The sequence below is a fragment of the Massilia sp. S19_KUP03_FR1 genome (assembly GCF_036688685.1).
Lineage (GTDB): Bacteria > Pseudomonadota > Gammaproteobacteria > Burkholderiales > Burkholderiaceae_D > JALYUM01.
This window is the reverse complement of record NZ_JAQQPS010000010.1, coordinates 57672-113875: the sequence shown is the minus strand read 5'-3', so window position 1 is coordinate 113875 and position 56204 is coordinate 57672. Positions and strand designations below refer to the sequence as shown.

Here is a 56204-nt window from a genome sequence, read left to right as displayed (position 1 = left end):
TTCATAGTCCTCCCGAAAATGGTGATGACGGAATGAATGGGCCAGTTTAACAAAATCGCGCGAAACATTCCGCGCGCATGCGTCACGCGTGCGCGCATACGCCGATGACCAGGCAGGCCACACAGGTTGACACCAGCGCCACAGTCGCCTATTCTCGCAAGTCTTGATCGGGAGAGGGTCGCCACGCGCGCACCGCCGAAGGGGCATCACCCAAAAACTCTCAGGCAAAAGGACCGTTCAAGGGACTGACGAAAATATCGGTTCAACTCTGGAGAGCGGCCGCGGCATCAGCCAGCGGCCCACCGAAGGGGCAGGCGCACGCCGGTAGTCACATACTGCGCGCGCTATCTCTCAGGTACCATGGACAGAGGGGCGTTCAGCTTCAGCAAAGCTTCGGCACGCTGCCGCCCCTATATATTGGCATATTATTCTGCCGCCCTGCCCAAGGATTGCCCTCATGACCGCATCGTCCACCCTCCAGACCACCCCGCTCAATGCAGCCCACCGCGCCCTTGGCGCCAAGATGGTCGATTTCGGCGGCTGGGACATGCCCGTCAACTACGGCTCGCAAATCGCCGAACACGACGCGGTCCGTACCGATGCCGGCATGTTCGACGTTTCGCACATGTGCGTCGTTGACCTGAAGGGCGATCAGGTCCGCAATTTTCTGCGCGGCCTGCTGGCCAATGACGTCAACAAGCTGCAAGTACCGGGCAAGGCACTGTACTCGTGCATGCTCAATCCCGACGGCTTCGTCATCGACGACCTGATCGTCTACTACTTCACCGAGACCTGGTTCCGCCTGGTCGTCAATGCCGGCACCGCCGTCAAGGACGTGGCCTGGATCGAGGCCCAAAACGCCGCCACCAACAGCGGCGTCACCATCACCGCCCGTCGCGACGGCAATGATCCGATCGCGCTGATCGCCGTGCAGGGCCCGAACGCCCGCGCCAAGGTGTGGGAAGTGCTGCCGACCGCGAAAGCCGCCTCCGAGCCGATGAAGCCGTTCAACGTCGTCATCGTTCCCGGCACCGCATTCGGCGAAGCGATGATCGCACGCACCGGCTACACCGGCGAAGACGGCTTTGAAATCGGCGTACCGGCCGGCCAGGCCGAAGCCCTGTGGAATGCCCTGATCGGCGCCGGCGTGAAACCGGCCGGCCTCGGTGCGCGCGACACGCTGCGCCTGGAAGCCGGCATGAACCTGTACGGCCAGGACATGGACGAAACGGTCAACCCGCTCGACGCCGGCCTGGCCTGGACCATCGTCATCGACGGCGAGCGCGATTTTATCGGCAAGGCGGCCCTGCAACGCATGGGCCAGAACGCCAACTTCGTCGGCCTGATCCTGCGCGAAAAAGGCGGTATCCTGCGTGCCCACCAGAGCGTGGTGGCCGCATCCGGCGCGCTCGGCGAAATCACCAGCGGCACCTTCAGCCCAAGCATGCAGCAAGCCATTGCGCTGGCCCGCGTGCCACTCGATGTGGCCATCGGCGACACCGTGCACGTGGCAATTCGCGACAAGAAGCTCGCCGCCACGGTCGTCAAGCTGCCGTTCGTCCGCAACGGCAAAGTGCTGGCTGTCTAATAATTTATACTCTCTATTCCAAAACCCAGGAGCTTTACATGAACATCCCAGCCGATCTGAAATACACCGAGTCCCACGAGTGGGTTCGCCTTGAAACCGACGGCACCCTGACCGTCGGCATCACCGAATACGCACAGGATGCCCTGGGCGACATCGTGTTCGTCGAATTGCCGAAGGTCGGCAAACAGTTCACCGCCGGCGACGACGCCGCCGTGGTGGAATCGGTAAAAGCGGCCAGCGATATCTACGCGCCCGTGTCGGGCGAAGTGGTCGAAGTGAACCCGGCCGTGGCCGATGCGCCGGACTCGATCAACAGCGACGCCTACAGCGCCTGGCTGTTCAAGCTGAAACCGTCCGATGCCAACGCGATCGCCGGCCTGCTCGACGCCGATGCTTACGGCAAAGCCACTGCCGAGTAATCTGGCAACGAAGTACCTGCAAAGCCAGCTCCGTCACCCCCATGAAAATCGGGGCCCATACTGAGGCCGCGTCAAGGCGGCTTATCCTGTTTCGGACATTCAGCATGGGTCCCGGCCTTCGCCGGGATGACGGTCTTGAGAGCGCAGGTGTTATCAGGTTCACCACTGCCCTGCCCCATTCAGTCTTCCTTGCTACCGGCTCGCCGGCTTCCCGCCCGGCACTGCCCTCTTTTTGGCCTCTACCATGACCCGCACCAGCCTGACCCAACTCGAAGCCCGCGACGCTTTCATCCCGCGCCACATCGGACCTACCGCCATTGAGCAAGCCGCCATGCTGGCCACGCTCGGCTACCCATCGCGCGCCGCGCTGATCGATGCGATCGTCCCGGCCAATATCCGCAAAAAGAGCCAGCTCGAGCTGGGCCAGTTCTACGAGCCGGTGTCCGAACAGGACGCACTGGCCAAGCTGCGCGCGCTGGCGAATAAAAACACCGTCATGAAGTCGATGATCGGCCAGGGCTATTACAACAGCCACACGCCGCCTGTCGTGCTGCGTAACATTTTTGAAAACCCCGCCTGGTACACCGCCTACACGCCGTACCAGCCCGAGATTTCGCAGGGCCGCCTGGAAGCCATCCTGAACTTCCAGCAGATGATCACCGACCTGACCGGCATGGGCATCGCCAACTCGTCGATGCTCGACGAAGGTACCGCCGCCGCCGAAGCGATGACGCTGCTCCAGCGCGTCGGCAAGTCCGCCTCGAAGGTGTTTTACGTGGCCGACGATGTACTGCCGCAAACCCTGGAAGTGGTGCGCACGCGCGCCGCCCCGATCGGCGTCGAAGTGCGCACCATCGCGCCAGCCGACATCGAGACGCTGGCCGAGCCATGCTTCGGCGTGCTGCTGCAATACCCGGGCGTGAACGGCGACGTGCGTGACTACGCCGCTGCGGTCGAACACCTTCATGCGGCCGGCGTGATGGTCGTCGCTGCCGCCGACTTGCTCGCTCTTACTTTACTGACGCCACCGGGCGAATGGGGCGCCGACGTCGTCGTCGGTAACAGCCAGCGCTTCGGCGTGCCGCTCGGTTTCGGCGGCCCGCACGCCGGCTTCCTGGCCACGCGCGACGAATTCAAGCGCAGCATGGCAGGCCGCCTGGTCGGCGTCACCGTCGATGCGCAAGGCAACCAGGCCTACCGCCTGGCGCTGCAAACCCGCGAACAGCACATCCGCCGCGAAAAAGCGACCTCGAACATTTGCACCGCGCAGGTGCTGCTGGCCGTGATGGCGTCGATGTACGCGGTCTACCACGGTCCTGCCGGCCTGGCGCAAATCGCCACCCGCGTGCACCGCTACACCGCCGTCCTGGCGAAACAACTGCAGGCGCTGGGCTATGCACTGGCCAACAGCACCTACTTCGACACGCTGACGGTCAACACCGACAAGGCCGAAGCGCTGCACGCCAAGGCGATCGAACACGGCGTCAACCTGCGCAAGATCGACGCCAACCACGTCGGCATTTCGCTCGACGAAACCACCTCGCGTGCCGACCTGATACTGCTCTCCACGATCTTCGGCGGCAGCGACGCCATCGACTTCGACGCCGATGAAGCGGATGCTTTCCCGTCCACCCTGGCACGCACCAGCACCTATCTGACGCACCCGACCTTCTCGCGCTACCACGCCGAGCACGACATGCTGCGCTACCTGCGCGCCCTGGCCGACAAGGACCTGGCACTCGACCGCACCATGATCCCGCTCGGTTCGTGCACGATGAAACTGAACGCCACCTCCGAAATGATTCCGGTGACCTGGCCCGAGTTCTCGAACATCCATCCGTTCGCACCCGATGCGCAGACCGTGGGCTACCGCGAAATGATCGGCCAACTGGAAGACATGCTGTGTGCGCTGACCGGCTACGCTGCCATCTCGCTGCAGCCGAACGCCGGCTCGCAAGGTGAATACGCGGGCCTGCTGGTCATCAAGGCGTATCACGAATCGCGCGGCGACGGCCATCGCAATATCTGCCTGATTCCATCCTCGGCGCACGGCACCAACCCGGCATCGGCGAATATGGTCGGCATGCGCGTGGTGGTCACGGCCTGCGACGAGAACGGCAACGTGGATCTGAACGATCTGCGCGCCAAGGCCGAACTGCACAGCGCCAACCTGGCGTGCGTGATGGTGACCTACCCGTCCACCCACGGCGTGTTCGAAGAAGGTATTCAAGAGCTGTGCGAAATCGTCCACAGCCACGGCGGCCAGGTCTACATCGACGGCGCCAACATGAATGCACTGGTCGGCGTAGCCGCACCGGGCAGTTTTGGCGGCGACGTGTCGCACCTGAACCTGCACAAAACCTTCTGCATCCCGCACGGCGGCGGCGGTCCTGGCGTCGGCCCGATCGGTGTCGGCGCACACCTGGCGAAATTCCTGCCGAACCAGCGTTCGACCGGCTACACCCGCGACGAAGCCGGCATTGGCGCGGTCAGCGCCGCGGCGTATGGCTCGGCCTCGATCCTGCCGATCTCGTGGATGTACATCGCGATGATGGGTGGTGAAGGATTAACAAGCGCGACCGAAGTGGCAATGTTAAATGCCAACTACATCGCACGTCGCCTGGCGCCGCATTACCCGGTGCTGTACGCGGGCCACGACGGCCTGGTCGCCCACGAGTGCATCATCGACCTGCGTCCGCTGCAGGACGCCACCGGCATCAGCAACGAAGACGTCGCCAAGCGTTTGATGGACTTCGGCTTCCACGCGCCGACCATGAGCTTCCCGGTGCCGGGCACCCTGATGATCGAGCCGACCGAGAGCGAATCGAAAGTCGAGATCGACCGCTTCATCGAGGCGATGATCACGATCCACGCCGAGATCGTCAAGGTCGAGCGCGGTGAGTACGACCGCATGGACAATCCACTCAAAGGCGCCCCGCACACGGCCGAAGTGGTGACCGCCGACGACTGGCAGCACAGCTACAGCCGCGAAGTGGCGGCCTTCCCGGTTGCTTCGCTGCGCAAGAAGAAGTACTGGCCGCCGGTGGGCCGTGCCGACAACGTCTACGGCGACCGTAACCTGTTCTGCGGCTGCGCGCCGATCGAAGACTACGAGTAATCTTTAGCGCCGGCTGACTGCCAGCCGTAGATAAGGACGCCCCCGCCGGAATGGCTCGGGCGTCCCTTTTTTTGTGCGTGGCCAGGGTGCCGCCATCGGCGTGACCACGCTGTCGTCCAGCTGGAACGCCATCACGCTGCGTGCCAGCGCCAGTGCGTCCTCGTGCAAGCGAGCGTTGTCGGCGCCAGAGGACGCCGCGACTGCGCGCGCGCCTTCGAGCACGTCCTGCAGCCGTGCGCTGAGCTTTTCCCTGGCCGCGGCCAGGGCCAGCGCCGCGCTGCAGATTTCATCGCGCCCGCGCAAAGGCGCGCGCGGGCGCAGGTCGCCGTCGCCAAGCGCATTCGCCGCAGCGACCAGCGCATCGAGTTCATCCTGCAACGCGCTGCGCAAAGCCAGCGCCACGATCAGCGCCAGCGCCAGCGCCGCCATCAGCGCGGCCGGCATCAACGTGGCAATGGTCCGGCTCTCGTCAGCCGCCTCGGCCGCGGCGCGCTCGCCGAGCAATTGTTCGAGGCGGGTCAGGGCGTCCAGGCGCAGCAGGACGGTATCGAAGGCGCGCTGCGAGCGCGTCATCGCGTTGGCGCTGATGGACTGGTCGTTGCGCGCCAGCGCGATCACGTCCAGCACACTGGCAAGGTAGCTGCGGTACGCGATTTCGGCCTGGTGCACCAGCGCCGCTTCCGGGCCAATCTCCGCGGTCAGGCGCGTCAACGCGGTAAAGCTGCGCGCGATGGCAGCGTGGCGGCGGTGGATGCCACGCACCAGCGTGTCGGTACGCGCCTGCGAAAAGCTGGCGCCGATCCAGGTGATCAGCTGGTAGACCTCGGCATGGGCCTGGCGCGCGGTGGCGGCAAGTTCAGCGGCGCTACGCGTCTGGGCCGCGCGCTGCTGCACCACGGCCGCGAGCGCCTCTGCCTCGCGCGCAATGGCGCGGTACGCCGCGCAGGAGACAAACAACATCACGACCAGCACCAGCAAGGGTGCCAGCAGCAGCTTGGAACCGAGGCGCAGGCGCGAGAGCATGTCAGCGCGCCTGGCAGTGAAAGGACGTCGTCATGGCAACTCCTCGTATGGTCGGATGGAAGACGCGGGCCGGGCAGCCGGCGTATCATGTGGCGTATTGCTGCGCAGCAGAAAGTTTCCTGTGCGCATTGAGCAAATCTACGCTGTCCGGCACAATGATGCTTGTGCGCGATCAAGCGCCTGGCGCTTGTATTTTCCAAGGAATGTATGTCCCGCTCCACGAACGCCCTACTCCTGTCGCTGCTGGTTTTTCCCGGCGCCGGCCATGTCTTCCTGAAGCGCCGTGGCCGCGCGCTGGCGTTTATCGTTCCGACGGTTGGCGCCGCCTTGTATATCGTCCGCACCGTCATCGGGCCCGCAACCGAGATGGCCAACCGGCTCGTGTCCGAGGGCGCAATCCCCGACCCGCTGGCAATCGCCGCGCAACTCGAACGCGCCGGCACCACCTCGGGCGTGGTCGAACTGGCGGTCTACGTGATGCTGGCTTGCTGGGTCGGCGCGGCGCTCGATGCCTGGCTGCTCGGACGGCAGCCGGCACGCCGATGAAGCACTACCAGCGCCTGCTGGTGCTTGGCGTACTGTCGGCGCTGCTGCACGTGCTCGCCATCAAGACCATCGGGCCCACGGCGCTCGCGCCACGGGAGGCGCCGGCCGCACCGATTGTCGTGCGCTTGCAGGCGCCGCCCACGCCGGTGCCATCGGTGCCGGTGCCATCCGTGCCGCCGCCATCCGTGCCGCCAGCCCCCGCCCCGGCGCAGCTGGCGCCGCTGGCAGCTGCCGTCGCCGTGCCCGCGCCATCGGCGCCAGCGGCACCCGAAACCGCTCCCGACACTGCGCCCGCCGCTGCGCTGCCCAAGGTCGAGATGATGTCTGCCAACATGCAGAACCGTTACCGCGTGCGTACCCCACCTTCCAGCACGCTCGACTATGTCGTCACCCGCCACGACGGCGCCCAGGCGCCAGCGCAGATCACGTGGACCACCGACGGAAAAACCTACACCGTAGCGGTCGACGGCGTGACCGGGCCGCTGCGCTCCACGGGGACGATCGGCGACAACGGCATCGCACCTGCAGAAGGCAGCATGGGCCTGGCCAATGGCGGCACGCTGACGGCCAGCTTTGGCCCCAACAGCATCACCGTGGGCGCACTGAGCTACGCGAACGGCGTCGGCATCCAGGACCCGGCGTCGCTGCTGCTCCAATTGGTGGGAATGGGGTTGGCGCAACCGGATCAGATCGTCGACGAGGTGGCGATCGAAGTCGCCAGCGCCGAGGGCCTGGTGGAAATGCGCTTTGCCGTGACCGTCGACGAAGACCTGCCCACGCCGCTGGGCGTGATCGGCACGCGCCACCTGCGCCAGCTGGCCGGCAACGGCCAGCCGGTGCTGGAAGTGTGGCTGGCGCCGGCGCTGCGCTGGCTGCCAGTGCAACTGCGCCTGACTGCGGCCGATGGCACGGTCACGACGCAAACGATCACCCGCATGGATGACCGGCCTGCAGTCAACTAGTTCAGCTTGATCGCGTGCTCGCGCGTGGCGTGGAAGGTCAGCTTCGGCCAACGTTCTTCGGTCAGGCGCAAATTGACGTTCGAGGTGGCCAGATACGCCATATTGCCGGCGGCATCGTAGGCGACGTTGTGACCCAGCTGCGATTCGAAGTCGCTCAGCGCTTTCCTGTCGTCGCTGGAAATCCAGCGCGCACTGCTGATGCTGGCGCCTTCGAAGACGGCGTCGACACCGTACTCGTTGAGCAGGCGGCTGGCCACCACTTCGAACTGCAGCACGCCAACCGCGCCCAGAATCAGTTCGCCGCCCAGCACCGGCTTGAACACCTGCACCGCGCCCTCTTCGCCCAGCTGCTGGAGACCCTTGTGCAGCTGCTTGATTTTCAGGGGATTCCGGATCCGCACCGCGCGGAACAGGTCCGGCGCAAAGTAAGGAATACCTGTGTACTGCAGCATCTCGCCTTCGGAGAAGCTGTCGCCGATCTGCATGTTGCCGTGGTTCGGCAAACCGATGATGTCGCCGGCGAACGCTTCTTCGACCTGCTCGCGCGACGACGCCATGAACGTCACCACCGACGACAGCTTGACCTCGCGGCCCAGGCGCAAATGCTTGACCTTCATGCCCTTGTCAAAGCGCCCCGAGCACACACGCAGGAATGCGATGCGGTCGCGGTGGGCCGGGTCCATATTGGCCTGGATTTTGAACACAAAACCCGAAAACTTCGCCTCGTCGGGTTTTACCACGCGCGTGGTCGCGTCGCGCTCGCGCGGGCCCGGGGCCCAGTCGATCAGCGCCGACAAAATCTCGCGCACGCCGAAGTTGTTGACCGCCGAACCGAAGAACACCGGCGTCTGCACGCCGGCCAGGAACTGCGCCAGGTCGAATGGATGCGAGGCGCCGTGCACCAGTTCCACTTCCATTTTGAGTTGTTCAATCTCGAGCGGGAACATCTGTTGCAGACGCGGATTGTCGATGCCCTTGATGACTTCGTAGGCGCCATCGGCCTTTTCTTCGCCGGCCTTGAACAGCATGATCTCGTCGCGCATCAGGTGGTACACGCCGCGGAAATTCTTGCCCATGCCGATCGGCCAGGTCACCGGCGCGCACTGGATCTTGAGCACCGATTCGAGTTCGTCGAGCAGTTCCAGCGGGTCGCGCGTTTCGCGGTCCATCTTGTTCATGAACGTGACGATGGGCGTGTTGCGCATGCGGCAGACGTTGAGCAGCTTGATCGTCTGCGTTTCCACGCCCTTGGCCGCGTCGATCACCATCAGCGCCGAGTCGACGGCGGTGAGCACGCGGTAGGTGTCTTCCGAGAAGTCCTGGTGGCCCGGGGTGTCGAGCAGGTTGATGACGTGGTCGCGGTACTCGAACTGCATCACCGAGGAGGCGACCGAAATGCCGCGCTGCTTCTCGATTTCCATCCAGTCGGAGGTGGCGTGGCGCCCGCTTTTGCGCGCCTTGACCGTGCCGGCCATTTGAATCGCGCCCGAAAACAGCAGCAGCTTTTCGGTCAGCGTGGTTTTACCGGCATCCGGGTGGGAAATGATGCCAAAGGTGCGGCGGCGCGCCACTTCGAGCGCGATGTTGCGCGCGGCGGCGTCCGGGGTGCGTGGGACGGCGCCATCGGCGGCGGCGTCGGAAATAGGGAGATCGGTATCGTTGGCCATGGTGAGCGCTTGCGGCCCTGGTAGAAAACCCACGATTTTACCGATTCCGGCGCAGCCCGTGTGAATTGATTGCTGCAATGAAAAAGGCCAGCCGGTTTGCTACGCCGGCTGGCCCTGCTTACTGCGGTTTGCGGGTTCCCGGATCAGTTCCGGATACGACGCCAACCAGTACGGCGTTTGATCGCATCTTTCTTGTCGCCGCTGTCGTCCCTCAGCTTGCCGCCATCGGCGAGACTGGTATAGATGACCTTGGTGCCGTTCGGCAATGTCACCACGATGAAGCCGACTGCTGCCGACGTGCTCGACAGCGATTTACCCACCACGCCATCGGCGTTGCCAGTGCCGTCGCAGACGTCGAAGTTGTAGAGATTACTCTTGCCGCCAACCGAGCACGAATTGGACGAGGCTGGAATGTTGGTCACCACATTCAGGTAGCCAGCATTGATGCGTGGGTCGAGGTTGACGCGCTCTCCTTTGTTCTGGTCGAAGTCGGCATACCAGCCCAACTGGGTGTTCAAGTCCACCGTGTCGCCACCGGATTTATACACATCGGCGCCACTCACGCTCGACCTGGTCAGCGTGCGCTTGGCCATGCTGGAACTGCGCCACAGCGGCGCCGAGATGCCGGTCGCGCTGTCACGCAGGACATACACACTCTGCTTGTCGATATTCGCAACATCGCCGATATCGAGCAGGCGCCCGGTGCCAAAGGCCACCATCAGCTTGTTGGTGTTGGTGACACTGCCGTCATCGGCTTCGGTGGTCACTTTGCAATACGTCACATCGGGACGCGCGGTAATTGGCTGCAGCGTGCCGGCGTCACCCATCTTGACGACCGTCGGGGCGCCCTTCTTGGTCAGGTCGAAACGCCACATCTGGCCCAGGATGTCGCCACCGTAGATGAAGGTGACCATCGGATCGGTGGACGGATCGGCGCTGATGGCGGTGATGCGTGCCAGCCCGGACGGGGTCGACTTGTCGCCCGATTCGGTCGAGGTCTTGGCCAGTACCTTGCCCGTCGCAATATCGAGGATCATCAAATAGCCCTTGCCGCTGCCAGCTCCGGCAACGCCGTCGGTGCCGGGAACGTTGTTGTAGCCGGACGTAACGAACACCACCCACTTGGTTGCACCATTCGCATCCTTCCAGGTACCGGTGACCGGATTGCCGAAGGTTTGCCCCATTTCCGCCTCAGTGTTATCGCCCGTACAAATGGTCGAATCGGCACAGGTTTCCCACAAGGCCACTGGTTTTTGCGGATCGGTAACGTCCAGCGCATAGTAGCCGCGCCCGCCTGCATTCAAGCCCGCCACCAGCACCGATTTCCAGACACCGTTGATTTGCACATCACCCACCTCCGGCGAGCCGTCGGTCGTGAAGTGGTGGTTGGCGCCGTACGTCAAACCGGCCTGCTTATACAGCTTCTGCATGGTGATGCGCGGGACATAGGCCCAATTTTCGGTGCCGGTGTTGGCATCGATGGCATGCAGCATGCCGTCATTGGCGGCAACGTACACGGTCGGGACGCGTGCCGCCTGGGCGGTGACAAACTCGCTGTAGCCGGCATTCGCATACGACTTGCGCGGCACCCGGACATAGACCGGCTTGGACGAGGCGATGTCGCCCAGGATGACCGGAGTCGTGGCGTCCGTCTTGCTCTTGCCATAGGCGCGCAGGATCACGTCATCGGCATACTGCTGCTGGCCACGCAGCCAATTGATGATGGTCGCCCCGCTGTTGACGGTGGTGGCGTTGGTGCTGGTCAGGTTCAAGCACTGCGAGAGCGCGCTGCACTTGTTGTCGAACCAGCTTTTTTCGAGCACCGTCATGACACCGTAGTCAAAGTTCTTGAGCGTGCCGCCGGCGGTATCGAGCATCTTGATGACGCGCGTATCGGTGCTGGCAGCGACCTTTTTGCCCAGCAGGTTGGAGGTGCTCCAGGTTGGGGTGACACCGATATCCCCGGTCACGACGTCGATCTTCTGCGCCGTCAGTTCGCCCGACCACTGCACCGTCGTAAAGGTACTGGAGAAAATGTCGTTATCCTCGACCGAAATATTCGGCGTCGAGGTGGCCGCGGACGAGGCGGCGCCAACGTGCGCAGCGATGTTCGACAGGGCCGCACTGAGCCCGGCGATGACCTGGGTCGGGTCGGACGCGCTGAAATACTTGCCGCGGCCATTGATGGCGGTATGCCACAGGTCGTCGACGCGCGACTGGTAGCCGGCGCCGCCGTCATTGTCGTCGGTCACCGCATCCGGCCACACATAGGCCTTGTTGTTGTTCCACGGGCAGCCAGTGGTCACACCATTGATGAGTTTGGAGAAGTCGCCGCCCGAAATCGGGGCGGTGTTGTAGTTCTCTTCGTAGTTCATGATGCCGTCCACACCCAGGCCCAGCGTGTAGGTATTCATGTGCAGGCGCTTGTTGTCGCCGTTCGGGCCACGTACCTTGCCTTCCTGCGTCATGTCTTCCAGCGTCGGACGGAGCGAACTGACGCCGGTCGCCGAACCGCCGTTGTACCAGTACAGCGCCACGTCGGCCAGCGACTTGCTGTTCTTGCCGCTGGCATCGACGCAGCCGCTGCCCTTCAGGCAGAAACGGGTCGGGTTTTCGGTCTTGTCGTTATCAGCCACGACGGCGTCGGCGGGGTCGCCATTCCAGTAGCCATCCGTGGTCATGAAGGTGAAATTCTGCTGGCACGGAAACTGAACCGCTTCCTCATTGACTGCAGCCTCGTACTTACCCTGATTCGCATACATCTTGCCAACGTTATGCAGCGCCTTGCGCAGTGGCGTCGAGCCGCTCACCGTCATGCCGTACAGCTGCGCGTACCAGTTGGTGCGCACATCGCCCGAAAACGGCAAGGGGCGCGTGATGCTGCCACCGGCGCCGGCGACCGACAAGGACACCAGACCCACGTTGTAGCTGTCGGTGAGAGGCTTGAAGGCCAGGCCGACCGCCGTTTTCATGGTCTGGTTGCGCGACTTGTAGTAGGTGTACCAGTTGGCGAAGTTGGTCATTTCCTCGTCGTAGGTGCAGGTACCGGCGACGCAATCGTTGCGTCCGGTGGCGCGTGGGTAACTGATGCGCTCGGGGACGATGTCGACGCGCACAAAAATTGCCGAGCCGGCGCCAATATTGGTGGTATCGGCAGGAATCACATCCGGCGTCGGCGCATTGCCGGCGACCGAATTGGTGCCGCTGATGTCCAACGTTCCATTGTTCCCAAAAATAGGATTCGGGAACACGAATTTCTGGCCAGCGGCATAGTCCAGGGTCGACGAGATGCATACTGTCTTGTCACCGGTGGCGGTGCAACCGGTCTGGCCGCCCCAGATGGCGCTCAAGCCGGCGACCTTTCTGTCATTGATGGCTTTCGCAATCGACTTGGCCGCGTCGGCACTGGTGGAACTCGCATTGAACGTCACCGAAGAAAACAGCAGTGTGCTGCCCAGCGAGGTGGCACCCAGGGTTGTCTTCGGGGAGTTTTTGCCGGTGCCGGTCAGGCTCAGGATCGCGGTTGCTGCCTTGCCGTCGTTGGCAACGCCAGCGCGCGCCTCCACGCTGACAGCCCAGTTATTGCGGGTGGCGTCTGCCAGCACCGAGCACTGCCCGATCGACTTGCTGTTTGCACCGGTGACACATTCGATCGGCACCACGGCCACGATGTTGTCGGCGCCCAGGTTGATGCCAAACGCGGTGCTGCAGTTGGGCACACTGCCGGTCGGCGTGCGCGTGCAGGCCGTGTACTGGTTCGTCAGGCCGGTTTTCGCGATGATCGAGGCGGCAATGGCGTTGGCGAGTGCGGCCTGCTTGGTCGGATCGTTGGTGCCGGCGCTGGCCAGGATCGCACCATTGGTGATGACCTTGGTGCCGCTGGACTCGGCCACCGACACGCTGTCGACATACAGTGCCGTGGCGGTCTTCGAGGCTTTGATGGTGATGGTGCCATACGCGGCCACGGTATCGGAGTTTGGCGTGGAAAAACGCGGGTACTTGTAGTTGCCGACAAACTTGGCCTGGCATTTGGTCAGGGCGGTTGTGTCGCACCAGCGTACTTTGGCCGGAACCGGAAAGCCGTCGGGGGCAACCCCACCGACGCTGGTCGTTTTGCAGCTTGTCAGTGTGGCGTCGCTACAGTACTCCGCCACATTGATATTGTAGTAGTACGCATTCGTATAAAACCGGCCGGCGTTGTAGCGCGTGTCGTTCGGGTAGCTGTAGGTGGCGGTGTTGTAGGCACAGTTTCCGTTATCTTTATCGCACCAGGTGATGTCGGGAAAGCCATTGACCAGGCTGATCGATTTGCTGGCGGTGCCGCCCGCCAGGTCGGCGGTGTCGACATCGAAGCCATCGTTGAGCACAGCGGTCCAGGCGGTCGTGTTGGCACGGTTCTGACTTTTGTAGCTGACACCGTCAGCCTTGACCGGCGGCAAGTAGCGCACCTTGGGATCGTAATATTGGCGATTGAAATCGGCGCTGTTGAATGGCGGCATACCGGCCAGGCAGCTGCGCGTGCCGCTCGCCATGAGCAGCTGGCTCCGGCACGTGGTACCGTCGTCGATGTAGTCCGGCGTGAAGTTGCGCGCCATCGAACCCGAGTTGTCGTACAGCAGCATCAAGTTCGGCTTGACTGCGCCGGTGTCGTCCATGCTCAGCAGCGGCAACTGGGCGATGTTGGTCACCCCCGCCACGGCTGCGCCCGGCGCCAGCACGAATGCCAGAACCAGGCTGCAGGCCCGGGTGATATTTATAAAGTTCATTTTCATGCGGTTTCCCCGTCAAAAAAAGCGTCAGGCATCGATCAACACAACCATCTGGTTGACCACGTTGCCGCCGCGCGGTCCGAAGATGCGCGCGGTAATGATGTAATGGATTTGTGGCGGCTTGACCGATGGTTCGGTCGTCATATCCATGCTGTTACCAGGCGAAACGGCGCTGCCGCCGGCAGCGAGATTCGACGCTGTCTGGATACAGGCGTTCTTGACACCAAACGGCCCGGTCGTCGAGCAGGCCCGGTGCACCACATACTGGATGGTGTCGGCGGTGGCCGATCCATTGGCGGTGTTCGTGATGGTTTTGGCATTGAGCCAGAACGCATCGGCCGTGACCGGCATCGTGGTGTCGTAGGACGCCACGTAGCCGTTGCCAGTGTCATCCTGCTGCAGCGCGACCTTGGACTGATTGTTAAGGTACTGAAAACCCTTGTGCAAGCCGAGGTCGGCCGCTTTCGACAGCGCCGCATCGTAGGCCATGTTCGCTGCGCTCAAGGTCGACGAATTGCTTGACTTGAGCAGGTAAACGCTGCTGATGAGCATGACGACGAGAATGATCAGCATGACTGGCAGGGCAATGCCCTGCTGGCCGGTTTTGTTTATTTGTCCCATGCGGTTGGTCTCCAGGCTGAGTTACGGACAGGTACAATCGTTTCAAACGTGCGGTAGCGGTAGCACTTCCAGCCGGTGGTATCACCCACGACAGCGACGTCGAGTTTGACCGAGGTATAGGTATCATCTGACTGCTTGGTTTTGAAGACCTCGATCTGGTTCGGCGTGGCGGCGCAGGCCTGTCCCGGCTCCGGGCGCTCGGGCGCTTTGCTGCGTGCCACCACCGCCACGCGCACGGCGGCAATGCGCTGGAAATCGACGGGACTGCCTGCCTCGCCGTTCCCGTCGGCATCGATCATCGTCGAGGACCAGACATTGACTTTGATCCCATCCTGCGGCAAGAACTTGGCTTCGGTGCGCGTGTCGAAGCCGTACTGGGCCTTGATCGAGACGATGTTGTCGGCCACGGTGCTGCCAGCTTTCTCGCTGCCGGCGAGATCGGTGGCGCTCAATTGCAGGAAGCCGTCTTTGACCGACCAGGTATGAAAGGTCAGGTTTTTTGCCGGTCCAATATTGAAGACACGCGACTGGAGCGGGAAGTTGTTCACCGCCGCGCCGGAATTGAAACGGCGTCCGCCGCCGGATTCGAAGCGCAGCACCGGATTGGGCGCGCCGGGCAGCGGCTTTTCCGACAGTTGCACCAGGCTGCACTTGGTCCCGGCCTGTTCCGGCGCAATCACGATGACGTCATTGTCGGCGAAGCCATACGGCTCGCCAGCGATGGCAACCGAGGTGCCGCCAGTAAATGGCATACGCAGGCGTACCGATGGCGTGCCGGTCACCGAAGCGCCCGAGTACAGCGAAATCACGTCCGGTTTCTCGCCGTTGCTTTCGATAATGACGGGCGACAGCGGCGTGATGGTGACCGTGCCGCGCTTGGACGGCGCCAGATGGTAGCCATCGCCGCCCTTGTCGGCCATCGTGGTATCGCATCCGGCCAGCAGTGGATCGTTCAGGCCGAAGCCGGACTGGGCCACGTCGCCCGTGATCGAAAACATGGCCAACATGCCATTCTGCATGGCATCGGAGCCACCCAAAGCGGCTTGCTTGGTCTTCTCGCCGCCGGTGATCATGCGGGTTGCAAACATCAGGGCCAACAAGCCGATGACGACGCTGACCATCAGCTCGACGACGGAAAAGCCGCCGGCGTGGCTGCGGACACGTCGCGGTACAGGAAAGTTGCGCTTCATGAGGAGGTCGCCAGGTAAGAAGTCATGGTGCTGGTGTTGGCGGGGTCGCGGGCCTTGCGCTGCCACTTGATGGTGACCGTTACCGCAGTACTGGTGGTGCCGTTGCTGGCGGGCTTGACGCTCACAGCGATCTTCGAGCCGGGGATGGCGGCATGGGTTTCGGTCACCCAGTCCGACATCTCCGTGCCCCCGCTGCCACCTTCCGCCAGCACGTAGTTGGACAGGTGTTCCATGTCGGTACTCATCATGCCAAACAGTTTTTCGGATGCCATGGTGGCTTCGGCGCGCGAACTGGCGTCGTTCATCGCGGAATACGCGCGCGCCTGCAGGCCGATCGTGCCGAGCAGGCCGATGGCCAGGATCACGGTGGCGATCATCGCTTCGACCAGCGCGATGCCGCGCTGGGTGGATTGACGCATGTTCATGGTGGGCATCCTCTGGAATCGTGGGCCGGGGCGTTAGGGTTGCATTTGCTGACGACACCCGCGAGGGTCACCGCCACTGCCGAGGTGGGAAACGCGCCGGCCTGGCTTGCTGCCGGTGCCAGCTCGATCTTGCTCAGGCTGGGCGCGACGCTGCCATCGACCCAGCCCAAGGGCGTGAAGTACACGGCCACGGCGCCGTCATTGCGCGTCATCGTCAACATATTGGTACCGGGCAAATTGGTGGCGACACGGGTAATCGAACGGAAATCGGCGACGCTGTCGCCGTCGGCAGCCGCGTCTTTGGTCGACCAGCTACCCTCATCGGCGTTGCATTTGACGGCCGAGGTTGGCACGCACATGTCGATGCGCCAGTCCATCTGGCCGCCGCTTGCGCTCTCGAGCAGGGTCAGGCGCGCAGTGGCATTGCGCTTGACCGCTTCGGCACGGGCAGTTTTCAGGCCTTCGGCGTAAAACTCGGCGGCCACCAGCGCGTTGCTCGCGTTCAGCCAGGTGCGCATGCTCGGCACGCCGATTGCCAGCATGAGGGACAGGATGGCCAGGCCTACCATGAGCTCGACCAGGGTGAAGCCCAAGCCCGCCTGGCGCTGGGCGCTTACTGGGTGCATAGGCCACCCTTGCGGTCGACCCAGCAGGCGTCGTTTTTGGTCCAGCCCGGTGGAACTCTGGTGGTGACGCGGGCGCCGCTCTGGTTCAGGGTATAGATGAAGTCCACCATCCGGTTTTTGCCGGTGGCCGTGACGGTGTAAGTCGAGTCGGTGTCGTCGCTGACCGAGTAGTCGAAGTTGGGGGTGGAGTCAGGCTTCGGGAGTTTGTTGTAGGTGCGGTTGTTGGCCCAGAACTGCTCTGCTGCCGGCTGCAAGCCGCCCAGCGTGGTGAACGCTTCGGAAGTGCGGGCGCGGATCACGTAGCTGGTGTATGCCGGCACTGCCACCGCGGTCAGGACGCCGATGATGGCCACAGTGACCATCATCTCGATCAGGGTAAAACCTCGTGCGATTCGCTTCATCGTATTCTCCAGTTTGCGGCTGCAAGTAATCTTGCCTTGGGAGAATAATAGCGAAGCAGCCTTGCATTACCCTGAGGAAATGCTGACAAAGTCCTGACAATTGCACGATTCCGTGCAGCAATCTACTTATTTTTCGTCAAACTTTGAATTTCACGGTGAACAGCGCGCCGGTGCCGCCTTCGGCGTCGCTCACCGCGGCACTCGCGCCATGCACCTTGGCAATATCGCGCACGATGGCCAGACCGAGGCCGCTGCCGCTGCTTTGCTGGTCGAGGCGGACGTGGCGCTGGAATACCCGGGCCCGCTTGGCGACCGGAATCCCGGGCCCGGAGTCTTCGACTTCCAGCACCGCGCCGTCGGCGCCCATGCGCGTGCGCACCGTGACGCTGCCCCCGTGGGGCGTGTAGCGCAAGGCGTTGTCGACCAGGTTGTCGACCAGGTCGCGCAGCATGAAACGCTCGCCGCGCAGCGGCGCGGCGGCCAGCTCGAAGCCGATGTCGATGCCGCGCCCCGCCGCCTGGGTGACGAACAGCTGCACCGACTCGGCCACCAGGGCGGCCAGGTCGAGCGGCTTGAAGCGCGCGCGGATCGAGCGGCTGGGCTCGGCGCGCGCCAGGGCCAGCAACTGGTTGGTCTGGCGGATCATGCGCTCATTGGCCTGTTTCATCAACGCCAGCGCACGGAGCGACTCCGGATCGGCCTGGTGGCGCGCGGCCAGCCATTCGAGCTGCAGTTTGGCCCCCGCCAGCGGGTTTCTGAGCTGGTGCGCCACGTCCGCCAGGAACGCGTCCTGCGCGCGGGCCGCAGCCGCCAGGCGCTCCAGCAAGCTGTTGAAGGCCACCACGACGGCAGCGAGTTCGCGCGGCGTGGCGGATGGATCGAGTGGCGCCAGGTCGGCCCGTTCGCGCCGGTTCAGGGCGCTGCGCAGTCGCGCCAGCGGGGCCAGGCCGTTGCTGATAGAAAACCATGCCAGCCCGGCAAGGGCCAGCGTAAACGCCACCTCCAGCAAGATCAGCGCGCGCACGATGGAGGCGCGCACCTGCTGGCGCTGGCGCACTGTGGTCGCCAGCGTCAGCGTCAGGGGGATGCCACCTTGCAGCACGACGCGACTGGTCAGGCGCACAGGCTGGCCGCCGAACACCGCGTCGCGCGCGCTGGCGCCGCTCGCCATGGGGAGACTGGGCACGCCAGCGAGGAACGTCAGGCCGGCCTCGCTGCGCACGGCAAACCAGCTCGTTTCGGGACTGTCGGGGTCGGCCGGCAACGCCAGGTTGGCCAGCTCCTTGCCGCTACGAATATCCTGCACCAGTCCGGCGGCGCGCGCATGCAGGCCGTCGTCAAAGGCGCGCTGGGCCGGCGTCCACGCCAGCAGGTAGGTCAGGGCCGCGACGGCAAAGTTGAACAACAGGATCGGGCCGACCAGCCACGCAAGCAGGCGCAGCCGGATACTATTCACGCGTTCGCTTCCAGCATATAGCCGAAGCCGCGAATGGTGCGGATCTCGATGCCGGCGTCCAACAGTTTCAGGCGCAGGCGCGAGACGTACACTTCCACCGCATTGGTGGTCAGGTCGTCGCCCCACGGCAGGATGGCTTCGATGATCTGTTGCTTCGACACGACGCGGCCCACTTGCTGCAGCAGGTATTCCAGCACCGCCCACTCGCGCACCGACAGGTCGAGCGCGCGCTGGCCGATGCGGGCGCGGCGCGCGTCCGGGTCAAGCGTCAATTGGCCAACGCTCAGGATCGATGAAGGGGCGGCATTGCGTCGCGCCAGCGCGCGGATGCGAGCCACAAGTTCGGCGGTAGCGAATGGTTTGACAAGATAATCGTCGGCCCCCAGTTCCAGGCCGCGCACGCGGTCTTCCACCGCGTCGCGCGCGGTCAACAGCAGCACCGGCAGCTGGCTGCCGCGCGCACGCAGGCGCCGCACCACTTCGAACCCGTCGATGCCGGGCAAGCCGATATCGAGCACGGCGACGCTGCAGCGCGGATTGAGGAGCAGTTTGTCGGCCACCAGGCCATCGGCGGCGAGATCGACCTGCATGCCGTGCGATTGCAGGACGCGGGTCAGGCCGTCGGACAGCACAGCGTCATCTTCGACCAGTAAAACATGCATGCCGGATCGCGTTCACGTGTAAAGAAGCGCTCATTATCGGCCAAATTCTTGCCGAGTCCCAATTAAATAGCGGTTTTGTGCGATTTCCCCCAGTAGGACTAGGATGACACAACACTATGCGTGGGGCCTACGCTTGTGCGACTGCTAATCTTATGTTCGCCAACAGACGGAAGCCTTAATCTGTACACATCGCGATGAGATAGCTGCTCCCCCAGAAGCAGCCTCGACAAATCGCTCCCGATGTCAAGCTGAAAGAACAAGGAAATAAGATGAACAACACTCAATATGTTGGTGCCGCCCAGAACAAGCAGTCGGTGAGCCCGCTCTCCAAAGTTGCCGGCAAGCCAGTCATCAGCATCAGTGGTACCCAGCAAAATGAGTTGCTTGCCGCGATGCCACGTCCTGACCTGGAAGCCCTGTTTGAACACCTTGAGCTGGTCGCCATGCCGTTTGGCAAAGAACTGTTCGAGTATGGCAGCAAACTGGAATATGTGTATTTTCCGACGACGTCTATCGTGTCGCTGCTGTACGTCATGGAAGACGGCGCCACCACCGAAATCGCCGTGATCGGCCATGAAGGTGTGGTCGGCGTGTCCCTGTTCATGGGCGAAAGTGCCACCTGCAGCGCTGTGGTGCAAAGCGCTGGCTACGGCTACCGCCTGAAAACCCAGTTCTTGCGTGAAACCTTCGCCAAGGGCGGCGCCCTGCCCCAGCTGTTGATGCGCTACACCAACTCGCTGTTTGCGCAGATGGCGCAGAACGCCGTCGGTGGTCGCCACAGCTCGATCGAGCAGAAACTGTGCCGCTGGTTGCTGGACCGCCTGGACCGTTCACCATCGAACGAGCTGAAAGTGACGCAAGAGCTGATCTCGATCATGCTGGGCGTGCGCCGCGAAAGCATCACCGCCGCTGCCGGCAAGTTGCAGGATGACGGTCTGATCCAGTACCGCCGCGGCAACATCACGGTTCTTGACCGTGCTGGCCTGGAAGAATACGCCGGTGAATGCTACAAGGTGGCCAAGACCGAATACAAGCGGCTGCTGGAAAACGTAGGTTGACACACCCGCCTCGCGATGGCGGGGCCCGTACCCCGCCATCGAAGTCTGCTCGCGCGCCATAAAGCCAACGAAAACGCAGACATAAAAAAACCGCGATTCCCCCGCGGTTTTTTTGCGCCTGCACCCACCGCTCAATCAAGCAAATTGTTCTTCATTGCATAGTAGGTAAGATCGCTGTTCGACTGCAGCCCCATCTTTTCCATGATGCGGGTGCGATAGGTCGACACCGTCTTGATCGACAGCGACAGCGCGGTACCGATGTCAGACACGGTCGCACCTTTGGCCAGGCGCAGGAACACCTGGAATTCGCGATCCGACAGTTCGGTGTGCAAGGCGGTATTCGGATCCCGGTCGAAACTCTGGGCCAGCAATTCGCCAACCGTGGAGCTGACGTAGCGTCGACCCTGGTGCACGGTCCGCACGGCTGTTTTCAGCTCATCCGCTTCGCAATCCTTGTTAAGGTAGCCATTGGCGCCCATCTTGAACAAATTCAGGGCGTATTGCTGCGCCGGGTAGCCGGACAAAATCAGTACCGGCAAATTCGGTTGCCCCTGGCGAATGGTGCGCAGGATGTCGATGCCGGACTGGTCGGGCATGGCTATGTCGAGCAGCAAGACGTCGCAGACTTCACGCCGCGCAATGTCGAGGGCTTCACGCCCGGTGGCGCCTTCGGCAACCACTTCGAAATCGGGTGACGACGAAAAAATCTGCTTGAATCCTGCTCGAACTATCTGGTGATCGTCACAAATGGCAACGCGTATCATTGTCTTCCTTAAATTTTTCTGAGCCAGGAAGGGTCGAGGCCGTGTCCCGTGCCCGTCGGTGCCGTGCGAGTAGTCAGCAACACCACAGGTGACATTCTAACACCGCGGCGCGGCGCTACAAGCGCAGCGCGACTGCTGAGCGGCACGGTAGATCAGGCCTGTTGCGTCCCGGTCCTGAGTAACTGCAGGATCGCCAATAACTCGTCGCGCAATGCCAATGGATCGATGGGTGCCGCTGGTGCCGCATCATCCAACGCCCTGCCCGGCAACGCCTCATCGCCGGCGAGCGCCCCGTGACGATGGTCGCCGCCCCGGTTGTCGAGCTTGTTGCGCGCGCCGCTGATCGTAAAACCTTGTTCGTACAGCAGTTCGCGGATACGGCGAATCAGGAGCACTTCGTGATGCTGATAATAACGCCGGTTACCTCGACGTTTGACCGGCTTCAGTTGGGTAAATTCCTGCTCCCAGTAGCGCAAGACGTGCGGCTTGACCCCGCACAATTCACTGACTTCACCGATGGTGAAATAGCGCTTCGCCGGGATCGGCGGCAGCACGGCCAGTTCAACTTTGTTGGCGCGGTCGTTCATGGCTCAATCAGGCGGCACGGGCCATGGCGGCGCTGGCACCAGCAGCGCTCGGGCCTGGCGGCGTTTCTTCAACCATGCCCTTGAGTTTCTGGCTGGCGTGGAAGGTGACGACACGGCGCGCCGTGATCGGGATTTCCTCGCCGGTTTTTGGATTGCGGCCGGGACGTTGTGGCTTGTCGCGCAACTGAAAGTTACCAAAACCAGACAGTTTCACCGCCTCACCACGTTCCAGCGCGTTGCGGATCTCGTCGAAAAACGTTTCGACCATATCTTTCGCTTCGCGCTTGTTCAGGCCGACCTGCTCGAACAGCAATTCGGCCAGTTCGGCCTTGGTCAGCGTCGGCAGCGCCTTTTCGGCTTCCTGGCGGCTGCGTGCGAGCAGCATCGCCCGATGCAGGTCGGCGGTGAGCGCCGACTGAAGTACCGCCGAATCTACGTCGATATTATTAATTTTGAGTCCTGCCTCTAAATCAGCTGATGGTGCTACCAAGGAATCAAGCACGCAAGCTTGCCGCATGTTTTTGCTTGGCAGCCGCAACCACGGCAGCCATCACTGCATCGACCGCGTCATCCTGTAACGTCGATTGAGTATCTTGCAAGCTAAAGCGGAAAGCAAGGCTTTTTTCGTCCGCCTCCAAACCCTTGCCGCGATATTCATCAAACAAAACAATGGCTTGCACGATCTTTCCTGCAGGATTTTTCGCTAACTCAGCAGCAAATGCGTCCAGGATATCCTGGGCGGCGACATCCTGTTTTACCACCAGCGCCAGGTCACGTGTTGCGCCAGGGAACTTCGAAATCTCGACATACGCAGGCAGCGGACGTTGCTGCAGCGCCGCGACATCGACCTCGAAAATGACCGGCGCTTGCGCCAGATCATATTTCTGCAGCCAGCGCGGATGCAGTTCACCGACCACGCCGACCACCACACCGTCGAGCTCAATCCGGGCGCTGCGGCCCGGATGCAAGGCAGGATGATCCGCCTTCAGGAAGCGCAAGGCGCGCGGCGCAAACATCGCTTCCACATCAGCCTTGACGTCGAAATAATCGACCACCCGCGCCGCTGCGCCCCATTGCTCATCGATGGCCTGGCCGTAGGCGATGGCGGCCAGTTTCTTCGGCTGATCGTAACCGGCCACCGTCAAGGCACCATCAGTCACTTTTTCGTCACGCAGGAACACGGCGCCAATCTCAAACGCGCGCACGCGGTTGGTTTTGCGGTTCAGGTTGTAGCGCACGTTGGCGACCAGGTTGCCGATCAGCGAAGAACGCATCACGGACAACTGGCTGGCGATCGGGTTCTGCAACTTGATCGGGTTCGTGTTGCCAGCGAAATCCGTTTCCCAGGCCGCTTCGACAAAGCTCATGTTGACCACTTCCTGGTAACCCAGGTCGGCCATCTGGTGGCGCAAGGTAAACAGCGAACGCGTGCTTTCCGGCTCGATCAGCATCGCGCTTGGCGCCACCGGCGGATTGGCGGGAATGTTCTCGAAGCCGTACACGCGAGCCACTTCTTCGATCAGATCTTCTTCGATTTCGATGTCGAACCGGTAGGAAGGCGACGTGACCTCAAAACGGCCTTCGCTTTGCGTGAACGGCAAGTGCAGGCGGGTAAAGATATCGGCTACCATGGCATCGGTTATCGGCACGCCGATGACTTTTTGCGCGCGCGCGGTGCGCAGCACGACGGGTTGACGCACGGGCAGGTTCACCGACTGGTCATCGACCGGACCGACTTTGGTGTCGGCAGTGCCGCAAATTTCCAGGATCAGGCCAGTGATGCGCTCGATGTGTTCCACCGTGGTCGCGTAATCGACACCGCGCTCGAACCGGTGCGCCGCATCGGTCGAGAAATTCAGGCGCCGCGCACGGCCCTGGATGGCGTTTGGCCACCAGAACGCCGCTTCCAGATAGATATCGGTGGTGTCGAGCGTCACGGCGGTCGAATCGCCGCCCATGATGCCGGCCAGCGATTCGATTTGCTGGTCGTCGGCTATCACGCCGAACCATTCATCGACGGCAATCGTGGTGCCATTCAACAGTTTCATCGACTCACCCGCGCGGCCCCAGCGAATGTCCAGGCCGCCATGAATCTTGTTCAAGTCAAACACGTGCGATGGACGGCCCAGTTCGAGCATGACGTAGTTCGAAATATCGACCAGGGCCGACACTGCGCGCTGGCCGCTGCGCTCGAGGCGCTGCACCATCCAGGACGGGGTCGTGGCCCGGGCGTTCAGGCCGCGGATGACGCGGCCGGTAAAACGGCCGCACAGATCCGGCGCGCTGATTTTCGCAGGCAGGATTTCGTCAGACGTTGGCGTGATGACGCGCGCGGTCGGGACGTGCAACGGCGTGCCAGTCAGGGCCGACACTTCACGCGCCACACCCAGCACCGACAGGCAGTCCGCCTTGTTCGGCGTCAGCTTGATGGTGAATTTGAGGTCGTTCAGGCCGAGATAGTCGCGGATATCCTGTCCGACCGGTGCGTCGGCCGGCAGTTCCATCAAGCCGTTGCTGTCTTCCGCAATTTTCAGTTCTTTGGCCGAACACATCATGCCCTGCGACTGCACACCGCGCAGTTCGCCGACCTTGATCTCGAACGGCTTGCCGTCCGCGCCCGGCGGCAGTACTGCGCCAGCCTTGGCGCAGATGGCTTTCATGCCCGCGCGCACGTTCGGCGCGCCGCAGACGATGTTCAGCAAGGTGCCGGTGCCGACATCGACCTGGCAGACATTCAGACGGTCCGCATTCGGATGGCGCACCACTTCGACGACTTCGGCGACCACCACATTGGTAAACGGCGGCGCGACCGGCTCGACTTCTTCGACTTCGAGGCCGGACATGGTCAGCAGGTGGGACAGCTCGCTTGAGGTCAGCGTCGGGTCGACCATGGTACGCAGCCAGTATTCGGAAAATTGCATAGGGTTTACTCTCGAGCTTTCGAATTAGTTGAACTGCTTCAGGAAACGCAGGTCGCCTTCGTAGAACAGGCGCAAGTCGCTGATTCCGTAACGCAGCATCGTCAGGCGCTCGAGGCCGGAGCCGAACGCGAAGCCGATGAATTTCTCTGGATCCAGGCCAAAATTCTTGACCACGGTCGGGTGCACCTGCCCCGCGCCCGACACTTCCAGCCAGCGCCCTTTCAAGGGACCGCTGCCGAAGGCGATGTCGATCTCGGCCGACGGTTCCGTGAACGGGAAGTAGGACGGACGGAAGCGTACTTCCAGGTCGTCGGTCTCGAAAAAGGCCTTGACGAAGTTCAGGTACACGCCCTTCAGGTCGGCAAAGCTGATGCCCTCGCCGATCCACAGGCCTTCAACCTGGTGGAACATCGGCGAGTGGGTCGCGTCGCTGTCGACGCGGTAGGTGCGGCCCGGCGCGATCACCTTGATCGGTGGCGTGTGCGTGCGCGCATAACGCACCTGCATCGGGCTGGTATGGGTGCGCAGCAGCAGCGGCTTGCCGGTGCTGTCATTGCCGTCGATGTAGAAGGTGTCCTGCATCGAGCGGGCCGGATGGTTTTCCGGGCTGTTCAGCGCCGTGAAGTTGGTCCAGTCGTTCTCGATTTCGGGGCCATCGGCCACGTCGAAACCGATCGAGCGGAAAATCTGTTCGACCCGCTCCCAGCTGCGCATGACGGGATGGATACCGCCTTTGGCGCGGCCGCGGCCTGGCAGCGTGACGTCGATCGCTTCGGCGTTCAGGCGCGCTTCCATCTGCGCGTTGGCGATCGCATCGCGCTTGCTTGTTAATGCCTGTTCGATTTTTTCTTTGGCGGCATTGATGAGGGCGCCCTGCACCTTGCGGGCGTCAGGGTCGAGCTTGCCGAGGCCCTTCATCTGTTCGGTGATTTGCCCGGTCTTGCCGAGGTATTTCGCTTTCGCGTTTTCGAGTGCGGCAGCGTCCGGCGCGGCGCTAAAGTCAGCCTGGGCCGAGACGACGAGATCTTCCAGCGAATTCATGCGTGTGTTCCTTGGGGTGGGCGCGCGGCGCCACAATCAAAAACGGGGCACAGGTTCTCACCTCTGCCCCGCTCTTTACGCCACCTTGCGGTAGCTAGCTAAACGATCGCTGAATTAAGCAGCGATCTTTGCTTTGACTGCGCTGACAATCGCGGCGAAAGCCGGCTTGTCCATCACAGCCATGTCGGCCAGGACTTTACGGTCGAGTTCGATAGCGGCTTTTTTCAGGCCGTTCATGAACACGCTGTAGGTCATGCCGTGCTGACGCGTTGCTGCATTGATACGCGTGATCCACAGTGCGCGGAAAACACGTTTCTTGTTGCGGCGATCGCGGTAGGCATACTGGCCAGCGCGCATGACTGCTTGCTTGGCAACGCGGTATACCTTGCTGCGGCGACCACGGTAGCCTTTAGCTTGTACAAGAATCTTTTTATGACGGGCACGAGCTGTAACCCCACGTTTTACTCTAGGCATAGTATCTCCTTGGTATGAGGTTAAGCAGTTGGCATCATGCGCATAACGGACTGGACGTCAGCCGCTGCGACATTCGTGGTACCGCGCAGAGCGCGTTTCAGCTTGGTGGTCTTTTTGGTCAAGATGTGACGCTTGAAAGCGTGACCACATTTAACAGTTCCACCCGGGCGCACGCGAAAACGTTTCTTCGCGGAGCTTTTGGTTTTCATTTTAGGCATAATCATCTGTCCTTTTGGACAGCCTCAAATATGAACAGGATTGCAGGTGGCAACGATACGCTGCTCTTGGGTGCCTGCTTTCACTTGTTCGGCAGCGCCAGCGAGGGCGCTACTTGCAACGTCCCGCGTCGTTAAAAACGGGAGACGAAGATTTTAGCACAGCTTGGGGTTGCGGGGGAACAAAAAAGCCAGTGCCGCATCCAAGGACACGGCACTGGCTCTTCGAAGAAGCGCGGCGCGTTTTCGCTTACTTCTTCTTCTTCGGCGACAGAATCATGATCATCTGGCGACCTTCCATTTTCGGGAACTGCTCAACCTGGCCGTGTTCGACCAGGTCAGCCTTGAGGCGCTCGAGCATGCGGAAACCAATATCCTGGTGCGCCATTTCACGACCGCGGAAACGCAGCGTGATCTTGGTCTTGTCGCCGTCTTCCAGGAACTTGATCAGGTTACGCAATTTGATTGCGTAATCACCCTCATCGGTACCTGGACGGAACTTGACTTCCTTGACCAGGATGATCTTCTGCTTCAGCTTGGCTTCGTGCGCCTTTTTTTGCTCGGAATACTTGAACTTGCCGTAGTCCATCAAGCGGCAAACTGGTGGCTGCGCGGTCGGCGCAATTTCCACCAGGTCGACATTGGCTTCTTCAGCCAGACGGAATGCTTCGGCCAGGCTCACAATGCCCAGCGGCTCGTTGTCCACTCCCGAGAGACGCATTTCCGGGGCGGTGATTTCGCCATTGATGCGATGTGACTTGTCAGTAGCTATGTTGTTTCCTTTTAATGTCTGAGAGGTAGGCCGGCGCTTTTACAGCATTAATGTGCTTTGGACGCGATTTCTTGTTGCAATCGCTCCAACAGGGCTTCGACAGGCATGACACCCAGATCGACGTTGCCCCGTGCACGCACGGCCACAGTGTTGGCATCCCGCTCTTTGTCGCCAATAACTAGAATATATGGCAATTTTTGCACGGAATGTTCGCGTATTTTATAGGTTATCTTCTCGTTCCGCAAATCAGCGTGAACGCGGATGCCGAGCTTGCGTAGCTGGGCCGCTACTTCCTGTGCATAATCGGCCTGCGCATCCGAGATATTCAGCACCGCCACCTGCACCGGCGCCAGCCACAAAGGCAGTGCGCCGGCGTAGTTTTCGATCAGGATGCCGATGAAGCGCTCCATCGAACCGACGATCGCGCGGTGCAGCATGACCGGCACCTTGCGCGAATTGTCGACCGCGACATACTCGGCGCCGAGGCGGCCTGGCATCGAGAAGTCGACCTGCATCGTGCCGACCTGCCATGGACGGCCGAGGCTATCCTTCAGGTGGTATTCGATCTTCGGACCGTAGAAGGCGCCCTCGCCCGGCAACTCCGTCCACTCGACGCCACAGGCGCGCAGCGCCGAACGCAGCGCTTCCTCGGCTTCATCCCACACCTCGTCGGAACCGATGCGGTTATCGGGACGCAGGGCCAGCTTCACGTCGATATTGGCAAAGCCGAAAGCGTCATAGACCGCCATTGCCTGGGCGTGGAATGCCGTGACTTCCGCCTCGATCTGCTCTTCGGTGCAGAAAATGTGACCGTCATCCTGCGTAAAGCCGCGCACGCGCATGATGCCGTGCAGCGCGCCCGATGACTCATTGCGGTGACACTGGCCGAACTCGCCGTAGCGCAGCGGCAGGTCGCGATAGCTCTTCATGCCGGCGTTGTAAATTTGCACGTGACCGGGGCAATTCATTGGCTTCAAAGCATACGAGCGGTTCTCGGATTCCGTCGTGAACATGCTTTCGCGATAGTTGTCCCAGTGCCCGGTTTTTTGCCACAGCGTGACATCCAGGATCTGCGGACCCTTCACTTCGTTGTAACCCGTTTCCTGATAAACCTTGCGCATGTACTGCTCCACCTGCTGCCAAACGGTCCAGCCCTTCGGATGCCAGAACACCAGGCCCGGCGCTTCTTCCTGGAAGTGGAACAGGTCCAGCGCCTTGCCGAGTTTGCGGTGATCGCGTTTTTCCGCTTCTTCCAGGTTGTGCAGGTACAGCTCCTGGTCTTCCTTCTTGGCCCAGGCGGTGCCGTACACGCGCTGCAGCATCTCGTTTTTCGAGTCGCCGCGCCAGTACGCACCCGCCAGCTTCATCAGCTTGAACACTTTCAGCTTGCCGGACGACGGCACGTGCGGGCCGCGGCACAGGTCGGTGAAATTGCCTTCCGAATACAGGGACACGTCTTCACCCGCCGGAATCGAGGCAATGATCTCGGCCTTGTAATGCTCGCCGATGGAGGTGAAGTATTCGACGGCCTCATCGCGCGGCAACACCTTGCGCGTGACTTTTTCGTCCTTCTTCGCCAGCTCGGTCATTTTCTTTTCGATCGCCGTCAGATCTTCCGGCGTGAATGGGCGCTTGTACGAGAAGTCGTAAAAAAAGCCGTTTTCGATGACCGGGCCGATCGTCACCTGCGCATCAGGAAACAGTTCCTTGACGGCGTGCGCCAGCAAGTGGGCGGTGGAGTGGCGGATCACGTCGACGCCTTCGGCATCCTTGTCGGTGATGATGGCCAGATCGGCATCCTGCTCGATCAGGAACGAGGTATCGACCAGCTTGCCGTCGACCTTGCCGGCCAGCGCGGCCTTGGCCAGGCCGGTGCCGATGCTGCCCGCCACTTGCGCTACCGTTACCGGACCGTCGAATTGACGCTCGGATCCATCGGGAAGTCGAACTTTCAGCATGGTGCTCTCCAAATCAGCGCGCGGCGCTCTATTAATTATCTTGAATAAAATAAGGACGAAAAAAAACGCGGACCAGGCCGCGTTTTCTTTTTTTGAGTACAAGAACATCCATCGCAGTCTAGCGCTTATCCCACAACCTGGTTGTAGTTCGCGGTGTCATAACCGTGGATGCCTTTCTCATTTTTTACTGCTCTACTACATATTCTGGTGGGCGGTGAGGAATTCGAATCCCCGACCCCTTGGATGTCGACCAAGTATTCTAACCAGCTGAACTAACCGCCCGATGCACAGCATTATAGGGAGGTCCCGCGCATTTCGCAAGGGCCGATAGCGAAAAAGATTCAACGCCGGAAAGCCGTCGCGATTAATCCTATAAACTGGCGCCTGATCTGGCCACCCCTACATATATAAGCAATGCAAACTGAAACCGCTCTTTCCTCGTCTGCCCACCTGCACGCCCACCTCGATGGCGACGCGACGCACGCCCACTCGATCGAGCAACGCAGCCAGGGTGCGCTGGTGTTCGCCCTGTGCCTGACCCTGGTGTTCGCCGTGGTGGAAGTGGTGACCGGCGTGATGTCGCATTCGCTCGCGCTCATTTCGGACGCCGGCCACATGGTCACCGATGCCGGCGCGCTCGGCCTGGCGCTGCTGGCGCAAGTGGTGGCCAAGCGCCCGCCCTCGGCACGCCTGTCGTTCGGCTTCGTGCGCGCCGAAGCACTGGCCGCGTTCGTGAACTGCATTGCCATGCTGGCCCTGGTGGCCTGGATCGTCTACGAGGCAGCCCAGCGCCTGTTCGATCCGCACCCGGTGCACGGCGGCGTGGTGCTGATCGTGGCCGCCATCGGCGCCGGCTGCAATATCGCCGTGGCATGGGTGCTGTCGCGCGGCAGCCAGGGCATCAACACCCGCGCGGCGCTGGTGAATGTCATGGGCGACCTGCTCGGCTCGGTGGCGGCAATCGTCGCCGGCGCCGTCATTTACTTCACGGGCTGGAACCAGATCGACCCGATCCTGTCGATCTTCGTCTCGCTGCTCATCCTGAAAACGACCTGGAGCATCCTGCGCGAATCGACGCTGTTCCTGATGGAGTCGGTGCCGGCCGGAATCGATTACCTGCAAGTGGGCGCCGACCTGGCCGCCCTGCCCGGCGTCGTATCGGTGCACGACCTGCACGTGTGGGACATGTCGCCCGGCGAGCCCGCCTTGATCGGGCACCTGGAAATCACCGACCTGGCCAACTGGCCGGCCGTGCTCGAAGATGTGCGCAACATGCTGCTTGCCAAACACGGCATCGACCACGTGACCCTGCAACCGGAAGTGGCAGCCGTTTTGTAAGCGCGCTCTTACCCGGCGCCGGGCCGCGCACCGATTGCCGCGCCACGCGGCTGCCCCGAGAATGGCCTGATGAACCCATCCACTCCTCGCGTACTCGACGCACTCATCATCGGCGGCGGCCCCGGCGGCCTGACCGCCGGCATTTATTTGCGTCGTTTCATGCGCAATATCGCTATCGTCGACAAGGGCCGCAGCCGTTTGCGCCTGATTCCCGTCTCGCATAACTACCCCGGCTTTCCCGAGGGTGTGCCGGGCGACACGCTGCTCGACAATTTGCAGGACCAGCTGGGACGCTACGGCGGCGCCGTGCTGGCCGGGGAAATCGTCGACCTGCGCCTCGACGACGGCACCTTTGTCGCCACCTTCCGCGCCGATGAAGAAGAAAACACCAGCGAAATCCGCGCACTCACCGTGCTGCTGGCCACCGGCGTGGCCGATGCCGGACTGCCCATCGAAAACTGGCGCGAAGCGGTCGCTTCAGGTGCAGTGCGCCTGTGTCCCGTCTGCGACGGCTACGATGTCGTCGACAAACACATCGGCGTGGTGACCTCACCCACCAACCCGGTCGGCCATGCCCTGTTCATGCGCACCTTCAGCGCCCACGTTACGCTGTTTGACCGGGGCCCGGACTGCATGCTGACCGACAGCGACCAGCGCGCGCTGATGGCTGCCGGCGTGCGCTACGTCGCCTCGCCTGTGCTGGGCGTGGGCATGACGGCGCACATGACGCCGATAATGCACACGGCTGACGGGGCGGACCATCATTGTGACGTGCTGTATCCGATGCTGGGCGAAAGCGCGCGCTCGGAACTGGCCGCAACGCTGGGCGCCGAAACGGCCGACTGCGCCGAACTGGTGGTCGACCCGCACCAGCGCACCACCGTCCCCGGCCTGTATGCGATCGGTGACGTCGTGCGCGGCCTGAACCAGATCGCGGTGGCGGCCGGCCAGGCGGCAATTGCAGCGACCGCGATCCACAATGCGCTGCCGTGGACGCTGCGTGCAACCGAGGCGGCGCCACCAATGGCGGCGTGAGGTATGCTGGGGAGACTTTCGTCTCAGGCAAACGCCCATGCAGCCAGTTGTTCCTCTTTCCCGTCCCTGGGACGCCATCGTGGTCGGCACCGGTCCCGGCGGCGCGACGGTCGCGCGTGCGCTGGCGCGCGCCGGCATGCGCGTGCTGGTCCTTGAACAGGGCAGCGCGGCGCCGCTCGAAGGCACCCTGAAACAAATGGCCGGCATGGGGGCCATCCCCGGCAAGGGCGCCTTCCTGCATCGCGATGCGTCGCTGCTGGTGCAGGGCGTCACCGCGGGCGGCAGTTCGGCGCTCAATTTCGCCACCGCCTCTGCGCCACCGATCGACATGTTCGCGCGCCACGGCATCGACCTGTCGGACGCGCTGGCGTCGCTGCGCGCCGAATTGCCGATCGCGCCCTTGCCCGACCGCCTGATCGGCCCGATGGCAACGCGCATCGGCGACGCCGCCCGCGCGGCCGGCCTCGATTGGCACAAGCTCGACAAGATGATTCGCCCGCAAACCTGCCGCGCCGGCTGCTGGCGCTGCGTCTACGGCTGCCCGTACGGCGCCAAATGGAGCGCGCGCGACTTTCTCGACCAGGCAATTGAACACGGCGCGCAGTTGCTGGACCATGCCAAAGCGCTGCGGGTGGTCGTCAACCAGGGCCGTGCCAGCGGGGTCGAATACGTGCGCGACGGCAGCACCGCATTCGCGCGCGCGCCCATCGTGGTGCTGGCCGGCGGCGGCGTCGGCAGCCCGCGCCTGCTGCACGCCTCAAGCCTGGGCGCGCGGCGCAGCCCGTTTTTCAGCGATCCGGTGATTGCCGTCATGGGCACCGTCGACGACATCGATGGCGGCGCCGAGGTGCCGATGGCGGCCGGTGTGCGCTTCGATGCCGATGGCATCTCGCTGGCCGACCTGACACTGCCAGGCCCGATGTACCAGGCCTTCGCCGCCCAGGCCGGGCGCCTCGACCGCCTGCTGGCGCACCGCCGCACGCTGTCGATTATGGTCAAGATCCGCGACCAGATCGGCGGCGCGGTCGGCCCGCACTGGGTCAGCAAACCGCTGCACCCCAGCGACCGTATCAAGCTCGCTGCGGGCGTGGCCATGGCGCGCGATGTCTTGCAACACGCCGGCGCCAGCCACATTTTCGCCAGCCACCACTTCGCCGCGCATCCGGGCGGCAGCGTGCGGATCGGCGCGGGCGTCGACAGCAAGCTGCAAGCGGGCGCCGCTGGGCTGTATGTCTGCGACGCATCGGTGATTCCCGAGGCATGGGGTTTGCCGCCGACCCTGACCTTGCTATGCCTGGGCGTGCGGCTGGGCGCATACCTTACGCAAGGCTGCGCAGTGCCGATTCCAGTTGCGGATAGCGAAACACGAACCCCGATTTGAGAAGTCGGTCCGGCATGACGCGCTGGCCTTCCAGCAGCAAATCGGCCTGCTCGCCCAACGCCAGTCGCATCGGCCAGCCAGGCGTCGGCAAGCCATAGGGCCGCCGCAGCACTGACGCCGCCACCCGGCTGAACTGCGCCTGCGGCACGCTTTCCGGCGCGGTAAAGTTGTAGCTGCCGCTCGCGCCATGCAGGCACAGGTGGCCGAGCGCGGCGATCAGGTCGTCGACGTGGATCCATGACAGCCATTGCATACCGCCCGCGAGCGGGCCGCCCAGGCCGAGCTTGATCGGCAGCAGCATCATCGGCAACGCCCCCTGTCGGCCCAGCACCAGGCCGAAGCGCATGCACGCCACCGTGACCCCGTGCACCCGCGCGCCTTGTGCCGCCGCTTCCCACTCGCGGCACAGGTCCGACATGAAGATGGCCTGCGGCGGCGCGTCTTCCGTCAGGATACGGTCGTCGCCGCGTTCCTGCACGCCGTAGTAACCGATGGCCGACGCCGACAGCAGCATGGCCGGTTTGTGCTCGGCCGCGCCGATCCAGTCGACCAGCCGGTCGGTCAGCGCCACCCGACTCTGGCGCAGTTGGGCACGTCGCCTGGCGCTCCAGCGCCAGCCCAGGATGCGCGCACCAGCCAGGTTGATGACGACATCGAAGCGGCGCGACGGCGCCAGTTCGTCCACGCTGGCGACGCAGTCGACCCGCCCTTCGAACAGGAACGCCGCCTGGCGCGGCTGGCGACTGACGACCGTCACGCGCTGGCCATCGCGCAGCAGCGCGCGTACCAGGAACTGGCCGATGAAGCCGGTGGCGCCTGTGACGAGAAAACTGCGGCCGGCCGCGCCGAAACTGACGGCTTGCGGGGCAAGCGCCGCGCGCTTGCCGAGGGCCCGCGCCGCCAGCGCGTCGCGCAAACCGGACAGGCCGACGCCGATACCACACAAGGCCAGAAAAACACCGAGGTTTCCCTGTGGCTGCCATACCAGTTTCGTCGGCAGGGCCAGCCACGCCGGCGTATCCAGGGCCAGCAGCGCAATGAACGCGCCGCCGTTCATTGCCAGCACCGTGTGCGTGACGCGCTCGGTAGCCGGCAGCAGGCGCGTACGGTCCTCGACGACAAAATCCCACAGTGTCAACCCGATTTCGACGACGAACACCAGCAGCAGCAGCAACGCCCACGCGCCTTGAAAAACCCAGGCCGACAGGCCGATGAACAGCGCGCTGTAAATCATGGCCCGCAGCGCATGAATCGCCAACTCACGTGCAGCGCCCGCGCGCTGTGGCAGCGCCTCGGTCAGTTCGTGGTGATACAGCGTGTCGAAGGCGCCGAGGCATCCCTGGCACGCCATCAGCTGCATGGCCAGCAGATGGGTATTCATGCAGCCACCTCGCGAAATACGCCAGCCTGGGTGAATGTGGTGCCGAACAGCGGATGGCGAATCTCGATGCGAATGTCGAACTGGTTGGCGCTGTTGTTGCGATGGAGCAGGAAGGTCTTGCCGGGCGTAAGCAGGCCAGGGATCGGGATGCGCACGCCGAACAACTGCCAGAAATAGCCATCGCTCTCGAAATGCAGGTTGCCGTCGCGGACCGACAGAACGAGCTGCATGCCGAGACCCATGCCGACGTATTCGAACACTTCGCCGCGCGGCCCCTCGGTCATGTACGACGTGAACATGATCGGCTTGCGGCCGTTGAGACGGTAGGTGCGCTGCTTGAAAATCGACGGACAGGCCGGCTTCGAATAAACCTGTATATCAACGGGAAAGTCGCGGTCAGTGTACGGGATGAGAGCGCCCTTGATGAAGGGCCGCGACGTGTGGCCCAGCACCCGCCCAAGGGTTGAACAGGTCAGCTCGCTCAAATGCCCGCTGTAGTGCAGCGGCTGGCCAGGCGCAGGATTCTTGTCGAACCGCGCCTGGATGTCGGGATGCAGACGGCCCCATTCGGCCCCCAGGATTTTCTTGAACAGTTCACCTTCAGAGGGATGGCGCATGGTGTGCTCTACGGTCAGTGAAAAACAGGTACGCCAGACGTGGCGCAAGGCGACGGCCAGCAGCGCGATGGCCGCCGTCGTCGTAGTTCAGGGTCAGTGCGGCGCTCATTTGGCACCCTCTTTGTCAGGGCCCAGAAAGCGCGCCACCTTGCCGCCCATGCTGAGGAAGCGCTGCATCGTCGCCGGCGGCAGGTGCTTGTAGTCGTCGTAGCTGGCGCTCAGCATGTCGAGGAACGCTAGCACGCCATCGATCCGTGCCAGCGTGGCAGGCGCCAGCGCGGCATCCTGCCCGCCTTCGATGACGCACTCGCGCAGCACGGTGAGCGTCGGGTCGATTTCGCGCCGCTTGCGCTCCTCGACGATGACCCTGAAAATTTCCCATACATCCTGCAAGGCAAGGAAGTGGTCGCGCCGGTCGCCCAGCAAATGTGTGCTGCGGACCAGCTTCCAGCTCTGCAATTCCTTGAGACTGTTGCTGACATTCGAGCGCGCCACGCCCAGCGCCTCGGCGATCTCTTCGGCTGTCAGCGCGCGCTCCGCGAGGAACAGCAGCGCGTGGATCTGCGCGACGGTGCGGTTGACGCCCCAGCGGGTCCCCATTTCGCCCCAATGGAGAATGAATTTCTGTTCGGTATCGCTGAGCGCCATGATTTCTCCAATTTCTTTAATTTCTGTCACAACAGAAATTAAACGCTTATCCTTCCGTGAAGTCAAAAGAAATCGACAGCCTGTCGCAGCAGCACGACGTTTTCTGGTTATGATTTTGCGTAACTCTTTTGAAAGGACAAGCGCATGCTGAAAATACTGGGCAAGGCGTCATCGATCAACGTGCGCAAGGTACTCTGGACCTGCGATGAACTGGACTTGCCATTTTTCCGCGAGGATTGGGGCGTGGGGTTTCAGTCAACCAGCGAAGCAGCGTTCCTGGCAATGAATCCAAATGCGCAAGTACCCGTACTGGTCGATCGCGCTTTTGTCATGTGGGAATCGAACGCCATTTGCCGCTACCTGGCGACGCAATACGGTGGCAGCAGGCTGCTGCCCGCTTTCGGACAACAGAAGGCCCTGGTCGAACAATGGATGGACTGGCAGGCGACGGAATTTAACAACGCCTGGCGCTACGCCTTCATGGCACTGGTGCGAAACAGCCCGGCACACCAGGACAGCGCTCAGGTTGGCGCCAGCATCGCCGCATGGCACCGCCATGTCGGCATCATCGACCAGCACCTGTCGATGGGAACCGACTGCATGGTCGGCAACACGTTCACGCCCGCCGATATTGTCATCGGCCTGTCACTGGCGCGCTGGCAGGCGGCGCCAATCGAACATCCGATCTTCCCTGCCGTCGACGCATACCTGGCGCGACTGGCCCAGCGTCCCGGCTACCAGGCCTGGGCGGCCAACTTTACCTAAGGCTGCGCCAGCGCGACCCGGCGCCGCAGGCGCGCCACTTCTGCCGCATTGCCCAGCGCCTGCGCGCGCTGGATCGCCACGCCGAGCCACGCCAGCAGCGGACGGCGCCAGCCTTGCGTGGACGCGGTTTCGGCTGCCGTCGCAATACCCTCGGGCGCGAGCTGGCCGGCCCGCAGCGCCGCGCCGGCTGCGACCAGACGTGACAGCGGATCGGCAATCGGCGCAATTGCGCCACCCTTGATGACGGCGCGGTGCTGCTCCGGCAGCAGCGCCACATCCACTTCCTGCCAGCGCCCGGCCAGATAGCTGGCGTACGCGCGCTGCGCCGGCGTCGCGTCGCTTGCCAGTGCAGCAAATCCCGTGCATTCGGCGACATCCAGGCTTGCCGTTTGCGCGGCACAGCGCACCAGTTCAATTTGACCGACGGCCGCGGCGTCGCCCGTGCCTGCGGCGCCCGCACGCGCGCGCGCGAACTCGGTACTGGCGGCAGCACTGGCGCCAGCCAGGTAGGCATCCGTAAAACCGTCGAGGGCCGACTGGGCATCCGCGCGCCACGCCGGTTGCGGCGCTTGCGTCGCACAACCGGCCAGTGCCAGCGCGATGCATGCAACGATCATCTTCATGGCAGCTTGATCTCCGTTTTTTTGGCAAAGGGCCACTTCCGATTGAGTTCATCGACCAGCCGGTTCACCTTGCGCAGGCTGGCGTCGACTTCACCGCGCAAGCTACCCAGGTCCTGCGTGGCCACGCGCGCGTTCGCCCCCACCGCCTGCGCTTCGACCAGCACCGCGTCGACCTTCTGCAGGCTGGCGCGCGCGTCTTCCAGCACGTGGCGCAACTCGACCACGGCGGCCTGGGTATCGTCCATCACGCCGCCCTTGGCGAACACGCGCTGGTCGGTTTTCGCCAGCAGCACATTGATGCCGTCGAGCGTCTGCATCAGCTTTTTGGCCTGCTCGTCGCCGCCCAGCGCGCCGCCCAGCAAACCGTATTTGCCGCCTAGCGTGCCGGTGACCTTGTCGATGTTGACCAGGCTGTGGTTGATGGGCGAGCCGTCGCGCGTCATGGTTTCGAGGTTTTCCAGCAGCGTGCGCGCGGTCGACATCAAGCGCGGGATTTCGGCGGCGGCGTCGCCGCGCAGCACGGTGCGGCGCGCGCCCTCCGGCAATGGCGGGTCGGTCAGGATGCCCGAATAGGCGCGGATGCGGGTCTCGCCCACGATGCTGCGCTCGACCGTGAACACGCTCGAGACGCGCAGCCAGCGCACATCTTTTTTCGGCACGTCGACCAGGATATTCACCTTGCCCTCGGCGTCGAGTTCGACCTTCTGCACGCGGCCGATCGGGAAACCCGCGAAGGTAACGTCCATGCCGGGCGTGACGCCTTCCGAATCCTCGGCCACCAGCACCAGGCGCTGGGTGCTGTCGAACACGCCGCGCGCATACATCACGTACAGCACGAAGCCGAGCACCAGCGCGGCCATCAGCACCAGCAGCGCAACCGCCTTGGCTTCGACGTGCGCCGGTTCGTCCGGGTGCTTTTCAATCGTTGTTTCAGGCATGGGCATTCCGGTTAAATGTATTTCAGGGCCAGCGAGCCCGCTTCGATCAGAAGCAGCACGAACAGCAGGCGCACCGCGCCCGGCTGCACCGATGACGATACCTGGCGCGGATAACGCTGCAAATCGAGCATGGCGGCGATCGGGATCACCGCCACCGCCATCCCGAACAGCACGGTTTTCAGCAAGAAGCCGAGGGTGACGATGGGGTCGAACACGCGCCCCACCGTGCGCGTGTAGTCGGGCAGGCCCCAGGGCGACAGACCGTACAGGTTCACATAGGCCAGCACCAGCACGGCGCAACTGGTGGCCATGGCCAGGCTGAGCACGGAAAACGCATGGGAGATGACCAGCGGCGCCAGGTCGGCGCGCGACTGGCGCAGTTTTTCGGCGCTGGCCGCAGGCCGCACGCCATTCTGGCTGATGCCGAAGGTGGTGGAATCGAAGCGCATGCTGGCGCGCAGGGCAACGAACAAGGCCGCCGACAGCGGAATCAATTCGAGCACCAGCACGCGCACCACCATTTCCAGCGCGTAGCGCGACAGACCATAGCTGGCCGCGGTGACGACCACGATGCGGATGATCACCAGCGCCACTACGGCGGCCAGCATCGTGAACCACGGCAGCACCTGCCACGTGCTGCCATAGATGTAGCTCGCCGTGGCGCGGCGCTGGGCCCGGCCGTAGGTCGAGGGCGACAGCACCATCACCAGCGCGATGGCGCCGAGGTGAATGGTGGCCCACCAGCTGAGCAGGTAGCGCAGCAGGCGCAGGCCAACGACGCCGGGTTTGGTGTACAGGATCGCGTGCATCGGGGATTTACTGGCGCATCGCCTGCTGCACCCCTTGCACTTCGCGGATCTCGCCCAGCGCCCGGTTCAGCTGCGCGGTCGACCCGATCTCCGCCGTGAACACCATGCGCGCATTGCCCTTCGCGCTTTGCGTGTTCACGCCGATGACGTTGATCTTTTCTTTCGAGAACACCTCGGAAATATCGCGCAGCAGGCCCTGGCGGTCGCTGGCCAGGATGAACAGGTCGACCGGATAGACGGTGTCGCTGAGCGCGCCGCCCCACGCGGTCTGGATCACGCGCTCGGGCGCCTTGGCGCGCATCTCGGTGAAGTTCTTGCAGGTGGCGCGGTGGATCGAGACGCCCTTGCCGCGCGTGACAAAACCGACGATACCGTCCGGCGGCGCCGGTTTGCAACACTTGGCCAGGGCCGTCAGCAAGCCTTCCGATCCGACCACCAGCACGCCCGACTTGGCGCCCTGCTCCACGCTCGACGCGCGGCTCTTGTTGATGACGGCGGCGTCGTCGACAGGCGCCACCGGCTCGCCGCTTTCGCGCACCGCAAGTTCAACGTGGCGCAGGCTGAACAGCTCATTGCCCACCGCGACAAACAGGTCGTCCAGTTTCGGAAAGCCCAGCTTATGCGCCAGCGCTTCCAGGTTGACGGCCGTCTTGCCTTCGCGCTGGAGCGATTTCTCAACCAGCGCGCGGCCCTGGTTCAGGGTTTCCTGCTGGTCCAGCGCATGGAACCAGGCGCGGATCTTGGTGCGGGTGCGCGTGCCGACGGTGTAACCGGCGCTGAGCCAGTCGCGCGACGGCCCGGCGCTGCCCGGCGCGCCCTTGGCGGTGATGATCTCGCAGGTCTGGCCATTGCGCAAAGGGGTATTCAAGGGCACCATCACGCCGTCGATTTTGGCGCCGCGGCAGCGATGGCCCACTTCGCTGTGCAGGTGGTAAGCGAAGTCGATCGGGGTCGCGCCCTGCGGCAGTTCGATCACGCGCGCCTGCGGCGTGAGGACAAAAATGCGGTCGTCGAGCGTGGTCGCTTTTAACTGTTCGACCCACTCGCGCTGCTCTGCTTCCGGCTTGGCGACGCTGTCGGTGACGTCGGTTTTCCACGCCAGCAGCTGGCGCAGCCAGGCGATTTTCTCGTCGTACTTCTGGCCCTTGAAATTCGAGCCGCCTTCTTCTTTATAACGCCAGTGCGCGGCGATGCCGTATTCGGCGAAGTTGTGCATCTCGTGCGTGCGCACCTGCACTTCGAGTGGACGGCCGTCTTCGGCCGCCACCACCGTGTGCAGCGACTGGTAGCCGTTCGGCTTGGGGCGCGAAATATAGTCGTCGAATTCGTCCGGGATCGGGGTCCAGATATTGTGGACCAGGCCCAGCACGGTGTAGCAGCTTTTCACATCCTCGACGATCACGCGGAACGCGCGCACGTCGTACAGGGCCGTGAAATCGAGCTCCTTGCCGCGCATCTTGCTCCAGATGCTGTAGATGTGCTTGGGACGCCCGCTGACCTCGGCCTTGATCCCGGCCGCAGCCAGCTCGCGCTGCAGCCGTGCGATTGAGGACTGCACGAAGCCTTCGCGCAGCATGCGTTTTTCTTCCAGCATTTTGGCGATGCGTTTATAGGTATCCGGTTCGAGGAAGCGGAACGACAGGTCTTCCAGTTCCCATTTGAGTTGCCAGATACCGAGCCGGTTCGCCAGCGGCGCATACAAATCGAGCACTTCGCGCCCGTAGGCGTGGGTCACCTCATCGAAGCGCTTTTGCTCGGCAAAATAGCGCAAGGTGGTGACGCAGGAAGCGAGGCGCACCAGCACCACGCGCATGTCGGTGGCCATGGCAAGCAGCATCTTGCGCAGCGTTTCGACTTGCGCACTGGCTTCCTGCGCCGCATTCTTGCCGCGTTTGACGCCCTGATGGCCGACGGTCAGGTCGCGCAGGCGAATCAGTTGCTGCACGCCGCCGACCAGGTCGGCCACCTCCTTGCCGAAGCGGTGTTCGAAGGTGGCGCCTTCGGCCGGCTCCATGATGGCCAGCTCGAACAGCAGGCCGGCGATGCGGGTCGGGCAATCGCTGCGCAGATAGGACAGCGTGCCGGCCACGCCCAGCGAAAACGCCAGCGCGCTTTCGCCGGAGGCGCAGCTGCGCTCGCCATAGGCTTCGCCCGCATACTCGAGCGCTTCCTGCACGCGCGCGCTGTCCTCGGGGCCGAGGCCCTCGCTCAGCGGATGGCGCGCATCGCCCAGTGCAGCGATGGAAACCATGTCAGCGCTGCGCGGCGGTGACGACGATTTCGACCAGGCCGGCCGGATTGGCCAGCGTTGCTTCGACGGTGGCGCGCGGTGGTGCATTGCCCTCGGCTACCCATTCATCGTAGACCGAGTTCATGCCGGCGAAGTCGTCGATGTTCTTGACGAAAATCTGTACCATCAAAATCGCGCTCTTGTCGCTGCCGGCTTCGAGCAGCAGGCGGTCGACGTGGGCCAGCACTTCGCGGGTCTGCCCGACGATGTCCTGGGTGGTGTCGTCGGCCACCTGGCCGGCAAGGTAGACGGTGCCGTTGTGGATGGCCGTTTCGGACAGGCGTTTGCCGGGATGCAGTCGTTTGATTTCCATTATTGCTTTCGTGATGATGAATAAAAACGGTTCAGCCGATGAGGAAGCGACGGGCAATCGCGATCTGGTCATCTGGTACAAAGGTGGGTGCATGGCCGACGCCGGGAATCTGCACCAGTTGCGGGTGCGGGCCACGCTGCGTCATCTGGCGCGCGGTGTCGGCGGAGAGCAAGTCCGACTCTGCGCCCCGGACCAGCAGCGTGGGACAGGTAATGGCGTCGTAAGCCCCCCACAGCGCCGCTTCGTCGCGCTGCGCCGTTTCCGGCGTGGCGCTTTTAAAGGGCTGGGCCAGCGCCATGTCGTAATGGCGCTGCCAGCGGCCGTCGTCGGCCTGGCGCAGCACATCTGATGCCAGCTTGTGCCACTGGCTGTCGCTGTGCGGGCCGAACGAGCTTGATACGGTGCGCACGTACTGCGCACCTTCCTCGAAACTGGCAAAGCGCAGGTCTTGACCGATGTAGTCGCCGATGCGCGCCAGCGCGCCCGGGTCGATGATGGGGCCGATATCGTTGAGGACCAGTTTGCGGATCGGGTTGCCCGGCAGGGACGCCAGCACCATGCCGATCAGCCCGCCCATCGAGGTGCCGAACCAGTCGACCGTCCCATCGCTGCCAGGCACGTGCGTGACGCGCGCAATCAGCGTCACCATGTCGGCCACGTATTGCGGCACCGTGTACAGCGCCGGCACGGCCAGCCGGCCCGAGCGCCCGCGCCCGACCACGTCGGGACAGATCACCCGATAGTGGCTCGACAGGTTGGTGGCGAGCGCGTCGAAATCGTCACTGACGCGGGTAACACCATGCACGCAGACCAGCACGCGCGGGTTGGCCGGGTCGCCCCACTGTTTATAGGCGACGCGGTGCAGTCCGGCAGGCGAACTGCATTGCACGCTTTCGACGGTAAAGCTGGGTGATGACGACATGCGCGCTCCGATGGACAGGGTAATATTGCGCATCAGCCAAACAAAAGCCGGCCGCTGCAGTGGGATTCTACCAAGTCTGGCGCGACAGCACTGCCCCTTCGTGAGCGCAGCCGGCCAGCCTCGGCTTGCGCAAGATCAAAGCGTTGACTATCCTAAAAGATACATTCGCACTTTGAGCCAGCCACAAGGAGTTCGCATGCAAGCGCAAGACCACGCAGCTTTCGATGCCGGCACGGTAGAAACCGGCGCGCGCAGCCCGGTGGCGGCGCGCGCCGTGATTCCGGAAGGAATGGATGAAGCCCCGGTGCGCTTTGTTGCACCCGACACCGGCGCGGCCCTCGCGTGGCGGCCGTACCGCCTGCATATCGGCGCGCGGCTGGTACTCGGGCGCACCGACGAAAACGGGTTTACGGCGCAACTCTCCGGCCACGAGCGCAAGCTGCTGCGCGATTGGGAACTGGAATAGCAGGCGCTGCGCCTGCACGCGCCAGGTGCGGACTACCGCACCGGCATCGACGGCAGCGCGCGCCCGACGTTCACCCTGGAAGAAATGCGCGCGATGGTGGCGGCCGCCCACGTCAGCGGCCGCAAGGTCGCGGCCCACGCCAGCAGCGACGCTGCCATCCGCATGGCGGTGCTGGCCGGCGTCGACATCATCGAACACGGCTACGGCGCCACGGAAGCGACCTTCCGGCTGATGCTGGAACACCACACCGCGTATGTGCCCACCCTGACCGCACCCGAAGCCATCGGCGAATATTTTCAGAAGCATGTGCGTGGTGGCGCGCCCACGCCAGCCATGGCGCAGTCGGCGCGTGCGTTCGCGCTGGCGCGCAAGGTCGGGGTTACAATCGGCAATGGCAGCGACGTCGGCGTGTTCGCCCACGGCAGCAGCGCGCGCGAACTGGCCTGGCTGGTGCAACTGGGGATGACACCCACCGAGGCGCTGCGCGCCGCCACGGTGGTGGCGGCCGAGATCCTCGGCAAGTGCGCCGAACTGGGCGCCCTGCAAGCCGGGCTGGCGGCCGACGTGATCGCAGTAGACGGCGTTCCGACGATGGCGATGTCGGCACTCAAAAAATCACCCTGGTGATGAAAGGTAGCGTAATCCACAGCCAGCCACCACCCCATCCTTGATGCTGCGGCGCAGCATTTGCCAAACTGGCGCCAGGCGCGATACAAACGCACCAGGAATCGCTCCGGACGCCGTATTTACCACACTTGGCGTCGGTGTTTTCCACAGTTGCAAGCTTATCCGGAATAGGTAATGATGCGTCACTTCTCACTACGGACAAGCGCCTCGACCACACGTCATGAAAAAACCTTTCTATAAAATATTGTACGTTCAGGTGTTGTTTGCCATCGTCGCCGGTGTCCTGCTCGGTATTTTCGAGCCTGCCTACGCGACAGCCATGAAGCCATTGGGAGACGGCTTCATCAAACTCATCAAGATGATCATCGCTCCGGTTATTTTCTGTACCGTGGTCGCCGGTATTGCCGGCATGCAGGACATGAAAAAAGTCGGCCGCGTCGGCGGCAAGGCGCTGCTGTACTTCGAAGTGGTCTCGACCATCGCGCTGGCCATTGGCCTGCTGGTGGCCAACCTCGTGAAACCGGGCGCCGGCTTCAATGCCGACCTGTCCAAACTCGATGTCAGCGCCCTGGCGCAGTACACCTCGAAGGTGCACGACCAGACCACGGTCGGCTTCCTGATGAACATCATTCCGACCACGTTCGTCGACGCGTTCGCCAAAGGTGACATCCTGCAAGTGCTGCTGATCGCCATCCTGTTCGGCGCAGCGCTGTCGATGCTCGGCGAGCGCGGCCGTCCAGTGACGAATCTCATCAACGAAATTTCGCACGTCATCTTCGGCGTGGTCGGCATCATCATGAAAGTCGCGCCAATCGGTGCCTTCGGCGCCATGGCCTTCACCATCGGTAAATTCGGTATCGCCTCGCTGATCCCGCTGGCTAAGCTGATGGGTTCGTTCTACCTGACCTGCTTCGTGTTCGTCATCTTCGTTCTCGGCGCGATCGCCAAGTACACCGGCTTCTCGATCTTCAAATTCATCTCGTATATCCGCGAAGAACTGCTGATCGTGCTGGGCACCAGCTCGTCGGAAAGCGCCCTGCCTGCCCTGATGCGCAAACTGGAAAAACTGGGTTGCTCGAAATCGGTGGTCGGCCTGGTGGTGCCAACCGGTTACTCGTTCAACCTGGACGGCACCAACATCTACATGACGATGGCCGCCCTGTTCGTGGCACAGGCTACCAACACCGACCTGACCCTGGGCCAGGAACTGACCATCCTGTTCGTCGCGATGCTGACCTCGAAAGGCGCGTCCGGCATCACCGGCGCTGGCTTCATCACGCTGGCGGCCACGCTGGCCGTGGTGCCGACCATTCCGGTGGCCGGCATGGCGCTGATCCTCGGCATCGACCGCTTCATGAGCGAGTGCCGCGCGCTGACCAACTTCATCGGTAACGGCGTTGCCACCATCGTCGTGTCGAAGTGGGAAAAAGAGCTGGACCACGACCGCCTGGCATCCGAGCTGCGTCATCCGACGCACCTGGAAGAAGACAAGGAAATGTTCCCGAAGAAAGCTGCGTAATACGGCACAGCTTCATCCCATAAAAAATGCCGGGTCACCCCGGCATTTTTTTCGCCTGCAAGAAACGTCGCGTTACAGCGCCGGGACATCCAGCGGCGCACCGGTGGCCGCGACGATCTGCTCGGTCGTCACGCCCGGCGCCAGTTCCACCAGTTGCAAACCCTGCGCGGTGATGTCGATGACACCCAGGTCGGTGATGATGCGGTCGACCACGCCGACGCCGGTCAGGGGCAGATCGCACTTCGGCAAGATTTTATGCGACGTGCTGCCGTCCTTGGCCGTGGCCACGTGTTCCATCACCACGACGACACGCTTGACGCCGGCGACCAGGTCCATCGCGCCGCCCATGCCTTTCACCATTTTGCCCGGGATCATCCAGTTCGCCAGGTCGCCGTGTTCCGACACCTGCATCGCACCGAGGATGGCGAGATTGATCTTGCCGCCGCGGATCATGCCGAAGGAATCGGCCGAGCTGAAGTAGGCGGCGCCGGGCATGGCCGTCACGGTCTGCTTGCCGGCGTTGATCAGGTCGGCATCGACCTCGCTGTCGAGCGGGAACGGGCCGATGCCCAATAAACCATTTTCTGACTGCAACTGCACTTCGATATCTTGCGGCACATAGTTAGCCACCAGCGTCGGCAGGCCGATGCCGAGATTCACATAAAAGCCATCCTGCAATTCTTTTGCCGCGCGCGCGGCCATTTCGTCACGAGTCCATGCCATGTCGTTCTCCGTCTCTCGTTTTAGTTGGAACGCACTGTGCGCTGCTCGATCCGCTTTTCCGGATGCGGGTTATGCACGATGCGGTGCACGAAAATACTCGGCGTGTGGACCTGGTCCGGATCGATTTCACCGATCTCCACCAGGTGTTCGACTTCGACGATGGTTATTTTGCCGGCCGCGGCCACGTTCGGATTGAAGTTGCGCGCTGTTTTGCGGTACACCAGATTGCCGGCGCGGTCGGCCATATACGCCTTGACCAGCGCCACGTCCGGCACCAGGGCGCGTTCCATCACGTACTGTTCGCCGTCGAATTCGCGTACTTCCTTGCCCTCGGCCACGATGGTGCCGACGCCGGTTTTGGTGAAGAAGGCGGGAATGCCGGCGCCACCGCAGCGCAGCTTTTCGGCCAGCGTGCCTTGCGGCGTGAATTCGAGGTCCAGCTCGCCGGCCAGGTACTGGCGCGCAAACTCCTTGTTTTCGCCCACGTAGGACGCGATCATTTTTTTGATCTGGCGCGTCTCGAGCAGCTGGCCGAGGCCAAAACCGTCGACACCGGCATTGTTGGAGATGGCTGTCAGGCCGGTCACGCCGGAGTCGCGCAGTGCTTCGATCAGCGCCTCGGGAATGCCGCACAGGCCAAAGCCGCCGACGGCAATCATCTGGCCGTCGTGCACCACGCCAGCCAGTGCGCTGGCTGCATCAGGATAAACTTTATTCATACCCGTCCCTTATATTGTTTACATGTATCGCAGAGTAGAATGGCAGCATAAAATACGGCGCCGGAAAGCACAATACGGTAGAAATACCTCGTACTTTCCGCCGCAAAAAAGTTGAAGGAGATGTGCGTGCCGCAGACCGATGCCAGCTACGCGATTGATTACGAACTGATTTTCCAGCATGCGCCGGTGGGCATGTGCATTTCGGTCGACCGCGTGATCCAGTCCTGCAACGGCGCACTGACCGAGATGTTCGGCTACGGCGACGGCGAACTCGACGGCAAATCGTTCCAGCTGCTGTATCCGACGCTGACCGAATTCCTGCGTACGGGCGACCGCATCATTCCCATCATGAACGCGCGCGGGCGCTATTCGGACGAGCGCATCATGCGCCGCGGCGACGGCGAATTGTTCTGGTGTCACGTCAGCGGGCGCGCGCTCGATTCGACGGTGCCGCTGGGGCCGGGTGTGTGGACGTTCGAGGATGTCAGCGAGAAGCGCCCGGTAACGGCCGAGCTGACCCCGCGCGAACGCGAAATCGCGGCACTGCTGGTCGAAGGCAAGACCAGCAAGGTCATCGCGCGTGAAACGGATTTGAGTCCGCGCACGGTGGAGATGCACCGTGCCAAACTGATGCGCAAGTTTTCGGCGTCGACCTCGTCGGAACTGGTGCACAAGCTGGTTGGGGTGGCGCGCTAAGGCGCCACCTCGTATATTACTGCGCCGTCATCCCGTCATCGGCCGTGATGATCGCACCGTTGATGAAGTGCGATTCTTCAGCGGCCAGCAAGAGCAGCAAGCCATCAAGGTCTTCCGGCTTGCCGGGCCGCTTGCGCGGCAATAAATCGATCAGCTTCTTGCCCTGCTCGGTGCCGAAATACTCCTCGTTGATTTCCGTGGAGATGTAGCCGGGGCAGATGGCGTTGACGTTGATGTTGTACTTACCCCACTCCACCGCCATCGCCTTGGTCATCTGCACGACGCCGGCCTTGCTCATGCAATACACGCCAATTTGCGGCAACACGCGCAGGCCGGCCACCGACGCGATGTTGATGATGCGGTGCTGCTTTTTAGGGTCGCCCTTGGCGCGCGCGATCATGCGTTTGGCCGCTTGCTGGGCCACGAAAAACGCGCCGCGCAAATTGGTGTCCATCACGTAGTTGTAATCTTCCTCGGTCACGTCGACCAGGCGCTGGGTGGTCGAGACGCCGGAATTATTCACCAGGATATCGATCGGACCGGCCTCGGTTTCGGCGTGGGCGATGGCCGACTTGATGCTGGCCATGTCGGTCACATCGAGCGACACCACGTGGGCGGCGCCGCCGTCGGCTTCGATTTCTGCCCGTAATTCCTTGAGGCGATCGGTGCGGCGCGACGCCAGCACCACTTGCGCGCCGGCGCCGGCCAGCGCCTTGGCAAAGCGCGCGCCCAGGCCGCTCGATGCACCCGTCACCAGCGCGATTTTTCCTTCAAAATTGACTTCAATACCCACGTTTGTCTCCTGACCTGTGCCGATGGCTTTGCAAAGCACAATCATTACACAATTCGCCAGGATTAGACCGCCGCATCTAATAATGCCCCGTAAAATGCCGCAGAGCGTCAATCGCGTTGCAAACTGCGGCAAAAAGCCGCACACTCGTGCTTAAATTTTTTTTCCCATGATGAGACCATGACAGACGACACGAATATCTTCGAAAAATACGGCCCCCGCGAAGCCATGGAATACGACGTAGTCGTGGTCGGTGGCGGCCCCGCCGGCCTGTCCGCCGCGATCCGCCTGAAGCAACTGGCTGCCGAACAAGGCAAGGAAGTGTCGGTCTGCGTGCTGGAAAAAGGCGGCGAACTGGGCGCGCATATCCTGTCGGGCGCCGTCATGGACCCGATCGCCATCAACGAACTGTTCCCGAACTGGAAAGAACTGGGCGCGCCCTTGAACACGCCGGTCACGGAAGACCGCGTGCTGTTCCTGAGCGAAACCAAATCGTACGCCACGCCCGGCTTCATGGTGCCCAAGGCGCTGACCAACCACGGCAACTACATCGTCTCGCTGGCCAACGTCGTGCGCTGGCTCGGACAACAGGCCGAGGCCGCCGGCGTCGAAATCTTCCCTGGCTTTCCCGCCGCCGAAATCCTGTACAACGACGACGGCTCGGTCAAGGGTGTCGCCACCGGCAACATGGGCGTGAACCGCCATGGCCAGCCGAGCGATGCCTTCCAGCTGGGCATGGAATTGCACGCTAAATACACCCTCTTTGCGGAAGGCTCGCGCGGCCACCTCGGACGTCAGTTAATGACGAAGTTTGACCTCGCCAAGGGCAAGGATCCGCAGACCTACGGCCTCGGCATCAAGGAATTGTGGGAGATCGACCCGGCCAAGCACCAGCCGGGCCTGGTGATCCACAGCGCCGGCTGGCCGCTGGATAACAGCACCTATGGCGGCTCGTTCCTGTACCACCTGGAAAACAACCAGGTCGCGGTGGGCTTTGTGGTCGGCCTGGCGTACCAGAATCCCTACCTGTCGCCTTACGAAGAATTCCAGCGTTACAAAACCCACCCGGACATCCGCGGCTTTTTCGAAGGCGGCAAGCGCATCTCCTACGGCGCGCGCGCGATCACGGCAGGCGGCTTGCAGTCGTTGCCAAAGGTCGTCTTTGCGGGCGGCGCGCTGATCGGCTGCGACGCCGGTTTCCTCAACACCAGCCGCATCAAGGGCAGCCACGGCGCCATCAAGACCGGCATGCTGGTAGCGGAAGCCGCGTTCGCAGCGCTGGGCGAGGCGCGCCAGCACGATGAGCTGACCAGCTACCCTGTGGCTTTTGAAAAGTCCTGGCTGCACGAAGAACTGCACGTGGCGCGCAATTTCAAGCCATGGATGAGCAAGGGACTGGTGCTCGGTTCGATCATGACCGGCATCGACCAGATTCTGTTCAAGGGCAAGGCGCCGTGGACCTTGCACCACACGCATGCCGACCATGAATGCCTGAAACCGGCGGCCGACTTCAAGCCGATCGTGTATCCGAAGCCGGACGGCAAGCTGACCTTCGACCGCCTGTCGTCGGTGTTTATTTCCAACACCAACCACGCGGAAGACCAGCCGATCCACCTGACGCTGAAAAACCCGGCCATTCCGGTGGAAGTGAACCTGGCCACGTATGCCGGCCCGGAGCAGCGCTACTGCCCGGCCGGCGTGTATGAATACGTGAAGACCGATGCGGGACTCGATCGATTGCAGATCAATGCGCAGAATTGCGTGCATTGCAAAACCTGCGATATCAAGGACCCGACCCAGAACATCGTCTGGGTCACGCCAGAGGGCGGCGGCGGGCCGAACTACCCGAACATGTAATCAGGTAAGCATTCGAGGGGCGCGCAGGCGCCCCTTTTTTTCATGGGTACGGACGCGATGCATCGATCTTGAACCATTTGCGTGACAGCCTGGTCAAACTGCCGTCGGCCTGGGCCTGCGCCAGCGCCAGATCGATCGCTGCCTTGAGCGCGGGATTACCCTTCTGAATCGCGACACCGATGCGGTTGCCTGTCCACACCAGCGGACCCGGCTTGATCGGCAGAGTGGAATTGCCGGCCAGCCAGGCAACCATCAGGCTGTCATTGAGCGCGGCGTCGATGCGACCGAATGCCAGGTCCTGCAAATTTTCCGGCGCAGCAGGGTAGCTGCGCACCGTGACGCCCGCCACCGCACGCGCCTGCAATTCATACACGCTGCCCTTGGCCACACCAACCGTCTTGCCCTTCAAATCGGCCAGGCGGGTGTAGGGCGTTTCATCGTCGTTGCGCACGATGAGTTGCGCGCCTGAATAGGTGTAGGGCTCGGAAAAGTCGACCATGCGCGCGCGCAGGGGCGAGATGATGACCTGGCTGACGATGACATCGTATTTGCCGGCCACGAGGCCGTCGAGAATGTCGGTCCACGGCGTCGGGATCAGCTCGACTTTCAGGTCAAGGCGCTCACCAATGAGGCGCGCCACGTCGGCATCGTAACCGGTGATCTGGCCGGTTTTCGGCTCAACGAAATTAAACGGGGGATAGCTGCCTTCCATGGCAACGCGCAGTGTGCCGCGCTTCTTGATGGCCGCGAGGCGGTCGGCGGCGCCGGACGGCAGGCTGGACAGCGCAAAAAGCAAGGTGGCGCTTGCCAATACCAAACGGCGTGCCACTGACGTCGCTGCAGGTCCCATATCCAGAGCGCTCCTCTATTGACAGGCGAGAACTCTTTATAACCGAATATGGCCGTGCTGCGAAGAAAAAATTAAGCGCCAAAGCCCATCCGGTTGGCGCCGCTGGCGCCAAACCGGTGGCCGCTGACCAGCGTCGTACTCTCAACCAGGCTCGACAAGCCGACGATCAATTGAATCAACTTATCGTCAGGCAAAACCCAATAACTGCCGCGCGGCGCGGCGACGCCGGTGGCAGCGGTAATGAGCGGCGCGACCCAGCTCGCGTCCTCGTCGACATCGAGAAGCACGGCATCGGCGCCGGTCTGCAAATAGATATTGCCGCCCACGCCCAGCGTCAGGCAGATGCCCACGCCCCGTTCGTCTGGCGCAATGAGCTCCTGCAGGCAGCGGTCGTGTTCGTCGATCCAGAGTTCGACGTCTTGCGGGGTTTCCAGCGGCGTCCACGGACGGGGACGAAAACGGGGCGGTGGGGACAATTCGGTCATCGAGGGCAAAAATAAGGAGCAAGGCCGTATGCTACGGCATTTTGCCTGTCCGTACCGGAACATCAGTACCGCGTGGTGGAACCCCGGCGCTCAGGAGCGCCCGTTGTTGCTGGCCAGCTTGCCGAGCAGGTAGACGCCCCACAGCGCCGCGACCCCGACCATCACGTAGATGAGCCGCGCCGGCGGCGAGGCCGGACCGAACAAGGTGGCGACGAGATCGACCTGGAACAGGCCGACCATCGCCCAGTTCAGGCCGCCGATGATCATCAGCGCCATGGCAATATAGTCCAGCGCGATGATGGCGCCGCTGGCGTGGTCACCCTCGACGCTGCGCCGGTCAGGCGTCTGGCGCCGATCGATGGTAGGTGCATTCATGGTTGCCATTACCGTCTCCTTGAAAGGTTTCGTCAATCACCGGGCAGCGTGCCGGCACATTACTAAGACAAGGAAACCGCGTCCAAGTTTGGCAAACCACGTAAAAATCACCCTTTCCAGGTGCGGTTCAGGCCGGTATCGGTATGGATCCAGCCGCCCTTGGCACTGTTGCGGTAATAGAAACCGACACCGCCCTGGCGGAAACTGCGGATCAGGCCGCCAAGTACTTCTTCATTCAGCGCGGCGATGCGGATGTCGGCCGCCTTGCCGGACATGTGCAGCGACTTGCGCGCCGCCGGAATGCCTTCTTCCTGCAGGCGCTGGTTCGACGCCGCGGTGCGGTAGCCCGACAGGATTTCCAGCGGCCGCTCCATGCCGTAACGCGCCACGAAAGCCTGCGTGCCCCACAGGGTTTCGAACAGTTTCGGGTCGATCGGCGCGGTGGCCTTGCCGTTCACGTCGCGCAGCAGATGGCACAGTTCCTGGTAAGCCGAATCGATGACGTCGCCATCCTTCCAGTACAGGACCTTGGTGCGTTCGCCGCTTTGGGGCCGGATCAGCGACAAGGTGCGCGGTTTCACCCAGAAATCGAGGTCGAGCGCCTGGGCGTCGAACAGGTCGGGCGGCGGCGCCATCGTGGTGTCCACTTCCGAGGCCAGCTGGCCCGATTGCGGACGCTGGTCGGCATGCGCTGCCCCCATACCGATCAAACCGAGGGCGGACCAGCCGGCGCTTTTCTGAAGGAATTCTCTGCGGGAAGACATGATGCTCGACGTGGGTTCTGGAAGGCGCTAACTATAACGCAAAGCATGCCGTGAAACAGCCGTGTTCACCAACGAATCTGCGTAAATTGGCTGTCAATACGGCAATTATTATGCCTTGCAGTTGCAGAACCGGGCCCGGGAATCAGCCGGGCAGTCGCCAGGCTGGGTATTCAGTGGTTTCCAGTACAGGTCGCATTCGAGGCCATAGCAGGCTTTTTCCTTGCCACCGTCGGCGTAACCGAGACGGGCAAAAAAACCCGCGGCGCTGGCAGGGCTGTGCAAATGTACTTTGCTGATATTCCAGCTGCGCGCCTGCGTCTCGACGGCGGCCAGCATGGCGCGGCCGATGCCGTGCCGGGTGGTGCCAGGATCGACATAGCACAGCGCCAGTTTGCCGGCCTGGTTCAGCAAAGCCACACCGAGCAGCGCGTTGCCGCTGTCGGCCACGACCATGTAATTACTGGGCGAGCCCAGCCAGTTGCGCACGTTGTTCGGCGTTTTGTTGGACAGCCAATTTTCCAGCACCTCGGGATGGTCGCGGTGATCCTGCGCGCAGCCCTCGCCAATCGAGCGGCGCAGCAACTCACAGACTGATTGTTCGTCGCCGGCAACGGCAACTCGAAGAGCGAAACCCATGGACTTCTTCATCCCGAAACGGTTAAAAACAGTATTAGGTGTGTCAAGGACGCATTTACAAACGTTAAGCGCGGTAAATCGCGGTAAAAAATAAACCTGCTTGCGCCGCGCCGGGGACGACTATACACAAAACCGGCGGGGTTCGCTGCCGCACAGTTTCATTTCCTGAGAGACAGATGGTGGCCGCAGGCGAGATCTCTAAGCATATGACGAAAGAATCGTTCTGTAACGACACAAGATTGGAGAGTATGCTGACTCTTTTCCTCAGTCGAACCAGCGAGTACACCATGATCACCACCCCTGCCCGACCCTTGCGCCGTGCCCTGTTGTCCCTGTCCCTGGCGCTCGGCGCCGGCGCCGTGTTACCTGCCGCGCATGGCGCCGATACCGAGCTGCTGAACGTCTCGTACGATGTCGCGCGCGAACTGTACAAGGAAGTGAACCCCGCTTTCATCTCCGGCTACAAGAAGACGACGGGCGAGGATGTCACGATCAAGCAGTCACACGGCGGCTCGAGCAAGCAGGCGCGTGCCGTGGCCGATGGCCTGGAAGCGTCGGTGGTAACGATGAACCAGGCGAATGACATCGACATGCTGGCCGACCGCGGCCTGCTGGCCAAGGACTGGGCCAAGAAATTCCCCAACAATGCGGCGCCGTATTATTCGACCATGGTGTTCCTGGTGCGCAAGGGCAACCCGAAAGCCATCCGTGACTGGGCCGACCTGGCCAAGGCGGACGTCAAGGTGGTCATTCCGAATCCGAAAACCGCCGGCAACGGCCGGTATACCTACCTGGCGGCCTGGGGTTCAGTCCTGAAAAAAGGCGGCAGCGAAGCACAGGCGCGCGACCTGGTTACCCGCATGTTCAAGAATGTGCCGGTGCTCGATGCGGGCGGGCGCGCCGCCACCACCACCTTCACCCAGCGCCAGATCGGCGATGCGCTGGTCACGTTTGAAAACGAAGTGAACCTGGTGCGCGCGGAGTTTGGCGACAATTTCGAAGTGGTCTATCCAGCGACCTCGATCCTGGCCGAGTCGCCCGTGGCCGTGGTCGACAAAGTGGTCGACCGGCGCGGTAACCGCAAGGCCGCCACCGCGTACCTGAATTTCCTGTACACGGACGCCGGCCAGGCCATTGGCGCGAAGCACTTCATGCGCGTGCGTTCGGCTGCGGTCACGAAACAGTTTGCGGCCAATTACAAGCCGATCACCCTGTTCACGGTGGACGAGTATTTCGGCGGCTGGCGCGCCGCGCAAAAGAAACACTTTGACGATGGTGGCGAGTTCGACAAGATCTATCAGCCACAGTAACGCCGCGCGGCGCCTGAGTAAATACTTCAACATTGGTAACCTGGCAGCTTTAAACGGGCCCTGCAGCGATGCAGGGCTTTTTTTATTGGGTTTTCGGTCAGTTCACCCGGCTTTTATCTTGTGCGCCATAGACAGCGCCTGAGCTTGCTGGTATCGTCCCTCTCTTGTAGTTGCCTACAAGCCAGTTTGATGCTCCGCCGCCAACCTCGGCGCCCGAACCTCAACCGCACTTCCCCATTCGCCATTCAATGAAAAAATTATTCGCCGCCGTCCTGCTATCGCTATCGACCGCCGCTGTTTACGCCGTTCCGTTCGGCTCGCAATCCGTGCTGGTCGTCGAAGATGGCACCGGTAAAATTCTGCTCGAAAAAAACGCCAACGAAATCGTCCCGATCGCCTCCCTGACCAAGCTGATGACCGCCATGGTCATTCTCGACGCCAAGCAGGACATGGACGAGAAAATCGAAATCGACAGCAAGGACGTCGACATGCTCAAGCACAGCACCTCGCGTGTGCCGGTGGGCGCCTCGATCCCGCGCCGCGATGTGCTGCAACTGGCGCTGATGTCCTCGGATAACCGCGCCGCTGCCTCGCTGGGCCGCACCTACCCGGGCGGAATCGGCGCGTTCAAATTCGCCGTCAAAAACAAGATCGCTTCGCTGCAAATGACGCAAACCTCGATCGAAGAGCCGACCGGCCTGTCGCCGAACAACCGTTCGACCGCGTCCGACCTTGTCAAAATGGCCATGGCCGCATCGCACTACCCGGAAATCACGCGCATCACGACCGAGTCGAAAGACATCATCAACATCAACGGGCGCGGCGTGGAATACCACAACACGAACCGCCTGGTGGGTGCCAAGGGCTGGGATATCGGCATGTCGAAAACCGGCTACATCGAAGAAGCGGGCCGCTGCCTGATCATGCGCATCACCACCGCCGGCAAGACTGCGACGCTGGTGCTGCTCAATGCACGCGCCTCGTCGGTGCGCGTGATGGATGCGCTGAACATTCGCCGCCTCATGGCCGGCACCGCCGGCGCCGAGCCGGTGATTCGCGCACCGCGTTTGCGCGGCCTGCGTGCACCAGCCATTCGCGCCTCGAGCACGGTCAAGGCGACGTCTGCGGCGCGGGTTTCCACCCGCAAGCATGTGAAAGCCGTCAAGAAGAATCGCAAGCACCGCTAAGCCCACCCGCTGGCGGTTCAATCCGCCAGCATCGCGCGCAGTCCGCTCGCCCTGTGCGTGCGCTGCGCGATTGCTTCAGACAGAACCTCTGCGCCGGGCGAGACCAGCGTAAATTGCGCGCTCGCCCGCGTGATCCCCGTGTAGACCAATTCCCGCGCCAGCATCGCAGCGCCCTCTTTCGGCAACGCCAGCACCGTGTGCGCAAACTCCGAGCCTTGCGATTTATGCACCGTCATCGCGTACGCCGTCTCCACGTTGCGCAGGCGCGTGGCCAGCACGCTGCGCACCTTGTCGCCTTCCAGGAAGTACACGCGCAGCGAACCCGGGCGCGCCGGATCAGGCAGCGTCAGCCCGATATCGCCATTGAAGACGCCGGTGCCGTAGTCGTTGCGGGTCACCATCACTGGCCTGCCCACATACCACTCGCCGTCGCGGCGCAGCAAGCGCGCGGCCACCAGGCGCTGCTCGATGGCCGTGTTCAGGCCATCCACACCCCACTCGCCATCGCGCACGGCGCACAACACGCGAAACGCCTCGAAGCTGCGCAGGACCGCGCGCACCCAGTCGTCGTGCGAAGCGCCGGAGCCCGCCGCCAGCAGCGCGAGATAGGGCTGGTAGCCGGTCAGCGCCAGCTGCACCAGCTGCTGCTGCTGGGCGTGCTCGATCCAGCGTACCTCGGGCGCGCCGCTGCGCAGCAGCGCGTGCGTCGCCTCGACGTTCCCCGCATTGACTGCCAGCGCCAACTGGCCGATCGGGCCACCGAAGCGGCGGCTGTGGCGCAGCATGACGGTTTGCTGCGCCAGCGCGCCGCCCGCGCCCGCGAACGAGGCCGGAATCGTCTCGCCGGCCGCTTGCAAGGCATACGCCAGCGTGGCCG

General features: G+C 62.6%; 55 protein-coding genes, 1 tRNA gene and 2 riboswitches (2 of these 58 cut by a window edge). Of the genes, 17 read left to right on the top strand and 39 right to left on the bottom strand.

Going from position 1 to position 56204, the window contains the following annotated elements:
- Window positions 1-5, bottom strand: partial view of an ATP-dependent Clp protease proteolytic subunit gene (locus tag V6M87_RS12905; protein WP_332877035.1) — the 5' end (the start) only. 556 nt of this gene lie to the left of the window's left edge; the window shows 5 of its 561 coding nt (coding positions 1-5); the start codon lies at window positions 3-5; the stop codon falls past the left edge of the window.
- 153 nt (window positions 6-158) lie between these two features.
- Window positions 159-246: riboswitch (glycine riboswitch) on the top strand.
- 12 nt (window positions 247-258) lie between these two features.
- A riboswitch (glycine riboswitch) is annotated at window positions 259-378 on the top strand.
- 79 nt (window positions 379-457) lie between these two features.
- Between V6M87_RS12905 and gcvT the strand changes: the two genes are divergently transcribed.
- From gcvT to gcvP, 3 genes are all read left to right on the top strand, one after another.
- Window positions 458-1588 (top strand): glycine cleavage system aminomethyltransferase GcvT, encoded by a 1131-nt coding sequence (gcvT, locus tag V6M87_RS12900; RefSeq protein WP_332877034.1) that lies wholly within the window; start codon window positions 458-460, stop codon window positions 1586-1588.
- Window positions 1589-1626: 38 nt separating this feature from the next.
- On the top strand, window positions 1627-2007 hold the full coding sequence (gcvH, locus tag V6M87_RS12895) for a glycine cleavage system protein GcvH (protein WP_332877033.1): 381 nt from the start codon (window positions 1627-1629) through the stop codon (window positions 2005-2007).
- Window positions 2008-2251: 244 nt separating this feature from the next.
- Complete coding sequence (gcvP, locus tag V6M87_RS12890; RefSeq protein ID WP_332877032.1) at window positions 2252-5125, top strand: aminomethyl-transferring glycine dehydrogenase; 2874 nt, start codon at window positions 2252-2254, stop codon at window positions 5123-5125.
- Between the two features lie 3 nt (window positions 5126-5128).
- Here the strand turns inward: gcvP and V6M87_RS12885 are convergent, their stop codons facing one another.
- On the bottom strand, window positions 5129-6148 hold the full coding sequence (locus tag V6M87_RS12885) for a HAMP domain-containing protein (protein WP_332877031.1): 1020 nt from the start codon (window positions 6146-6148) through the stop codon (window positions 5129-5131).
- A 207-nt stretch (window positions 6149-6355) separates the two neighbouring features.
- Here V6M87_RS12885 and V6M87_RS12880 point away from each other — a divergent pair, with 207 nt between their 5' ends.
- The gene (locus tag V6M87_RS12880) at window positions 6356-6694 is read left to right on the top strand and encodes a hypothetical protein (protein WP_332877030.1); all 339 of its coding nucleotides are present in this window, start codon (window positions 6356-6358) and stop codon (window positions 6692-6694) included.
- On the top strand, window positions 6691-7656 hold the full coding sequence (locus V6M87_RS12875) for a DUF3108 domain-containing protein (RefSeq protein ID WP_332877029.1): 966 nt from the start codon (window positions 6691-6693) through the stop codon (window positions 7654-7656). Before V6M87_RS12880 ends, V6M87_RS12875 begins: the two co-directional genes overlap by 4 nt.
- Here the strand turns inward: V6M87_RS12875 and V6M87_RS12870 are convergent.
- The 9 genes from V6M87_RS12870 to V6M87_RS12830 all read right to left on the bottom strand — a co-directional run bounded on the left by V6M87_RS12870 (window position 7653) and on the right by V6M87_RS12830 (window position 19473).
- Window positions 7653-9323 carry a peptide chain release factor 3 gene (locus tag V6M87_RS12870; RefSeq protein ID WP_332877131.1) on the bottom strand — a complete coding sequence of 557 codons (1671 nt, stop codon included), beginning with the start codon at window positions 9321-9323 and terminating at the stop codon, window positions 7653-7655. The genes V6M87_RS12875 and V6M87_RS12870 overlap by 4 nt on opposite strands.
- Before the next feature lie 143 nt (window positions 9324-9466).
- Window positions 9467-14095 (bottom strand): pilus assembly protein, encoded by a 4629-nt coding sequence (locus tag V6M87_RS12865; RefSeq protein ID WP_332877028.1) that lies wholly within the window; start codon window positions 14093-14095, stop codon window positions 9467-9469.
- A 24-nt stretch (window positions 14096-14119) separates the two neighbouring features.
- Complete coding sequence (locus V6M87_RS12860; protein ID WP_332877027.1) at window positions 14120-14713, bottom strand: pilus assembly PilX family protein; 594 nt, start codon at window positions 14711-14713, stop codon at window positions 14120-14122.
- Window positions 14701-15903, bottom strand: coding sequence for a PilW family protein (locus V6M87_RS12855; RefSeq protein ID WP_332877026.1), 1203 nt, complete (start codon window positions 15901-15903; stop codon window positions 14701-14703). Before V6M87_RS12855 ends, V6M87_RS12860 begins: the two co-directional genes overlap by 13 nt.
- The gene (locus V6M87_RS12850; RefSeq protein ID WP_332877025.1) at window positions 15900-16328 is read right to left on the bottom strand and encodes a type IV pilus modification PilV family protein; all 429 of its coding nucleotides are present in this window, start codon (window positions 16326-16328) and stop codon (window positions 15900-15902) included. Before V6M87_RS12850 ends, V6M87_RS12855 begins: the two co-directional genes overlap by 4 nt.
- Window positions 16325-16954, bottom strand: coding sequence for a pilus assembly FimT family protein (locus V6M87_RS12845; RefSeq protein ID WP_332877024.1), 630 nt, complete (start codon window positions 16952-16954; stop codon window positions 16325-16327). The genes V6M87_RS12850 and V6M87_RS12845 overlap by 4 nt, the downstream gene beginning before the upstream one ends.
- Window positions 16942-17355: a type IV pilin protein gene (locus tag V6M87_RS12840; RefSeq protein WP_332877023.1), complete on the bottom strand. Its 414-nt coding sequence runs from the start codon at window positions 17353-17355 to the stop codon at window positions 16942-16944. Before V6M87_RS12840 ends, V6M87_RS12845 begins: the two co-directional genes overlap by 13 nt.
- A 136-nt stretch (window positions 17356-17491) precedes the next feature.
- The gene (locus V6M87_RS12835) at window positions 17492-18811 is read right to left on the bottom strand and encodes a sensor histidine kinase (protein ID WP_332877022.1); all 1320 of its coding nucleotides are present in this window, start codon (window positions 18809-18811) and stop codon (window positions 17492-17494) included.
- Window positions 18808-19473: a response regulator transcription factor gene (locus tag V6M87_RS12830; protein WP_332877021.1), complete on the bottom strand. Its 666-nt coding sequence runs from the start codon at window positions 19471-19473 to the stop codon at window positions 18808-18810. Before V6M87_RS12830 ends, V6M87_RS12835 begins: the two co-directional genes overlap by 4 nt.
- Window positions 19474-19742: 269 nt before the next feature.
- On the opposite strand from V6M87_RS12830, the gene V6M87_RS12825 reads away from it, so the two are divergent.
- Window positions 19743-20531 (top strand): Crp/Fnr family transcriptional regulator, encoded by a 789-nt coding sequence (locus tag V6M87_RS12825; RefSeq protein ID WP_332877020.1) that lies wholly within the window; start codon window positions 19743-19745, stop codon window positions 20529-20531.
- A gap of 131 nt (window positions 20532-20662) precedes the next feature.
- On the opposite strand, the gene V6M87_RS12820 is transcribed toward V6M87_RS12825, so the two are convergent.
- From V6M87_RS12820 to V6M87_RS12775, 10 genes are all read right to left on the bottom strand, one after another.
- Window positions 20663-21295, bottom strand: a complete 633-nt coding sequence (locus V6M87_RS12820) for a response regulator transcription factor (protein ID WP_332877019.1) — start codon at window positions 21293-21295, stop codon at window positions 20663-20665.
- Window positions 21296-21447: 152 nt separating this feature from the next.
- Window positions 21448-21882 (bottom strand): MerR family transcriptional regulator, encoded by a 435-nt coding sequence (locus tag V6M87_RS12815; RefSeq protein WP_332877018.1) that lies wholly within the window; start codon window positions 21880-21882, stop codon window positions 21448-21450.
- A gap of 7 nt (window positions 21883-21889) precedes the next feature.
- Window positions 21890-22267: an integration host factor subunit alpha gene (locus V6M87_RS12810; RefSeq protein WP_332877130.1), complete on the bottom strand. Its 378-nt coding sequence runs from the start codon at window positions 22265-22267 to the stop codon at window positions 21890-21892.
- A gap of 109 nt (window positions 22268-22376) precedes the next feature.
- A complete protein-coding gene (gene pheT / locus V6M87_RS12805) occupies window positions 22377-24803 on the bottom strand; it encodes a phenylalanine--tRNA ligase subunit beta (protein ID WP_332877017.1) in 2427 nt (808 codons plus the stop codon).
- Window positions 24804-24827: 24 nt separating this feature from the next.
- Complete coding sequence (gene pheS, locus V6M87_RS12800) at window positions 24828-25844, bottom strand: phenylalanine--tRNA ligase subunit alpha (RefSeq protein WP_332877016.1); 1017 nt, start codon at window positions 25842-25844, stop codon at window positions 24828-24830.
- A gap of 114 nt (window positions 25845-25958) precedes the next feature.
- On the bottom strand, window positions 25959-26318 hold the full coding sequence (gene rplT / locus V6M87_RS12795) for a 50S ribosomal protein L20 (protein ID WP_332877015.1): 360 nt from the start codon (window positions 26316-26318) through the stop codon (window positions 25959-25961).
- A gap of 20 nt (window positions 26319-26338) precedes the next feature.
- Entirely contained in the window at window positions 26339-26536 is a 198-nt protein-coding gene (gene rpmI, locus V6M87_RS12790) for a 50S ribosomal protein L35 (protein ID WP_332877014.1), read from the bottom strand.
- A gap of 247 nt (window positions 26537-26783) precedes the next feature.
- A complete protein-coding gene (infC, locus tag V6M87_RS12785) occupies window positions 26784-27305 on the bottom strand; it encodes a translation initiation factor IF-3 (RefSeq protein WP_332877129.1) in 522 nt (173 codons plus the stop codon).
- Between the two features lie 47 nt (window positions 27306-27352).
- On the bottom strand, window positions 27353-29263 hold the full coding sequence (gene thrS / locus V6M87_RS12780; RefSeq protein ID WP_332877013.1) for a threonine--tRNA ligase: 1911 nt from the start codon (window positions 29261-29263) through the stop codon (window positions 27353-27355).
- Window positions 29264-29468: 205 nt separating this feature from the next.
- Window positions 29469-29545 (bottom strand) — tRNA-Val (locus tag V6M87_RS12775).
- 132 nt (window positions 29546-29677) lie between these two features.
- On the opposite strand from V6M87_RS12775, the gene V6M87_RS12770 reads away from it, so the two are divergent.
- The 3 genes from V6M87_RS12770 (at window position 29678) to V6M87_RS12760 (ending at window position 33017) form a co-directional block, all read left to right on the top strand.
- On the top strand, window positions 29678-30601 hold the full coding sequence (locus V6M87_RS12770) for a cation diffusion facilitator family transporter (protein ID WP_332877012.1): 924 nt from the start codon (window positions 29678-29680) through the stop codon (window positions 30599-30601).
- A gap of 69 nt (window positions 30602-30670) precedes the next feature.
- On the top strand, window positions 30671-31636 hold the full coding sequence (locus V6M87_RS12765) for an NAD(P)/FAD-dependent oxidoreductase (RefSeq protein ID WP_332877011.1): 966 nt from the start codon (window positions 30671-30673) through the stop codon (window positions 31634-31636).
- A 37-nt stretch (window positions 31637-31673) separates the two neighbouring features.
- Complete coding sequence (locus tag V6M87_RS12760; RefSeq protein ID WP_332877010.1) at window positions 31674-33017, top strand: GMC family oxidoreductase N-terminal domain-containing protein; 1344 nt, start codon at window positions 31674-31676, stop codon at window positions 33015-33017.
- On the opposite strand, the gene V6M87_RS12755 is transcribed toward V6M87_RS12760, so the two are convergent.
- The 3 genes from V6M87_RS12755 to V6M87_RS12745 all read right to left on the bottom strand — a co-directional run bounded on the left by V6M87_RS12755 (window position 32956) and on the right by V6M87_RS12745 (window position 35663).
- Window positions 32956-34398, bottom strand: a complete 1443-nt coding sequence (locus tag V6M87_RS12755) for a TIGR01777 family oxidoreductase (protein ID WP_332877009.1) — start codon at window positions 34396-34398, stop codon at window positions 32956-32958. The genes V6M87_RS12760 and V6M87_RS12755 overlap by 62 nt on opposite strands.
- Window positions 34395-35015, bottom strand: a complete 621-nt coding sequence (locus V6M87_RS12750) for a DUF4166 domain-containing protein (protein WP_332877008.1) — start codon at window positions 35013-35015, stop codon at window positions 34395-34397. The genes V6M87_RS12755 and V6M87_RS12750 overlap by 4 nt, the downstream gene beginning before the upstream one ends.
- 105 nt (window positions 35016-35120) lie before the next feature.
- Window positions 35121-35663, bottom strand: a complete 543-nt coding sequence (locus V6M87_RS12745; RefSeq protein ID WP_332877007.1) for a GbsR/MarR family transcriptional regulator — start codon at window positions 35661-35663, stop codon at window positions 35121-35123.
- A 144-nt stretch (window positions 35664-35807) separates the two neighbouring features.
- Between V6M87_RS12745 and V6M87_RS12740 the strand changes: the two genes are divergently transcribed.
- A complete protein-coding gene (locus V6M87_RS12740) occupies window positions 35808-36428 on the top strand; it encodes a glutathione S-transferase family protein (RefSeq protein WP_332877006.1) in 621 nt (206 codons plus the stop codon).
- Here the strand turns inward: V6M87_RS12740 and V6M87_RS12735 are convergent.
- From V6M87_RS12735 to V6M87_RS12710, 6 genes are read right to left on the bottom strand one after another with little or no spacing between them, the layout of a single operon-like run.
- On the bottom strand, window positions 36425-37051 hold the full coding sequence (locus V6M87_RS12735) for a hypothetical protein (RefSeq protein WP_332877005.1): 627 nt from the start codon (window positions 37049-37051) through the stop codon (window positions 36425-36427). The genes V6M87_RS12740 and V6M87_RS12735 overlap by 4 nt on opposite strands.
- A complete protein-coding gene (locus V6M87_RS12730) occupies window positions 37048-37989 on the bottom strand; it encodes an MlaD family protein (protein ID WP_332877004.1) in 942 nt (313 codons plus the stop codon). The genes V6M87_RS12735 and V6M87_RS12730 overlap by 4 nt, the downstream gene beginning before the upstream one ends.
- Before the next feature lie 11 nt (window positions 37990-38000).
- A complete protein-coding gene (locus V6M87_RS12725) occupies window positions 38001-38798 on the bottom strand; it encodes an MlaE family ABC transporter permease (RefSeq protein ID WP_332877003.1) in 798 nt (265 codons plus the stop codon).
- A 7-nt stretch (window positions 38799-38805) separates the two neighbouring features.
- The gene (locus V6M87_RS12720) at window positions 38806-41049 is read right to left on the bottom strand and encodes a RelA/SpoT family protein (protein ID WP_332877002.1); all 2244 of its coding nucleotides are present in this window, start codon (window positions 41047-41049) and stop codon (window positions 38806-38808) included.
- A gap of 1 nt (window position 41050) precedes the next feature.
- Window positions 41051-41401 carry a RidA family protein gene (locus V6M87_RS12715; protein ID WP_332877001.1) on the bottom strand — a complete coding sequence of 117 codons (351 nt, stop codon included), beginning with the start codon at window positions 41399-41401 and terminating at the stop codon, window positions 41051-41053.
- 31 nt (window positions 41402-41432) lie between these two features.
- The gene (locus V6M87_RS12710; RefSeq protein WP_332877000.1) at window positions 41433-42323 is read right to left on the bottom strand and encodes an alpha/beta fold hydrolase; all 891 of its coding nucleotides are present in this window, start codon (window positions 42321-42323) and stop codon (window positions 41433-41435) included.
- 196 nt (window positions 42324-42519) lie between these two features.
- Here V6M87_RS12710 and V6M87_RS12705 point away from each other — a divergent pair, with 196 nt between their 5' ends.
- From V6M87_RS12705 to V6M87_RS12695, 3 genes are all read left to right on the top strand, one after another.
- Complete coding sequence (locus V6M87_RS12705; protein ID WP_332876999.1) at window positions 42520-42789, top strand: hypothetical protein; 270 nt, start codon at window positions 42520-42522, stop codon at window positions 42787-42789.
- A 6-nt stretch (window positions 42790-42795) separates the two neighbouring features.
- Window positions 42796-43416 (top strand): amidohydrolase family protein, encoded by a 621-nt coding sequence (locus V6M87_RS12700; RefSeq protein WP_332877128.1) that lies wholly within the window; start codon window positions 42796-42798, stop codon window positions 43414-43416.
- A 220-nt stretch (window positions 43417-43636) separates the two neighbouring features.
- A complete protein-coding gene (locus V6M87_RS12695) occupies window positions 43637-44935 on the top strand; it encodes a dicarboxylate/amino acid:cation symporter (RefSeq protein WP_332876998.1) in 1299 nt (432 codons plus the stop codon).
- A gap of 72 nt (window positions 44936-45007) precedes the next feature.
- On the opposite strand, the gene V6M87_RS12690 is transcribed toward V6M87_RS12695, so the two are convergent.
- Window positions 45008-45658 (bottom strand): 3-oxoacid CoA-transferase subunit B, encoded by a 651-nt coding sequence (locus V6M87_RS12690; protein WP_332876997.1) that lies wholly within the window; start codon window positions 45656-45658, stop codon window positions 45008-45010.
- A gap of 20 nt (window positions 45659-45678) precedes the next feature.
- The gene (locus V6M87_RS12685; protein WP_332876996.1) at window positions 45679-46377 is read right to left on the bottom strand and encodes a CoA transferase subunit A; all 699 of its coding nucleotides are present in this window, start codon (window positions 46375-46377) and stop codon (window positions 45679-45681) included.
- Between the two features lie 120 nt (window positions 46378-46497).
- On the opposite strand from V6M87_RS12685, the gene V6M87_RS12680 reads away from it, so the two are divergent.
- On the top strand, window positions 46498-47073 hold the full coding sequence (locus V6M87_RS12680) for a LuxR C-terminal-related transcriptional regulator (protein WP_332877127.1): 576 nt from the start codon (window positions 46498-46500) through the stop codon (window positions 47071-47073).
- A 16-nt stretch (window positions 47074-47089) separates the two neighbouring features.
- Here V6M87_RS12680 and V6M87_RS12675 read toward each other — a convergent pair whose 3' ends face one another.
- A complete protein-coding gene (locus V6M87_RS12675) occupies window positions 47090-47866 on the bottom strand; it encodes an SDR family oxidoreductase (RefSeq protein ID WP_332876995.1) in 777 nt (258 codons plus the stop codon).
- 177 nt (window positions 47867-48043) lie between these two features.
- Between V6M87_RS12675 and V6M87_RS12670 the strand changes: the two genes are divergently transcribed.
- A complete protein-coding gene (locus tag V6M87_RS12670; protein WP_332876994.1) occupies window positions 48044-49720 on the top strand; it encodes an electron transfer flavoprotein-ubiquinone oxidoreductase in 1677 nt (558 codons plus the stop codon).
- Between the two features lie 40 nt (window positions 49721-49760).
- Here the strand turns inward: V6M87_RS12670 and V6M87_RS12665 are convergent, their stop codons facing one another.
- The 5 genes from V6M87_RS12665 to V6M87_RS12645 all read right to left on the bottom strand — a co-directional run bounded on the left by V6M87_RS12665 (window position 49761) and on the right by V6M87_RS12645 (window position 52830).
- Complete coding sequence (locus V6M87_RS12665; RefSeq protein WP_332876993.1) at window positions 49761-50549, bottom strand: transporter substrate-binding domain-containing protein; 789 nt, start codon at window positions 50547-50549, stop codon at window positions 49761-49763.
- A gap of 92 nt (window positions 50550-50641) precedes the next feature.
- Window positions 50642-51055, bottom strand: coding sequence for a hypothetical protein (locus tag V6M87_RS12660; protein ID WP_332876992.1), 414 nt, complete (start codon window positions 51053-51055; stop codon window positions 50642-50644).
- 90 nt (window positions 51056-51145) lie between these two features.
- Complete coding sequence (locus V6M87_RS12655) at window positions 51146-51439, bottom strand: DUF378 domain-containing protein (protein WP_332876991.1); 294 nt, start codon at window positions 51437-51439, stop codon at window positions 51146-51148.
- Window positions 51440-51537: 98 nt separating this feature from the next.
- Window positions 51538-52194 carry a YcbK family protein gene (locus V6M87_RS12650; protein WP_332876990.1) on the bottom strand — a complete coding sequence of 219 codons (657 nt, stop codon included), beginning with the start codon at window positions 52192-52194 and terminating at the stop codon, window positions 51538-51540.
- Window positions 52195-52302: 108 nt separating this feature from the next.
- Complete coding sequence (locus tag V6M87_RS12645) at window positions 52303-52830, bottom strand: GNAT family N-acetyltransferase (RefSeq protein ID WP_332876989.1); 528 nt, start codon at window positions 52828-52830, stop codon at window positions 52303-52305.
- A 287-nt stretch (window positions 52831-53117) separates the two neighbouring features.
- Between V6M87_RS12645 and V6M87_RS12640 the strand changes: the two genes are divergently transcribed.
- Together V6M87_RS12640 and V6M87_RS12635 are read left to right on the top strand one after the other, a co-directional pair.
- Window positions 53118-54140 (top strand): sulfate ABC transporter substrate-binding protein, encoded by a 1023-nt coding sequence (locus tag V6M87_RS12640; protein ID WP_332877126.1) that lies wholly within the window; start codon window positions 53118-53120, stop codon window positions 54138-54140.
- A 248-nt stretch (window positions 54141-54388) separates the two neighbouring features.
- On the top strand, window positions 54389-55327 hold the full coding sequence (locus V6M87_RS12635; protein ID WP_332876988.1) for a serine hydrolase: 939 nt from the start codon (window positions 54389-54391) through the stop codon (window positions 55325-55327).
- A 17-nt stretch (window positions 55328-55344) separates the two neighbouring features.
- Here the strand turns inward: V6M87_RS12635 and recD are convergent, their stop codons facing one another.
- A protein-coding gene (recD, locus tag V6M87_RS12630; protein WP_332876987.1) for an exodeoxyribonuclease V subunit alpha crosses the window boundary here: on the bottom strand, window positions 55345-56204 show its final stretch. Its footprint extends 1051 nt past the window's final position; the window shows 860 of its 1911 coding nt (coding positions 1052-1911); its start codon lies off the right edge, out of view; its stop codon occupies window positions 55345-55347.

Bases quoted from the DNA above. Each gene is read 5' to 3' on its own strand.
- V6M87_RS12860 (WP_332877027.1), bottom strand. From the start codon at position 14,713: ATGGGACAAATAAACAAAACCGGCCAGCAGGGCATTGCCCTGCCAGTC.
- V6M87_RS12750 (WP_332877008.1), bottom strand. From the start codon at position 35,015: ATGCGCCATCCCTCTGAAGGTGAACTGTTCAAGAAAATCCTGGGGGCC.
- V6M87_RS12640 (WP_332877126.1), top strand. From the start codon at position 53,118: ATGATCACCACCCCTGCCCGACCCTTGCGCCGTGCCCTGTTGTCCCTG.
- V6M87_RS12810 (WP_332877130.1), bottom strand. From the start codon at position 22,267: ATGCTGCTCGCACGCAGCCGCCAGGAAGCCGAAAAGGCGCTGCCGACG.
- V6M87_RS12880 (WP_332877030.1), top strand. From the start codon at position 6,356: ATGTCCCGCTCCACGAACGCCCTACTCCTGTCGCTGCTGGTTTTTCCC.
- V6M87_RS12855 (WP_332877026.1), bottom strand. From the start codon at position 15,903: ATGAAGCGCAACTTTCCTGTACCGCGACGTGTCCGCAGCCACGCCGGC.
- V6M87_RS12845 (WP_332877024.1), bottom strand. From the start codon at position 16,954: ATGCACCCAGTAAGCGCCCAGCGCCAGGCGGGCTTGGGCTTCACCCTG.
- V6M87_RS12650 (WP_332876990.1), bottom strand. From the start codon at position 52,194: ATGTCTTCCCGCAGAGAATTCCTTCAGAAAAGCGCCGGCTGGTCCGCC.
- V6M87_RS12695 (WP_332876998.1), top strand. From the start codon at position 43,637: ATGAAAAAACCTTTCTATAAAATATTGTACGTTCAGGTGTTGTTTGCC.
- rplT (WP_332877015.1), bottom strand. From the start codon at position 26,318: ATGCCTAGAGTAAAACGTGGGGTTACAGCTCGTGCCCGTCATAAAAAG.
- V6M87_RS12765 (WP_332877011.1), top strand. From the start codon at position 30,671: ATGAACCCATCCACTCCTCGCGTACTCGACGCACTCATCATCGGCGGC.
- V6M87_RS12730 (WP_332877004.1), bottom strand. From the start codon at position 37,989: ATGCCTGAAACAACGATTGAAAAGCACCCGGACGAACCGGCGCACGTC.
- V6M87_RS12635 (WP_332876988.1), top strand. From the start codon at position 54,389: ATGAAAAAATTATTCGCCGCCGTCCTGCTATCGCTATCGACCGCCGCT.
- gcvP (WP_332877032.1), top strand. From the start codon at position 2,252: ATGACCCGCACCAGCCTGACCCAACTCGAAGCCCGCGACGCTTTCATC.
- pheT (WP_332877017.1), bottom strand. From the start codon at position 24,803: ATGCAATTTTCCGAATACTGGCTGCGTACCATGGTCGACCCGACGCTG.
- V6M87_RS12680 (WP_332877127.1), top strand. From the start codon at position 46,498: ATGTGCGTGCCGCAGACCGATGCCAGCTACGCGATTGATTACGAACTG.
- V6M87_RS12660 (WP_332876992.1), bottom strand. From the start codon at position 51,055: ATGACCGAATTGTCCCCACCGCCCCGTTTTCGTCCCCGTCCGTGGACG.
- V6M87_RS12710 (WP_332877000.1), bottom strand. From the start codon at position 42,323: ATGTCGTCATCACCCAGCTTTACCGTCGAAAGCGTGCAATGCAGTTCG.
- V6M87_RS12645 (WP_332876989.1), bottom strand. From the start codon at position 52,830: ATGGGTTTCGCTCTTCGAGTTGCCGTTGCCGGCGACGAACAATCAGTC.
- gcvH (WP_332877033.1), top strand. From the start codon at position 1,627: ATGAACATCCCAGCCGATCTGAAATACACCGAGTCCCACGAGTGGGTT.
- V6M87_RS12655 (WP_332876991.1), bottom strand. From the start codon at position 51,439: ATGGCAACCATGAATGCACCTACCATCGATCGGCGCCAGACGCCTGAC.
- V6M87_RS12725 (WP_332877003.1), bottom strand. From the start codon at position 38,798: ATGCACGCGATCCTGTACACCAAACCCGGCGTCGTTGGCCTGCGCCTG.
- gcvT (WP_332877034.1), top strand. From the start codon at position 458: ATGACCGCATCGTCCACCCTCCAGACCACCCCGCTCAATGCAGCCCAC.
- V6M87_RS12685 (WP_332876996.1), bottom strand. From the start codon at position 46,377: ATGAATAAAGTTTATCCTGATGCAGCCAGCGCACTGGCTGGCGTGGTG.
- V6M87_RS12820 (WP_332877019.1), bottom strand. From the start codon at position 21,295: ATGATACGCGTTGCCATTTGTGACGATCACCAGATAGTTCGAGCAGGA.
- pheS (WP_332877016.1), bottom strand. From the start codon at position 25,844: ATGAATTCGCTGGAAGATCTCGTCGTCTCGGCCCAGGCTGACTTTAGC.
- V6M87_RS12825 (WP_332877020.1), top strand. From the start codon at position 19,743: ATGAACAACACTCAATATGTTGGTGCCGCCCAGAACAAGCAGTCGGTG.
- V6M87_RS12670 (WP_332876994.1), top strand. From the start codon at position 48,044: ATGACAGACGACACGAATATCTTCGAAAAATACGGCCCCCGCGAAGCC.
- V6M87_RS12705 (WP_332876999.1), top strand. From the start codon at position 42,520: ATGCAAGCGCAAGACCACGCAGCTTTCGATGCCGGCACGGTAGAAACC.
- V6M87_RS12715 (WP_332877001.1), bottom strand. From the start codon at position 41,401: ATGGAAATCAAACGACTGCATCCCGGCAAACGCCTGTCCGAAACGGCC.
- V6M87_RS12735 (WP_332877005.1), bottom strand. From the start codon at position 37,051: ATGAAGATGATCGTTGCATGCATCGCGCTGGCACTGGCCGGTTGTGCG.
- V6M87_RS12690 (WP_332876997.1), bottom strand. From the start codon at position 45,658: ATGGCATGGACTCGTGACGAAATGGCCGCGCGCGCGGCAAAAGAATTG.
- V6M87_RS12755 (WP_332877009.1), bottom strand. From the start codon at position 34,398: ATGAATACCCATCTGCTGGCCATGCAGCTGATGGCGTGCCAGGGATGC.
- V6M87_RS12770 (WP_332877012.1), top strand. From the start codon at position 29,678: ATGCAAACTGAAACCGCTCTTTCCTCGTCTGCCCACCTGCACGCCCAC.
- V6M87_RS12740 (WP_332877006.1), top strand. From the start codon at position 35,808: ATGCTGAAAATACTGGGCAAGGCGTCATCGATCAACGTGCGCAAGGTA.
- rpmI (WP_332877014.1), bottom strand. From the start codon at position 26,536: ATGCCTAAAATGAAAACCAAAAGCTCCGCGAAGAAACGTTTTCGCGTG.
- V6M87_RS12830 (WP_332877021.1), bottom strand. From the start codon at position 19,473: ATGCATGTTTTACTGGTCGAAGATGACGCTGTGCTGTCCGACGGCCTG.
- V6M87_RS12815 (WP_332877018.1), bottom strand. From the start codon at position 21,882: ATGAACGACCGCGCCAACAAAGTTGAACTGGCCGTGCTGCCGCCGATC.
- thrS (WP_332877013.1), bottom strand. From the start codon at position 29,263: ATGCTGAAAGTTCGACTTCCCGATGGATCCGAGCGTCAATTCGACGGT.
- V6M87_RS12865 (WP_332877028.1), bottom strand. From the start codon at position 14,095: ATGAAAATGAACTTTATAAATATCACCCGGGCCTGCAGCCTGGTTCTG.
- V6M87_RS12745 (WP_332877007.1), bottom strand. From the start codon at position 35,663: ATGGCGCTCAGCGATACCGAACAGAAATTCATTCTCCATTGGGGCGAA.
- V6M87_RS12870 (WP_332877131.1), bottom strand. From the start codon at position 9,323: ATGGCCAACGATACCGATCTCCCTATTTCCGACGCCGCCGCCGATGGC.
- V6M87_RS12760 (WP_332877010.1), top strand. From the start codon at position 31,674: ATGCAGCCAGTTGTTCCTCTTTCCCGTCCCTGGGACGCCATCGTGGTC.
- V6M87_RS12885 (WP_332877031.1), bottom strand. From the start codon at position 6,148: ATGCTCTCGCGCCTGCGCCTCGGTTCCAAGCTGCTGCTGGCACCCTTG.
- V6M87_RS12720 (WP_332877002.1), bottom strand. From the start codon at position 41,049: ATGGTTTCCATCGCTGCACTGGGCGATGCGCGCCATCCGCTGAGCGAG.
- V6M87_RS12840 (WP_332877023.1), bottom strand. From the start codon at position 17,355: ATGAAGCGAATCGCACGAGGTTTTACCCTGATCGAGATGATGGTCACT.
- V6M87_RS12850 (WP_332877025.1), bottom strand. From the start codon at position 16,328: ATGAACATGCGTCAATCCACCCAGCGCGGCATCGCGCTGGTCGAAGCG.
- V6M87_RS12875 (WP_332877029.1), top strand. From the start codon at position 6,691: ATGAAGCACTACCAGCGCCTGCTGGTGCTTGGCGTACTGTCGGCGCTG.